Below are 55243 nucleotides of genomic sequence, written 5' to 3'. Positions count from 1 at the left end.
GTCGATGCGGCCATCGAAGCGCTCGATCAAGCCGCGCTGAGCGGCGTCGAAATCGGCGCGGTCGTTGAAGGGGAGGCGCTGCAACCATTGTTGATTGCTTTGGCGGGTGAAGCTGGTGGCGTCTTTTTGCGGTGCATCGGCGGCAGAGGCGAGCGGGCACAGCAGCAATAGCGGCAGTAACAGGCGATGCGGCATAGGGATTCCTTGGCTTGAACGACGCGCAAGGGGGAACAGTAGCCTATGGCAAGGAGGTTTGGGCAGGTGGTAACGCTGTGGCTGTGAGTTTTAGGGCTGCTGAGCAGCCCTAAAACGATGCGCCGTGTTGTTCAGCGCTGGAAACCCAACCCCGACGACAAGTCAGTCTATCAAGTTGACTTAACTCGCCGCCGTTTCCGGTGACGTTTAGCGCTGGCGCCAATGATTTGTGCGGCGTTAATCGCAGATCCAGGATGCTTGCGAGCGTACTCGCAGCGCTGACTTAGCCGCTTTCGTGCAACAGCAGTGCTTGATGCAGCCTTTCGAGCAGAGCCTCACGCACGCTGTCCGGGGCACTCACCTTGATCGAGCCGGCATGCGCCAGCAGCCAGCTCAAAAGGGCCTGGTCATAGGCAACCGTGGCCACCAACCTGGCGTCGCCTTCGGCAAGCGGCTCCAGCAACATGTCGTCCGACAGCGGCTGCGCCGCCAACTGCCGTGCCAGCCCCGGCGTCACCCAGGCCCGCAAGGTGATCGGTTGCGCCATGCAACGATCGCTGGGCTGCGGCGGCTGCAGCAGCTCGGTGCTGAGCTCGGCCTGCCAGTACCAGCCATATGGGGTGCCCTTGCTGTTGCAGCGCACCGGAAACAGCTCGGTCAGCTCGTTCAGATCACGCTCGACCGTGCGCTTGCTGGTGCCATGGCCGACCTGGTGCAGGGCCTGCTGCAACTGATTGGAACTCATGCCCGGGTGGCGGTCAGGCAGCAGTTTGAGCAACTGCCACTGGCGGGCGATGGTCTGGCGCGTGGGGTTGCTGGGCAAAGCGGGTTCCTTGGCGCGCGATCACTGCACGGCTCTAGTGGTGGCAATTGGCTATGTTCGCCTAGCATACCTTTTGCTGGGCGTGCAGCCAACGTGCCGTGACAAGTGGCCTGCGTCTGCGGTATACCTGAGCGCTACCAAGGGGAGCCCGGAGACGGGCTGAGAAACCGCTGGCAAGATGCAGCGCGGTGACCCTTAGCACCTGATCCGGATCATGCCGGCGAAGGGATGGGACAGCCGACCTGCCTTTGCGCCGGCCTCACTGCGAGGCCGCACCATGCACCACCCGCCTGGCCTCGCTGCCACCTCTCAGAGGACAGCAGCATGAGCGAACGTTTTACCCATTATTTGCGCGAGCAGAGCGAACCGACCTGGTCGGCTGCCGTTGGCCACCGCTTCGTGCGACAGCTATGTGATGGTTCCCTGGCGGATCCGGTCATGGTCCGCTACCTGGTTCAGGACCATCGCTTTCTCGACAGCTTTCTGACCTTGCTCGGTGCGGCTATTGCCACAGCCGATACCTTTGAAGCGCGCCTGCGTCTGGGCCGTTTTGCCGGGATGATCTCGAGTGACGAAAACACCTATTTCCTGCGTGCATTCCAGGCCCTCGATGTAAGCCCGGCGCAGCGCGACGAGCCTGCCGACAGTGCGCCCACCGCAGGCTTCAAGGCGATCATGGCCGAGGCGGCGGCAAGCCGCTCCTATGCGGCAGCGCTGGCGGTGCTGAATGTGGCCGAGGGGTTGTACCTGGACTGGGCGCAGAAGGCGCCGCAGCCACTGCCCGAGCATTTCGTCCACGCTGAGTGGATCACCTTGCATGACAACCCGTTCTTCGAGGATTTTGTCGCGTTCCTGCAAGCTGAACTTGACCGCGTCGGGCCAAAGGAGGCCGAGCTCAGCCGCGACTTCTACCTGCGCACAGTCGCACTGGAACTGGCCTTCTTCGATGCCGTATACGATGGCGAGGTCTGACATGGATATTTTTGATCGGCTCAAGGCCGCCGCTGCGCCGCAATGGGCGAGCTACGTCGAGCATGACTTCCTGCAGCAGATGCAGACGGGCACCCTCAGTCAGGCGGCGTTTCGCGAGTATCTGGTGCAGGACTACCTGTTCCTGATCCAGTTCGCCCGCGCCTGGGCGCTGGCCGCCTACAAGAGTCGCCTGCCAAGTGACATCCGCGCCGCGCAGGCCGGGCTTGCGGCGATTCTTGACGAGACTGAACTGCACCTGCGCCTGTGCGCCCGCTGGGGCTTGTCGCAAGCCGACATTCAAGCTGCCCCCGAGCATCAGGCGACCGTGGCCTATACCCGCTATGTGCTTGACTGCGGCGCCGCCGGCGACCTGCTTGAACTGCACGTTGCGCTGGCACCGTGCGTGATCGGCTACGCCGAAATCGGCCAGCGCCTGGCCGGCTCAATCGGTGATCTGAACCAGCATCCGTACCGCGAATGGATCGGCGAGTATGCCGGTGAGGCCTATCAAGACGTGGCGGCGTCTGCCCGCAAGCACCTGGACGAGCTGGCCGCGCGGAGCATGACCGAGTCACGTTTCACCGAGCTGGCGGCGATCTTTGCCCAGGCCTCACGGCTTGAGGCGGACTTCTGGCAGATGGGATTGCAGGCTGCCGAATAATCGGCTGGTCAGCGTGCTTGAGGTGCCTGCAGGCATAGCTGTGGTACCTCGACGCTGCCTTTGGCGTCGCGGTCGTCGACAGCGGCTGTCACACTTTGTCCCATTTGCGCCAATGCATCTGATTAGGATTCTCTTTTACAGCAGAATCCACAGGTCACTTGCATGCGCGCACCACGTCGTATTTTCAGCCGTTCCTCCACGTTGGCCGTATTTCTGGCGGGTGCCGCGCACGCGCAGACAAACCCTCCAGAACCCGTCCCATTGACCCTTGAAGATGTGGTTGTGACTGCCTCGGGCTTCGAGCAGCGGGTTGAGGACGCGCCCGCGTCGATCACCGTGATCGACGGCGAAGACCTGCGTCGCAAGTCGTACCGCGACCTCGGTGACGCAGTGCGTGATGTCGAGGGTGTCACCGTCAACGGCGGCGCCAACGAAAGCGACATCTCGATGCGCGGCATGCCGGGCGACTACACCTTGATTCTGGTCGATGGCAAACGCCAGAGCGCCCGTGAATCACGGGTCAACGGCAACGCCGGTTACGAGCAGAGCTTTGTCCCGCCGGCAGCCGCCATCGAGCGGATTGAGGTGGTGCGCGGGCCGATGTCGTCGCTGTATGGCTCGGACGCTATCGGGGGGGTGATCAACGTCATTACCCGCAAGGTCTCGCCCGAGTGGGGCGGCTCGATCGGTTATGACTATTCGGCGCGTAAGCACAGCGCAGAGGGCGACGCCGGGCAAACCACTTTCTACTTGAGCGGTCCGCTCAAGGAAGACCTGCTTGGCCTGCAAGTGTGGGGCCGCTACCTGGACCGCCAGGCCGATGCTGACCTGGAACAGACCAACGGCCACAGCAAGGCCGATCACCGCGACCTGACCACGCGCCTGGCCTTCACGCCCACGATCGACCACGACATCCTTCTCGAAGCCGGCGTTACGCGCCTGAAAAACGGTGATGGCGTCAGTGCCAACTGGGCCACCCGCGAGCAAGAGAACAACCGTGATCACTGGTCGCTGTCGCACCAGGGTCGCTGGGGCTGGGCCACCTCAGACGTCGCCCTCTATCAGGAAACCACCAGCCGCGAAGGCAAGGCCACGCCAGACCAGACCGACATCTACGGGCGCAAGCCTGAAATCCGCAACCGCGTGCTCGACGCCAAGCTGGTCGTGCCGACCACCTACAACGTCAGCACGGTTGGCCTGCAATGGCAGGAAAACCAGGTCACCGACTGGAACCAGGGCTTGGGTGACAAGGTTGATTACGAGTTCTCGGTCCAGCAAAAAGCGCTGTTTGCCGAAAACGAATGGTCGGTCACCGACACCTTCGCCTTGACCGGCGGCCTGCGCATGGACAACCACGAAGAATACGGCAACCACTTCAGCCCACGCCTGTATGGGGTCTGGCGCGCGACGGATCAGTGGACGCTCAAAGGCGGTGTTGCCCGCGGCTTCAAGACCCCTGAGCTGCGCGCCGTGGTTGAAGGCTACGCCTACCTGCGCCGCAACCGGTTCGTCATGCTCGGCAACCCTGACCTCAAGCCCGAGACCAGCACCAACTACGAAGTGTCGGCACTGTGGTCCAACCGCAATGATCTGTCGGCAGGTGTGACGTTGTTCTACAACGACTTTCAGGACAAGCTCTCTACCGTAACCACTGACCGGCGCTGGAACGGCTACATCGTCATGGACCGGGTCAATGTCGACAAGGCGGTGATCCGTGGCGTCGAGCTGACCGGTCAATGGGACATCCGCTCCGACCTGCTGATCAAAGGCAACTACACCTACACCGACTCCGAGCAGAAGACCGGTGCCAACGCAGGTGCGCCGCTTGCCCTGACGCCGAAACAGAAAGCCAACCTGCGCGGCGAATGGCGGGTCAATGACCGCGCCCAAGCCTGGGCCGCGCTCAGCTACTACGGCGAAGAAACAGGCAACACCATCACTGCCGAATCGGCGCCGGGCTACACCACTGCCGACATCGGCGGCTCGTATGACCTGACCCATGCGCTGACTGTGAATGCCTCGCTGAACAACATCACCGACAAGCGTCTGGACGACGAGACCTATGGCACGGTGAACTATGGCCGCACGCTGTGGATGGGCGCGACCTACAACTTCTGATCAGAGCAGTAGCAAACGGGGCCGTACATCGGCCCCGTTTGCGTTTGCGCGTGTCAGCCTTGGCCGACCGGCAGCCGCACCAGCGCGCACAGCCCTCGTGGTTTGCGGTTTTCCAACAGCAGTTCACCGCCATGGGCCTGAATGCAGGCACGGGCGATCGCCAAGCCCAGACCGAGGCCGCCACCGCTGCGGGCGTCGGCACCACCGCGGCCGAGCTGGACAAAGGGTTCAAAGACTTTTTCCAACCACTGCTCAGGCAGCCCCGGACCTTGATCGGTGATCTCCAGGCGCACCTGGCCGTCAGCCTGGCTGAGCGTCACGTGGGTCGCACCGCCATGCTTCAAGGCGTTGTCGATCAGGTTGGTCAGGGCACGTTTTAGCGCCAAAGGTCGGCAGCTTAGCCAGGCCTGTTGCTGCACATCCCAGGTCAACGGTTGCCCAAGCAGGCGATAACGTCGGTCCAGCTCGTCAAGCAAGTCGTTCAGGCGCAACTGACAGGTCGCCTCCTGCACTGCATCGCCGCGCACGAACTCCAGGGTTTCGCCGACCATCGCCGTCAGCTCGCCCAGGCTTTCCAGCAAGTCGTCGCGGGTGGCGCCGGGGTCAAGCAGTTCAACCTGCAAACGCAATTCGGTCAGCGGCGTGTTGAGGTCATGGCTGATCGCTGCCAACAAGCGGGTGCGGCCTTCGACATGCCGGGCCAGGTTGGCCTGCATCGTGTTGAATGCATGGGTCAGCTCGCGTGCTTCGTGCGGGCCGGTTAACGGCAGCGGCGCAATCCACTCACCACGGCTGACCCGCTCGGTGGCTTTGGCCAGGGCCTTGATCGGGCGCAGCACGCGGGCAAAGCCGAACATCATCACCAGCAAGACCGGCAGGGTGGTCATTGGCAAACTGTAAGCCAGTACAGTGCCCCACTGATAAGCACCGCTGGGGTGCTGCTCGGCATTCAGATACTGGCCGTTGCCCAGCGCCAGGCTGCTGCGCAAGCGTAGTGGCGCCCAACCGCCAGGACTGAACGGATAAGCGCGGGCGTCGGTGCCGTTGACCCGCTCCAGTTGCACGATCAGCGAGTGTTCCGGCGATAGCTGCAGGCGCTGGCGCAGGTCGCGGCTAAGCCGCTGTTCTTCAGAGCGAGCGGCGAAAGCACTGACCTCGGGGGTTGCCGCGATCCAGAAGCGGGTTTCCGGGTTGGCCATCTTGGCCAGCATCCTGTTGGCCTGCGCTGCGGGCAGGTCGCGCGCCAGGTTGAACGCAGTTGCCAGGCGCTCCAGGCTGGCTGCCCGGGACAGCGGATGAAGCAGGCTGCCGTGGCGGTGCAGCAGAACGATGCCGATCAAGTGCGAGGCCAGCAGTGCCAGGCACAGCAGCAGCAGTAACTGGTGCAGCAAGCGCTGCGGCCACAGCCGGCGCAGGCTATTCAAGCTCGACATCGGCGGCCAGCAAGTAGCCGCTGCCCCACAGGGTGCGCAGCAGCTCGGCGGTTTGCCCGTCATGGCTGAGCTTGCGCCGCAGGCGACTGACCTGGCGGTCGATGGCGCGTTCGCTGATGTCGCTGTCGTGCGCTGCCGTCAGGTCGACCAGCCGTTGCCGGGTCAGGCTGCGATGCGGGTGGGCCAGAAACACCTGCAGCAGTTTGCCCTCGGCGGTGCTCAACTGAACTGACTCGGCACCTTCGCGGCTGAGCGAGGCGCTGCTGGCGCAGAAGTGCCAGCCGGCGAAGCGATAGCGGCGTGCTGCGGGCGTAGCTGCAGGCGCCGCGTGGAGTCGCGCCTGGGTTGCCTGATGCCGGCGCAGCACGCTGTTCAGGCGCGCGACCAGCTCACGCGGCTCGAACGGCTTGGTCAGATAGTCATCTGCGCCCAGGTCGAGGCCGCGAATGCGGTCTGCAGTGGCGTCGCGGGCGGTCAGCAGGATCACCGGCAGGTTGCAGCGCCGGTGCAGTTGCTGGCACAGCTCGAAGCCATCGCCGTCGGGCAGCATGACATCGAGTACGGCCACGTCGAACGCCTGCTGCTTGAGCAATTGCCAGAGTCCGGCCGCGTCGGCGGCGGTGCGCACCTCGAAACCATGGCGGCGCAGGTAGGTCGCCAGCGGGTCGCGGATCTTGCGGTGGTCATCGACCACCAGCACTCGCGGCGCGGGCGTGGGTTGTTCAGCTGGCATTGGCTATCGCGCGTGATGTGGGAGGCAGGGCGCAATATTACTACGAGTCATTATCATTTGTGACTGCCCGCTGTGGGCAGATTGTCACAGCGGGTATCGTCACCTGCAGTCGCTGGCACTAGATAGCCGAGCGGCGCACCTGCTTGACCAGGATCTTCTCCAACAGCTCCCACATCGCCGGGTCGGTGCTGAACGCGACGTTGAAGCGCATCCACCCAGTCGCCTGGGCGTCGACCATGAACAACTGTCCGGGGCCGAGCATGATGCCTTGCTCCAGCGCGTCATCCAGCAGGGCCGCGCTGTCCGGGATGGCCCGGTGGCGCGCCCACACGTACATGCCTTCGTCCGATTCGGTGAACAGCTCGAAGCCCAGCCGGTGCAAATGCCGGCCCACTTCCTGGTGTGCTTCGGCCAGGCGCTGGCGCAGGCGTTTGAGGTGCTTGCGCCAGCGGCCATCGATGATCGCCGCGTAGACCACCCGCTCCATCACTTGGGAGGTGGTCAGCCCAGAGCGCATTTTCAGGCGCAGCAACTGCTGCATCAGTTCCGGGTTGGCGAACAGGTAACCAACCCGCACGTTCGGTGAAATGCTTTTTGAATAGCTGCCGACGTATACGACTTGCTGCAGGTGATCGAGGCTGGCCAGGCACGGCTGCGGCTCCGCGATCATATCGGCGTACAGGTTGTTTTCCACCAGCCGGAAGCCATGCTGGCTGGCCAGTTGCAGCAAGCGGTGCAGTTGCGGCAACGGCGTACGCGAGCAGGTCGGGCTGTGCAGGTGCGGCTGGGTGAAGAAGACACTTGGGCGGTGTTCGCTGAGCAGTTGCTCCAGGCGATCGAGGTCGTAGCCGGCCGGGGTGCGCGGCACGCCGATCAGGGTAGCCCCCTGAAAACGCAGGATGCTCATCAGGTTGGGGTAGCCTGGGTCGTCGACCAGCACCACATCACCGGGGCGCACCAACGTGCGTACCGCCAGGTCCAGCGCCTGGCTGGCGCCGTGGGTGAGCATCAGCTGCGCCGGGTTGACCACGATCGACAGCTCTTGCTGCAGGTTCTGCGCGGTCAGCGAGCGCAGCTCCGGCAGGCCCATCGGCTCGCCATAGCCGGACAGCTCCAACGGGCTACCGGCGACCTGACGCATGCCCCGGCGCAGGCCATCTTCGTACATCCAGTCGTTGGGCAGCCAGCCGCAGCCGGGTTTGAACGGCAACTGACGGGTTTCGAAAATCTGCTGCAGGTACCACTCGGCGTTGAACGACGGCCGGTTGTTGTCGGCGCCGTGGGCCGGTCTGTCGAGTTGCTCGCTGGCCGCGCGATTGACGAAAAAGCCGGTGTTGCCGCGGCTGACCAGCAGCCCTTGCGCAACCAGACGGTCGTACGCTTCGACCACGGTGAAGGTGCTCACCGAGTAGGTGGCGGCAAAGGCGCGGATCGACGGGACCTTGGCACCGGGTTTGAGCGCCTGGCTGTCGATCAACTCGCGCAAGCCGTCGATGATCTGGTTGACCAGCGGGGTGGCGGAGTCTGGATGTAGTACGAGCATGGGTGTGCCTTCAGGTGTGCAGACGCGGGGCGTCGGCCGGGTGTCGCGCGGTGTATTGCATGGGCGGCCTGTACAGTGCAGTGCGACTTTCATGCCACTGTGCATGGCTCTATCAGCGCGACATTTTTACATTAGGTGTCTGAGATCGCCAGACACCTTTTGTTTCAGTTCGTTCGAGGCCCGCCTCGCACGACCCACAGGCCGCCAGGGAAGGCCTGCTCGTGCCCTCGCACAGCGCCTGCGCGCATCAGTATCGATGTACAGGTGAAACCGCTTGCCATCGGGGTTTCACGCAATTCCTTAGATAAAAAGAAGCACGGGGACACAACTGATGGACGCTACATCTACAACTACCGCATCCGAAAAAGGGGCGCCGGAGAGCAAGCTGAATGCTTCGCTCAAGTCGCGCCACCTGACGATGATGTCGATCGCCGGGGTCATCGGCGGCGCACTGTTCGTCGGCTCCGGCAGTGTCATTCACAGCGCCGGCCCTGCTGCGGTGCTGGCTTATCTGGCTGGCGGCATCCTGGTGGTGCTGATCATGCGCATGCTCGGTGAAATGGCGACGTCTTCGCCAGACACCGGCTCGTTCTCGACCTACGCCGACCGTGCCATTGGCCGTTGGGCCGGCTTCACCATCGGCTGGTTGTACTGGTGGTACTGGGTCATCCTGATGGCCTGGGAAGCGTATGTGGCGGGCAAGATCCTGCACGGCTTCTTCCCGGGGGTGAGCACCAATGTGTTCGTCCTGGCGACGACCCTGGTGCTGATCACCGTCAACTTCTTCAACGTCAAGCACTACGGCGAGTTCGAGTTCTGGTTTGCCTTGATCAAGGTGATTGCGATCGTCTGCTTCCTGATCGTATGTGGCTCGGCGGTGTTGAATATCTGGCAGTTCGGTGAGGTCCGCGGGATCACTCACCTGACCGCCGAAGGCTTCATGCCGAACGGCTTTACCACGGTGATTGGTGCGCTGCTTGGGGTGATGTTCGCCTTCCTCGGTGCGGAGATCGTGACCATCGCTGCCTCCGAGTCGAAAGACCCGGCCGGGCAGATCGTCAAGGCGACCAACTCGGTGGTCTGGCGGGTGTGCCTGTTCTATGTCGGCTCGATCTTCCTGATCGTCTGCCTGGTGCCGTGGAATGACCCGCACCTGGGTGAGTCGGGCTATGGCGCTTATCGCCGTACGCTGGAACTGCTGGGCGTGCCATATGCCGAGCTGCTGATGAATTTCGTCGTGTTGACCTCGGTGAGTAGCTGCCTGATCTCGGGCCATTACACTGCCTCGCGCATGCTGTTCTCGCTGGCTCAGCGTGGCGACGCGCCGTCGTTCTTCAAGATCACCCGCGCCGGCACTGGCGTACCGGTGTTCGCGATCGTCGGTTCGTGCGCGGTGGCAGTGGTGTGCGCGCTGATCAACTTCAGCGAGACGCTGCGGCCCAAGGACGTGCTCGACACCTTGATGAACACCACGGGCATGATCGCTTTGCTGGTGTACCTGGTGATCGCCTTCTCCCAACTGCGTATGCGCCGCAAATTGATTGCCGAAGGCAAGGAGATCCGCCTGCAGATGTGGCTGTTCCCTTGGCTGACCTACCTGGTGATTGCGTTTATCGTTGCTGCGCTGGTGACCATGGCGTTCATGCCTGATTACCAGATTCTGGTGGTTTCGACCGGTATTGCTGCCTGTGTGGTGGTGGCGATGGGTATTGTGCATCAGATCCGTTCGGCGAAAAAACTGCACTAAGCAACGCGCTGTATGATGTCGGCCGGTTCCCGCAAGGGGCCGGCCGCGTTTGTTTGTGCGGGTCTCACCGCGAACCCCTCGACATGGCTTATGCTAGGCGCTCAGCCGCCTACAGGAGCCGCCCATGGCCTGGTCTGCCAACCAATATTCGCTGTTTGAAGACGAACGCAGTCGCCCCGTGCGTGATCTGCTGGCGGCGGTGCCGCCGCGTCCAGTGCGTCACGCTACCGACCTTGGCTGTGGGCCGGGCAACTCCACCGAAGTGTTGTTGCAACGCTGCCCGGACGCTCAGGTGACAGCGCTCGACAGTGATCCGGACATGATCGACAAGGCCAATAAACGACCGCGTTTGAGTGTGCCGAGGGTGAGCTGCAAGATTGCCGACATCGCGACCTGGCAAGCAGCCGAACCACAGGACTTGATCCTCGCCAACGCTTCGCTGCAATGGCTCCCCGAGCACGCCACGCTGTATCCGCACCTGGTCCGCCAGCTCAGCGAAGGCGCCAGCCTTGCGGTGCAGACTCCGGACAACATCGACGAACCGGCCCACCGACAGATTCGCGAGATCGCCAAGCGCGGGCCATGGGCCGACAAGTTCGCTGACTTCTCGCTGCCGCCGCGGCATACCGCAGGGTTTTATTACGACTTGCTCAGCCCGCTGTGCAGCCGCGTCGACGTCTGGCGCACCACTTACCATCACCCCTTGGCCGGCGGTGCGCAGGCGGTGGTTGAATGGTTCAAAGGCTCGGCACTGCGACCTTACCTGGATCGTCTGAACGAAGCAGAACAGGCGGACTTTCTGCAGTTGTATCTGCAGGCGATGGAGCATGACTACCCAGCGTCCAGCGATGGCAAGCTGCTGCTGCCGTTCCCGCGCTTGTTTGTGCTTGCTACTCGCTAGCTGCGAAACCAGCGCCAGCTCAGGTAGGGCAGGGAGGGCTCAAAGCTCTTCCTGGACCAGCTGCAAAAAGGTCGCCACCACCCGGCGCGTACGTTGCTCGCTGAGGCAGACCAGTGTTTCAGTCAAGTGCCGCTGGCAGTCGACGATCGGCAGCGCACATACCCGAGCGTCGGCGCCAAACTCGGCAGCCGACACCACGCCAACGCCAATCCCCACTACCACCGCCTCGCGCGCAGCTTCGCGGCCTTCGACCTGAATTGCCGCGCGGATGCGCAGCCCTGCCCGGTGCATTTCCTCTTCCAGCGTCTGCCGCGTCACCGAGCCTGGTTCACGCAGCACCAGCGGCGTGTCGTCCAGATCAGCCAGGCTGATCGAGGCGCGACTGGCCCAGGGGTGGTTGTGCGACACAAACGCCACCATCGGGTCGCGGCGCATTGGCACGCAGTACAGGCGCTCGTCATCGACATCGCGGCCGAGCAGGGCGAGGTCGGCCTGATAGCTGAACAGGCGCGCCAGTGATTCATCGGTGTTGCCAGTCTCGATCTTGACCTGAATGCCGGGGTAACGCTGGCAGAAGCGGGCAATCTGCGGCAACACATGCACCGGCGCATCCACCGCCAACACCAGGCTGCCGGTGTGCAATGCACGCGAATCCTGTAGCAACTCGACGGCTTCGGCTTCGCAGGCGAACAGGCGCTGGGTCACGCCCAGCAGCCGCTCGCCGAGGTCGGTCAGTTGCACCGAGCGTTTATTGCGATGAAACAGCAGTACGCCAAAGCGCTCTTCGAGCTTGCGCACCTGGTCGGACACGGCTGGCTGAGTGAGAAACAGCTTTTGCGCCGCGCGCGTGAAGCTACCGTGTTGAGCGACCGCATGAAACGCCTTGAGCTGTGCCTGAGACACCGACATACCGCCTCCACTTACAAGCTGAGCTTATGTGTGAAATACGATAAATCGATTTTTGTTATCAGTCAGTAACTGTTTCTATGATCGACAGCTCCAGTGCGCAGCAAGACGCAGCGCGCTGGTGGCCATAGCAGCGGCGCGGTCATGTCAGCCGGCCCTGTTATCTGACCCGACGATGGCCACCGTCATGTAGTGCGACTCACAACAACAAGACAGGCGTTTTTTCACATTCTGCCGGCACACTTGAGCGAGAGGTCAGACTCCCATGAACCAAACCCTTGCTGCCATCAAACGGTGGCGTATTCAGATTTTCGCCATTACCTGGCTGGCCTACGCTGGCTTCTATTTCACCCGCAAGGCCTTCTCGGTGGCCAAGCTGGGCATCGGCGAAGACCCAAGCTTCATGCTCGACAAGGCGGCGATGGCCAACCTCGATGCCATCTATCTGGCTGCCTACGCAGTCGGCCAGTTCACCTGGGGCATGCTTGCCGACCGTTTCGGGCCGCGCGTGGTAGTGCTCGGCGGGTTGCTGATTTCAGCGGCGGCGGCGGTGGTGATGGGCAGCTACGCAACCTTCCCGATCTTTGCCACCTGCATGTTGATTCAGGGCCTGGCGCAGTCGACCGGTTGGGCGGGGTTGTGCAAGAACCTTGGCAGCTTCTTCCCTTCGTCGCAGCGCGGCCGGGTGCTGGGGCTGTGGAGCTCGTGCTACGCCTTTGGCGGGCTGGTGGCGTCACCGTTTGCCGGTTGGTGGGCGTATACCTTGATCGGCACCTGGCACGCGGCGTTTTTCTCCAGTGCGGTGGTGGTGGCGCTGGTGGCGGTGTTGTTCTTCTTTCTGCAACGCAACAAGCCTGAAGATGTTGGCCTGCCGGCGGTCGAGCCAGAGCCGCAGAGCATGGCTCCAGGGCCAAACCTGTGCAGCGTATGGCAACCGCTGCGCGAGATCCTGCGTAATCGCACGGTGCTGACACTGGGCCTGGCTTACTTTCTGTTGAAGCCAGCGCGCTACGCCATCTTGCTCTGGGGCCCGGTGATCGTGTTTGAACAGATGCCGTCGGTGGGCAAGGTGGGTGCTGCAATCATTCCCACCGCATTCGAGCTGGCCGGGCTGCTCGGGCCGATCATCATCGGGCTGGCGTCGGACAAGCTGTTCGGCGCCCGGCGCATGCCCGCCTGCGTGATCAGCCTGCTGCTGTTGACGGTGACCCTAGCGTTGTTCATGGCAGCGATGAACAGCGGCAGCATTGCCCTGGTGGTGGGCCTGCTGTTTGTCATGGGCCTGACCTTGTACGGCCCCGATTCAATGATCAGCGGCGCCGCTGCAATTGACTTTGGCAGCGCCAAGGCCGGTGCCACCGCCGCAGGCTTCGTCAACGGTTGCGGCTCGGTGGGCGCGGTGCTGGGCGGCTTGCTGCCGGGCTACTTCGACAGCGTCACGGTATTCATCGTATTTGCTGGCTGCGCGCTGTTCTCCGCACTGGTGCTGCTGCCGCACTGGAACAGCCGCCCGGTCGCCGCCGAACAGGTGGTCGACGTTGCCCCCAATACCAGCATGGCAATCAAGCCACTGCGCAGTTAAAGGAAAGCCCAAGCGATGAGACCCTTCTGGCTGCAACAAGCCCTGGATCAGGAGCAGGACGCACTGTGCCCGCCGCTGAGCGCCGACATCCGTTGTGATGTGTGCATCGTCGGTGGTGGTTACACCGGCTTGTGGACGGCATTGATGATCAAGGAGCAGGCGCCGCAGCTGGAGGTGGTGCTGATCGAAGCCGATATCTGCGGCGCCGGGGCCAGTGGCCGCAACGGCGGTTGTGCGTTGTCCTGGTCGGCCAAGTACTTCACCCTCGAGCGCTTGTTCGGCGCGGCCGAAGCGGTGCGCCTGGTGCGCGAATCGGAGCGCAGTATTGCGGCCATCGGCGACTATTGCGCAGCCAATGACATCTATTGCGACTACCGCATGGATGGCACCCTGTACACCGCCAGCAACGCCGCGCAACTGGGCGGCACCGATGCGGTGATTGCCGCCTTGGCGCGTCAGGGCATCAATTCTTTCGAGCGACTGGCGCTTGAGCAGGTGCAGCAGCGGGCGGGCTCTGCGCGCCATCTTGAAGGCTGGTTCTCTCCGGCCGCCGCGACAGTGCAGCCGGGCCGGCTGGTGCGTGGTTTGCGCCGCGTTGCGTTGCAGCGCGGGGTGCGCATATACGAAGGCACGGCCATGACCAGCCTTGAGCATGGCGCACCGGTACAGGTGCGCACTGCTCATGCAACGGTCCGTGCTGATCGAGTGGTGCTGGGCCTCAATGCCTGGATGGCGCGGGCGTTCCCGCAGTTCGAGCGCAGCGTGGCAATCGTCTCCAGCGATATGGTGATCACCGAGCCGTGCCCTGAGCTGCTCGATGAAATCGGCCTGGACAGCGGCATCAGCGTGCTCGACTCGCGCATCTTCGTGCATTACTACCACAACACCAGCGACGGCCGGCTGATGCTCGGCAAGGGCGGCAATACCTTTGCCTACGGCGGGCGCATGCTGCCGGTGTTTGACCAGCCTTCGCCGTACCAGCCGCTGCTGCGCCAGACGCTCGACGACTTCTTCCCGGCGCTGGCCGAGGTGCCGATTGCGGCGAGCTGGAACGGGCCGTCGGACCGTTCGGTAACCGGCTTGCCGTTCTTCGGGCGGTTGGACGGGCAGGGCAATGTCTTCTACGGCTTCGGCTATTCAGGCAGTGGCGTCGGCCCGTGTCATATGGGCGGGCAGATTCTCTCGTCGCTGGCCTTGGGGCTGGACAACCCCTGGACCCGATCAGGGCTGGTCAAAGGCCCACTGGGGCGGTTTCCGCCGGAGCCGATCCGTTATCTGGGCTCGCTGCTGGTGCGCGATGCGATCCGCCGCAAGGAGCGGGCAGAAGACCGCGGCATGCGGCCACGGCGGCTGGACGTGCGCCTGGCCAGGTATGCCGCAGCCGCCGGCAAAGCCGACAAAGGCTGATATTGATCAAGCCTCAGTGCCGGCTGACGCTGCAGGCGCGAGATTTTTTGCCGAGGGCCGTATAAACTGCTGCCACTTTGGCCGGTCGCTTCCTGAACCGGCCCGCTGAAACGTAGAGAGTCGACATGGGCGCACAGTGGAAAGCCAAGCACAGAGAAACCGCAGCCAATGCCAAAGGCAAGATCATGGGCAAGCTGGCCAAGGAAATTCAGATCGCTGCCAAATCCGGCGCCGACCCTGACTCCAACTCGCGTCTGCGTCTGGCGATAGAGCAGGCCAAAAAGGCCTCGATGACCCGCGAGACCCTCGAGCGGGCGATCCGCAAAGGCGCAGGCCTGGATGGCGACGCGGTGCAGTACACCGCCGTCAGCTACGAAGGCTTCGCGCCGCATCAGGTGCCGCTGATCGTCGAGTGCCTGACCGACAACGTCAACCGCACCGTCGCCCAGATCCGCGTGCTGTTCCGCAAGGGCCAGTTGGGCGCCAGCGGTTCGGTAGCCTGGGACTTCAACCATGTTGGCCTGATCGAAGCCACCCCGGACAACGCTGACGCCGATCCGGAAATGGCTGCCATCGAAGCCGGCGCGCAGGACTTCGAAGAAGGTGAAGAGGAGGGCGCGACCCTGTTCATCACCGACACGACCGATGTCGACGCTGTACAGAAGGCGTTGCCAGCGCAGGGCTTTACCGTGATTTCGGCAAAAATCGGCTACACCCCGAAGAACCCGGTAAGTGCTGCCAGCCTGAGTGCCGAGGCTCTGGCCGAAGTTGAAGCGTTCCTCGAAGCGATCAACGACAACGACGACGTGCAGAACGTCTACGTCGGCCTGACTGACTGATCAGTGCACGGGGGCCGCACTGCGGCCCTTTCGCGGCGCAACGCTGCTTTTTTGTGGTACGTCATGCATCCTGTCTTCGCCTCGCTCAGCCTCTCCCATCTTCGGACCCTCGATTGTCTGCTTGAGCTGAAAAACCTCAGCCATGCCGGTGCGCGCCTGGGCGTTAGCCAGTCGGCCTTGAGCCGGCAGTTGGCCAGCTTGCGCGAGGCGTTCGCTGATCCATTGCTGGTCCGTCAGGGCCGTGGTTACGTGCTCAGCGAGCATGCCGAGGCGCTGGTCGAGCCGCTGCGCCAGGTGCTCGAAGCCTTGCAGGCGCTGCGCGAGCCGGCTGTGTTCGACCCAGCGAGGTGCGAGCGGCGCTTTTGTCTGGCCGCGTCGGATTACGTTGCCGAGCATATGTTGCCGTTGCTGGTGGCGGCGCTTGAAGTTGAGGCACCAGGGGTGTCGCTGGATTTTCGTACCTGGCAGGCAGGGCAGTATGCGCAGCTCGCCAGCGGTGAGATCGACCTGGCCACGACGCTGTTCGACGAGTCGCCGGCCAACCTTCATGGCCGCCTGCTCGGCGAAGACCGCGCCGTATGCCTGATGCGCGCTGATCACCCACTGACCGCCCGTGAGCTTTTGAGCCAGGATGATTATCTGGCCTTCAAGCATGTGCGCATCAGTGGCGGCGGTGACAAGGACAGCTTCATTGATCGCCACCTGCGGGCGCAGGGGCTGCAGCGCCGGATCAGCCTGGAGGTGCCGTTCTTTTCGGCCACCGTACAGGTGGTTGGCAACAGCCAGGCGCTGGTGACGGTGCCCGAGCACATTGCTCGGCAGCTGGCCCGGTTGCACGGCCTGGCCTGGCGGCCGTTAGCCTTTGTCGAGCACAGCCAGCGCTACTGGGTGGTCTGGCATCAGCGCTTGCAGGCGTCGGCCGAGCACCGCTGGCTGCGCAACCGAGTCTACGAAGTGTGGCGTCAGTCGCAGTTCGGTGTGCACGGCGGGCATGCGCCTTCGCCATAGTACCTATGCACCAGGCGGGGTTATTGCGCGACGGCCCTGCGCCTAGACTGGACTGCAGCAACCGCAGCCCATTCTCAGCCCGCAAGGAGCCCGCGCGTGACCCCCGAACAATTTCGCCAACACGGCCACCAACTGATCGACCTGATTGCCGACTATCGCCAGACCATCGCCGAGCGCCCGGTCATGGCGCAGGTCGAGCCCGGCTATTTGAAAGCCACCTTGCCCGTAGCTGCGCCGGATCAAGGCGAGCCCTTCGAAGCCATCCTCGACGATTTCAACAAGCTGGTCATGCCCGGCCTGTCGCACTGGCAGCATCCAGACTTCTATGGCTACTTCCCCTCCAACGGCACCCTGTCGTCAGTCTTGGGCGACTTTCTCAGTACCGGCCTGGGCGTGCTCGGCTTGTCCTGGCAATCCAGTCCGGCCCTGAGCGAGCTGGAAGAAACCACCCTCGACTGGCTGCGACAATTGCTGGGTTTGTCTACGCAGTGGAGCGGGGTGATCCAGGACACTGCATCGACCAGCACCCTGGTGGCGTTGATCTGCGCCCGCGAGCGCGCCAGTGACTTTGCCCTGACCCGTGGTGGTTTGCAGGGCCAGCCCAAGCCGCTGATCGTATATGCCAGCGCCCACGCCCACAGCTCGGTGGACAAAGCGGCTTTGCTGGCAGGGTTCGGTCGCGAAAACATCCGCCTGATCGCCACCGACGAGCAATTCGCCATGCAGCCAGCGGCGTTGCAGGCGGCCATCGAGGCTGACCTGGCGGCGGGTAATCAACCGTGCGCGGTAGTCGCCACCACCGGCACCACGACCACCACTGCGCTGGACCCGCTGGCAGCGATCGGCGCTATCAGCCAGGCGCACCAACTATGGCTGCATGTCGACTCAGCCATGGCTGGCTCGGCGATGATCCTGCCTGAGTGTCGCTGGATGTGGGACGGTATCGAGCTGGCCGACTCGGTCGTGGTCAACGCGCACAAGTGGCTTGGGGTGGCCTTCGATTGCTCGATTTACTACGTGCGCGACCCGCAGCACCTGATTCGGGTGATGAGCACCAACCCGAGTTACTTGCAGTCGGCGGTCGACGGCGAGGTGAAGAACCTGCGTGACTGGGGCATTCCGCTGGGGCGGCGCTTCCGTGCGCTGAAGCTATGGTTGATGCTGCGCAGCGAAGGGGTGGAGGCCTTGCAGCAGCGCTTGCGCCGCGATCTGGACAACGCTCGCTGGCTGGCCGCTCAGGTGGAGGCCGCAGAAGATTGGCAGGTGTTGGCGCCGGTGCAGTTGCAGACGTTGTGTATTCGTCACTGCCCGGACGGGCTGGAAGGTGCGGCGCTGGATGCGCATACCCGGGCCTGGGCTGATCGACTCAATGGTTCGGGGTTGGCGTACGTCACGCCGGCAACGCTGGAAGGGCAGTGGATGGTGCGGGTATCGGTAGGGGCGCTGCCCACCGAGCGTGAGCATGTCGAACGCTTGTGGGCCAACTTGCAGGCGGTGGTCAGCGCTTGAAACGGCTGGGGCTGCATGCAGCCCCAGGCAGTTTTTACTGAGTTGCAGCAGTGTTGAGGCTGCCTTTGCGGGTAGCTTCGTAGGTATCTTTGTCCATCGGTTTGGCATTCGGGTTGCCGAGGTCTTCCATCGCCAGACGGTGCGTCTCGGGAGCCACGTAGGCAGCCAGGGCGCAGATGCAGGTGATGAAGAACGCCGAGCCACCTACCACCAGCCAGATGTTTTCCGAGCCTGGCGGCGCGATGGCGGCGAATACCGCTGGCAGCATGGCAGTGAACATGGTGCCGATGTTCTGCGCGATAGCCATGGCCGAGACGCGGTAGCGAGTATTGAACAGCTCCGGGAAGAAGCTTGGGAATACCGCGTTGTAACCTTGGTAGACCATACCCCACATCAGTATCGATGCGCAGAAGGCCAGCGGCACGTTCTGAATGCTGATCGCATACAGGTAAGCGAAGGCCAGCAGGCCCGAGCCCATGCAGCCGGCAATCATGGTTGGACGACGGCCGATCTTGTCAGACAGGTTGCCAACGAAGGGGATCACCAGCACTGCGACGATGTTGCCGACTACCGGGATCCACAGGTACACGCTCTTGTCGAAGCCGATGCCGTAAGCCGGCTGCACCGCATAGGCTGCACCGAACACGGTGGCAACGACTGGAATCACGTTCATCAGGGCCATGAACATGACCAGGACCATGTGCTTCCAGCTGTACTTGAACGCTTCCTTGACTGGCGAGCGGGCGATTTTGTCCTGCTTCTCTTCCTTGACGAAGGCCGGGGTCTCGTGGACTTCCTTACGGATGATGAAGCCGGCTACCAGGACGAATGCGCTGAGCAGGAACGGAATGCGCCAGCCCCACTCGTTGAAGGCTTCGCTTGGCATGAAGTAGGCCAGTGGCAGGAACACCGCCGCAGCCAGTACCTGACCTGCCTGAACCCCTTGCAGGGTGAAGCTGGCGAAGTAACCTCGGCGTCCGAACGGCGCATGCTCCATGATCATCGAGCTGGCACCGGAGATCTCACCGGCGACCGCAAAGCCCTGAACCAGGCGCAGCAGCACTAGAATGATCGGGGCAATGATGCCAATGTCATGGTAGGTCGGCAGCAGGCCAACGGCCATGGTCGAGATACCCATGAGGAACATGCACAGCAGCAGAACGTTTTTGCGGCCGCGGGTATCACCCCAGTGACCGAGCACAACGGCACCCACCGGACGGGCCAGGTAACCGACACCGTAAGTCGCCAGCGAGGCGATGATGGCCATTTTCGGGTCCATCGACGGGAAGAAGATCTGCGGGAAGATCAGTGCTGCGGCTTGGGCGTAGATGAAAAAGTCGTAGTACTCGAGGGCCGAGCCTATCCACCCACTGGCGGTCGCTTTCTTGGCTTGAGAGCTGGAGTGAGCCATTGTTGTCTCCGTTGTTCTTGTTATTGAACTTATTATGTCGTGACGCTGGGCTTGTCGGTACAGGGTCCGCTGAACGTTCGCAGGGCAGTGAGGAGTTCGAATGGTCTGTAACTGGATTCATGGTTGCCCAGGCTCGAGCACCGAATCAATTCGCCAAATTCGCTTTTGTTCGGTAATCGAACAAAAACTAACTGTTTCGTACAAAAGTCATTGATGGCGGGACTTTACCCGCGAATAATCGATTCTGCCAAGCACCTGCAAGGGTTTTTTGGCTGACGCTTCTCAAATAACAAGGAACTCCAGCATGCAGCGTTCGATTGCCACCGTGTCCTTGAGCGGCACTCTGCCAGAAAAACTCGAAGCCATCGCCGCAGCCGGCTTTGACGGCGTCGAGATTTTCGAAAATGACCTGCTCTATTACGCCGGCAGCCCGCGCGAGATCCGCCAGATGTGCGCCGATCTGGGCATCGCCATCACCCTGTTCCAGCCATTTCGTGACTTCGAAGGCTGCCGCCGCGACCGTCTGCAGAAAAATCTCGACCGCGCCGAGCGCAAGTTCGACCTGATGCAGGAGCTGGGTACGGATTTGGTGCTGGTGTGCAGCAACGTGCAGGCGGATGCGCTGAGCGATGAGCAGATCCTGGTCGACGACCTGCGCCTGCTGGCCGAACATGCTGGTACCCGCGGCCTGCGTATTGGCTACGAAGCCTTGGCCTGGGGCCGTCACGTCAATACCTACCAGCAGGTCTGGAACCTGGTACGCCAAGCCGATCACCCGGCGCTGGGGGTGATCCTCGACAGCTTCCACACCCTGTCGCTCAAGGGCGACCCGAGTGCAATCCGGCAGATTCCGGGCGACAAGATCTTCTTCGTGCAAATGGCCGATGCGCCGATCCTGGCTATGGACGTGCTGGAGTGGAGCCGGCACTTCCGCTGCTTCCCGGGGCAAGGCGAAATGGACCTGGCGGGCTTCCTCGCGCCGATTCTGCAGACCGGTTACCGCGGGCCGTTGTCGCTGGAAATCTTCAACGATGGCTTCCGCGCTGCACCTACCCGGCAGAACGCTGCCGATGGCCTGCGTTCGCTGTTGTACCTGGAAGAAAAAACCCGCCTGCAATTGCAGCGTGAGGCCCAGCCGATCGAGCCTGAGGTACTGTTTGACCCGGCGCCAGCCAGTACCTACGACGGTGTCGAGTTCCTTGAGTTTGCCGTCGATGAAGCGGTAGGGGCACGTCTGAGTGGTTGGCTCAAGCGCCTGGGCTTTGTCGAGGCGGGTGCACACCGCAGCAAGGGTGTCCGGCTGCTGCGCCAAGGCGATATCAACATCGTGCTCAACGCTGAGCCCTATTCATTCGCGCATAACTTCTTCGAAGCCCATGGCCCTTCGTTGTGCGCCACCGCACTGCGGGTCAAGGACGGCCAGGCTGCCTTGCAGCGTGCCACCGCCTACCGTGGCCAGCCATTCCGTGGCCTGGTCGGGCCCAACGAGCGCGAGATCCCGGCCGTGCGTGCGCCGGATGGCAGCCTGATCTACCTGGTCGAGCAGGCCGGTGCCGGGCATACCATCTACGACAGCGATTTCCGTCTGGATGCCGCCAGCGGCGCCAGTGGTGGCCTGCAACGTATCGACCACATGGCCCTGGCCCTGCCGGCCGAATCGCTGGACAGTTGGGTGCTGTTCTACAAGAGCCTGTTCGACTTCGAGGCCGACGACGAGGTGGTCTTGCCCGACCCCTACGGCCTGGTCAAGAGCCGTGCCTTGCGCAGCCAGTGTGGCACCCTGCGCTTGCCGCTGAATATCTCGGAGAACCGCAACACTGCGATTGCCCACGCGTTGTCCAGCTATCGTGGCTCGGGCGTCCACCACATCGCCTTTGACTGTGCCGACATCTTCAGTGAAGTGGCGCGGGCAAAAAACGCCGGTGTGCCGCTGCTGGAAATCCCCCTGAACTACTACGACGACCTCGCTGCGCGGTTTGATTTCGACGACGAGTTCCTCAGTGAGCTGGCCTACTACAACGTGCTGTACGACCGTGACGCCCAAGGCGGCGAGCTGTTCCACGTGTACACCGAGCCGTTCGAAGAGCGTTTCTTCTTCGAAATCATCCAGCGCAAGGGTGGGTATGCCGGTTACGGCGCAGCCAACGTCGCGGTCCGCCTGGCGGCCATGGCCAAGGCCCGCAGCGGGGCAGCACGCAAACCTGTGTTGTAAGGCAAGCGCCGGCCCAGCGGCCGGCGCACCTGGCACAAAACCTGACCAATGCGACCATCTGCGTGCTTCCCTGCGTCGCAGCAGTCACGGATAATCCCTCCAATTCCAATAATTAGCCTGTGAGTGGGTATGAGTGATTCCGTAGTCAGCCTCGGCGAGCCCGCCCTGGAAGGGGCGCGCAAATCGCGCAAGAACAACCCGGAGAAGACCCGCGAGGACATCCTCCAGGCCGCCATTGGCGAGTTCGTTCAGCAAGGCCTGGCCGGCGCCCGCGTCGACGCCATCGCCGAGCGTACTGCCACCTCCAAGCGCATGATCTATTACTACTTCGGCAGCAAGGAGCAGCTCTACGTCGAGTGCCTGGTCAAGCTCTATGGCGACATTCGCAAGACCGAGCGCAGCCTCGATCTGGAGACCTTGCCGCCAGAGCAGGCCATCCGCCGGCTGGTGGAGTTCACCTTCGACCACCACGACCACAACGTCGACTTCGTACGTATCGTCTCGACTGAAAACATCCACTATGGCGAATACGTCAAGCAATCACCGGTCATTCGCGAGATGAGCAGCGTGGTGCTGGAGACACTGGGTCACACGCTCGAGCGCGGCGTTGCCGAGGGCGTGTTCCGCGAGGGTATCGAAGTCATTGACCTGCATATGCTGATGAGCTCGTTCTGCTTCTACCGGGTCTCCAACCGGCACACCTTCAGCGAGATCTTCCAGATCGACATGACCGATGACCAGGTCAAGCAGCGCCACAAACAGATGATCGGCGACGTCGTGCTGCGCTATATCCGTGCCTGAACGGGCTATTCGCCCAGGCGTTGCTCGCGCGACGGCGGATAGCCAAAGTAGGCTGCATAGCACTTGCTGAAGTGCGACACCGAGACAAACCCGCAGGCGACGGCGACTTCCATCACCGACAGGTCCGAGTACTGCAGCAGGCGGCGGCTCTTGGTGATGCGCAGCTCCATGTAGTAGCGCCGCGGCGAGGTGCCCAGTTGCGCCTGGAACAGGCGGTCGATCTGGCGCCGCGAGCGGTCACTGTAAGCGGCCAGCTGGTCCAGGCTGAGGGTCTCTTCGAGGTTGTTTTCCATCAGTTCGACAATGGTGCGCAGGTGCAGGCTCATGGATTTTTTCGCGCCAGGTCCGACCTGGCGGTAGCGCGCCCCGGAGAACGATAGAATCTCCTCGACGCCTTCAGCCAGGGCGTCACCGTACAAGCGCCGTACCAGCCCAAGCATCAATTCCATCGCGCCATTGGGGCTGGCTGCTGTCAGCCGATCACGGTCAAGGGTAAAGCTTGCCGGGGTGATCCGCGTTTGCGGGCTGCGCTCGGCCAGGCTGGCACGCTGTTCGGGGTGAACGCTGCAGCCATAGTCACTCAAAACTCCGGCCCGCCCGAGAAACCACGCACCGTTCCACAGCCCGCCCAAGGCCAGGCCATGATGGTTGCAATCCTGCAGTAGCCGATCCAGCGCCGGGTACTTGAGTGGAGTACGCAAACCGCCGCAGATGATCAACAGATCAGCCTGCTTGAGGGTTGCCGGATCCAGATCGGTGGCGATCAGCTCAAGGCCCAGGTCGCTTTGCACGCGTTCGCCATCCAGCGACAACGGGGTGAAGCCGAAGCTGTCGGCGCGCAGCAGGTTGGCCGTGACCAGTACGTCCATGGCCACGGTGAAACTGGCCATCGAGAAGTGTTCGAGCAAGACGAAATCGACCTGGTAGGGCTTGTGCACACTGGCATCTGCGGACTTGGTCCGGAACATGTTGCTGGTGCTGGTCTTCTTGCTGAATTGACGAGGTGTGGCCACTGCCGGCTCCGCTTCCTGGCTGACGCGGTGAGTGTGCTGCGGGCACCGGGCAAAGACAACAGAGGCGGCGCTGGGGTGGTAGTTGAGGTCGTTATTGGCGACATGCTCTATGCTGGCAGGCCGTCAATCCGAGTAATCCAGATGAAATTCGCCGCCGCCCTGTTACTTGCCTGCCTGCCGCTCGTTGCCAATGCCGTTGCAGTTGGTGATCAACTCGCGCCCTGGACCCTGCAGGATCAGCACGACCAGAGCTACACTCTGGATGGCGACACGCGCATTCTGCTTGTGGCCCGTGACATGGACGGCGCCAAGCTGGTCAAGGCGGCCATCGCCGAGCAGCCCAAGGGGTATCTGGAGGCGCGGCATGCAGTGTTCGTCGCGGATATCCAGCGTATGCCGTCTATAATCAGCAAGCTGTTCGCCATTCCAGCCATGCGTGACTACAGCTACCGGGTCATGCTTGATCGTCAAGGTGAAGTCGCCAGCCGTTACCCTGGGCAGGAAGGCCAGGTGCTCTGGTTGCAACTGGACCACAGTCGCGTGGTAGCACAACAGCAGTTCAGCGATGCCAAGGCGCTGCAAAGTGCGCTGGATCAGGTGACGAAGCCCTGAGACGGGCCGAATCGGAATGAACCCTTGCGCCCTCTGCGGGACCAAAGCATTACATGCTCACGGGAGGACGCTTATGGAAATCGGAACGATCTGGATCATCGTCGCCGCTGTGGTCATCGCCCTGGAAATCTGGGCGATCTGGAACATCATCGGCAGCGAACGGCGAGCGGAGCGAAAAATGCTCTGGATCGTCTTTGTCGTCTACGCGCCAGTGCCTGGGCTGTTGTTCTGGATGTGGCGCGGCCCGCGGGCGGTCAAAGGCCGTCATGTGCTGGAAGAAAAATAATCCTCTTGACCTCGGGTTAACCTGAGGTTTGATACTCGGTCGTTCTTTCATTCGATGGAGCGACCGCATGTCCCACGTTTTCCAATTGTCCAATCCCGACAGCCTTTATGACCCCAGCGCCAATGCTTATTCGCATGTTGCTCAGGTCCGCTCCGACAGCTGCCTGCTGTATGTAGCCGGGCAGGGCGGCGAAGACGCTCAGGGCAACCGATCAGCACTGTTTGCTGAGCAGGCGGCCCAGGCGTTGCTCAACCTGCAGCTCGCGCTGGCTTCCAAAGGTGCCGGTTTGGGCGATGTATTCAAACTCACCTTGCTTATCGTTGATCACAGCGAAGAGCGTCTGCGCCAATGGGTGCAGGCGGCAGATCAGGCCTGGGGCGAGCACATGAAGCCCACCTGCACGCTAATCCCGGTGCCACGTCTGGCGCTTGATGGGATGCTGATAGAGGTTGACGCAGTCGCTGCCATCGCAGGGCAGGGCGCAAGCGGCCGCTAGGCTCTGATCAAGTTCACAAAGAACTCTCCTGCGCGGCATAATGCCATTGTCTGCTCCGGCCCGGCCCACCCGCCGGGCCTTTTCTTGTGCGTGTTGCCGATCAGAGAAGCTCATGTCGCTAGTCAGTAATCCCGACGTCATGTATCGCCTGTTGATTCAGAGTGTGGTGGATTACGCCATCTACATGCTCACGCCCGAAGGCGTGGTCGCCAACTGGAACCCGGGGGCGCAACGCGCCAAGGGCTACAGCGCCGAGGAAATAGTCGGGCAGCACTACTCGCTGTTCTACGACCATGAGGATCGCGCTGCCGGGATCCCGCAGCGCAATCTGGAACTGGCCCGCAGCACCGGACGGTTTGAAGAGCAGGGGTGGCGACTGCGCAAGGACGGCAGCGCGTTCCGTGCGCATGTGGTCATCGATGCGGTGCTCGATACTGACGGGCAACTGCTCGGTTTTGCCAAGATCACCCGCGACGTGTCCGAGCGCCATCGCTACGAGCAGGAGTTGCTCAAGGCCAAGGAGCTAGCCGAGCAGCATAGTCGGGAAATGGCCGACCTGTCGCGTTTTCTCGACTCGGTGATCGCCAACATTCCGGCCAGCCTGATCGTCCAGGATCTCGACAGCCATCGCATCCTGTTGGCCAATCAGCAGGCCGAACGTCTGTTTGGCGGCCAGGGTGCGAGCATGATCGGCCAGTTGCCAGAGGACTGCCTGCAGCCAGAGGCGGCCGATTACCTCCAGCAGCAGTTGACGCGTGGTTCGCGCAGTAGCAAGGGCTACGCCTCGGAAACTCGGGTGAATACGGCCTGTGGCCCGCGAACCTTGCGCAGCCGAGCATCGCTCAGCGAAAACCGCGATGGCCAGCCGGACTATGTGCTGTTCGTGGCTGAGGATGCGACCGAAGAGCTGGCCGCGCATGCGCAGATCCATCATATGGCGCACCACGATGCCTTGACCGGGTTGCCTAACCGCACGTTGTTCCATGAACGCCTGAAGCAGGCGCTGCTGCGCGCAGAGGAGAGTGGCAAGCTCACCGCCGCGTTGTGCCTGGACCTGGACAACTTCAAGAACATCAACGACTCCCTCGGCCACGCCTTCGGCGACAAGCTGCTGCGTGCGCTGGGCACTCGCCTGCGCGGTGAACTGCGCGATCAGGACACCTTGGCGCGGCTTGGCGGGGATGAGTTCGCTGTCGTCCTCAACGGCATGGACAGCCCGCAAGCCGCCTGTGTCACCGCCCGTCGCCTGATCGAGGCGATGGCCCCGGTATTTCGTATCGAAGGCCATCAGTTCAGCGTTGGCGTCAGTATCGGCATCGCCATTGCGCCGAATGACCATGAACACGCCGAGCAACTGCTGGGCTACGCCGACATGGCTTTGTACGAGGCCAAGCGCAACGGCCGCAATCGTTATGAGTGCTTCCATCTCGAACTCGACAATGCCGCCCGTCAGCGCCGTCTGGTTGAAACCGACCTGCGCACTGCCTTGCACCTCGGCCAGTTGCAACTGCATTACCAGCCGGTGGTCGACCAGCAGACCCATGCGGTCACGGGTTACGAAGCATTGCTGCGCTGGGAGCATCCCATTCGCGGCATGATCATGCCGATGGACTTTATCCCGATCGCCGAAGAAACCGGGCTGATTCACGAGATAGGCGCCCGCGCGCTGAATCTTGCCTGCCAGGAGGCGGCCACCTGGGGCACCGATCAGGTGGTGTCGGTCAACCTCTCGCCCGTGCAGTTCAAAAGCGGCAACCTGGTACACGTCGTGACTTTGGCATTGGCGGACTCGGGCTTACCTGCTCACCGTCTGGAGCTGGAGATCACTGAATCGGTTCTGTTGGGTAACAGCGAAGAGAACGTCAATACCCTGCGGGCGCTGAAGGAGCTCGGTGCGTCGATCTCGCTGGACGATTTCGGCACCGGCTATTCATCGCTGGGGTATCTGCGCTCGTTCCCGTTCGATCGAATCAAGATCGACAAGTCGTTCGTCAATGACATGTGTGACAGTCGCGAAGCGATGTCGATCATCCGCGCCATCACTGAACTGTCCAGCAGCCTGATGATCAAGACCACTGCAGAAGGGGTCGAGACGCCCGAACAGATGGAACTGCTGCGCGCCGAGGGTTGCTCGCACTTCCAGGGATTCTTGTATGGACGGCCGGTGCCGGCCAGCGAGCGCTTGATTACAGTGAGCCAGATCGACGGCGCCCGGCCCGCTGCAACCAAGTTGTGACAGCTGTCTTTTAGCTGTGAGTCAGGCCTGCGTTGAGTCTGCAGGCCCGATCATCTGCACGACCTTGTCGCGCAACTGGTCGATACTGAACGGCTTGCCGATCGAGTGCATGCCTTCCGGCACGCTCAAGCTGTCGGCATAGCCACTGGCAAACAGCACGGGTAGCAGCGGGCGAATTTCCCGTGCTTTACCCGCCAGATCCTGACCGCTCATATCTGGCAAGCCGACGTCGGTCATCAGCAGGTCCAAGGGCGTTGCAGGGTCATTGAGGATAGCCAGGGCACTGGTGGCGTCTGCTGCTTCGATCACCTTATAGCCAAGATCCTCGAGCACTTCGACCATCAGCATACGTACGATGTCGTCGTCTTCGACTACTAGAAGGGGGTGCATGTCGCGGTCCTGTACCAGATAAGTGTCTCTACTCTGTGCCCGTATCAGGCCCAGAAGTTCCCAATATAACGTTCACTGCAATCAGATGGAACGATTGGCGCACCCCGTTCTCAAATACTGGCTAAATGCCCCTGCCATAAATGGCAAAGCTGGTTAGACTTCGCTGTCAGACCCGCCAGTGGGACACTGCAGCAGGATCTTGCAGGTGCCGGCACCCTCGGTATTCAACGGTTAATTCGCTCGGGCGTTATCAGATGATTCAAGCAGCTTCTATGGACCAGCAGAGCTTTCGCAAGCTGTTAAGCCGCAACGTCGGCTTGCCACTTGGCGTGGGCCTGCTTGGCGCCGTGGCGTTTGTCGCGGTAATCAGCTACCTGCTCTCGGCCATGCAATGGGTCGAACACACCGACCGCGTGATTGGCAATGCCAACGAAACGCTGAAACTTTCGATCGACATGGAAACCGGCATGCGCGGGTTTCTGATCACCGGTGACGAGCGGTTCCTGGACCCTTACGAGGTGGCCAAGCCGCGTATATTCGCAAGCCTGGACAGCTTGCGCGAGCTGGTGGCAGACAACCCGGCGCAGGTCGACCGGATTGATCGGCTGAGCGCGCTGCAGCATGCCTGGAACGATTTTGGCCAGGAGATGATCACCCTGCGCCGAACTCAGGGCGGATTCCAGCAGGCGATCGCCAACGGCCGCGGCAAGCGTATCACCGACGAGGTACGCAAAGAGTTTGACGACTTCATCGGCAACGAACAGCAACTGCGCCAGGTCCGTAACCAGACCGTCAACACGGTTACCGTCACGGCGATTACCACCTTCGTACTGTTTATCGTCGCGCTCAGCGGCCTGCTGGCGTATCTGGGACGCCGCGATTTGCTGGCGTTGTCGGACAGCTACGTAGGTAACATGCAGGCGCAGCAGCGCGCCAATGAACGCCTTGAACACAATGCCTGGCTGCGTAATGGCCAGACCCAGCTGGCCGAGCAAGTGCTGGGGCAGTTGACCCTGCCGATGCTGGGCGACAACATCCTGCAGTTTTTTGCGACGTACCTGGGCAGTGTGGTTGGCGCGTTGTATGTGCGTAACGAGCACGGCAGTCTGGTCCGTGTCGCCAGTTACGGCCTGAGTGCCGAGGAGCAACTGCGTACGCAGGCGCTGGGCGTCGACGAGGGCTTGGTGTCGGAAGCGGTGCGCCAGTCGCGCGTGGTGCGCCTCGATCAGCTGCCGGAAGATTACTTCCGCCTCAGCTCGGGTCTGGGCAGCGGCTTGCCGCGCAGCGCACTGTTGATGCCGACTCGCGACAATGGCCAGATCAATGGCGTCGTCGAACTTGGCTTCCTGCGCCCGCTGAGCGAGCGTGACCAGGAGATCGTCGAGCGCGTTGCCGAAAACCTCGGCATGTCGATCGAGAGCGCCCGCTACCGTCAGCGTCTGCAAGAGGTGCTGGCCGAAACCCAGCAGCTCAACGAAGAACTGCAGGTGCAACAGGAAGAGCTCAAGACTGCCAACGAGGAGCTGGAAGAACAGTCCCGCGTGCTGAAGGAATCGCAAGCGCATCTTGAGACGCAGCAGGCCGAGCTTGAGCAGACCAACGAGAGCTTGTCCGAGCGCACCGAGGCACTCGATCGCAAGAACAGCGAGCTCAATGAAGCCCAGCAAGAGCTGCAGGCCCGCGCCGAAGACTTGCAGCGCTCGAGCAAGTACAAATCAGAATTCCTCGCCAACATGTCCCACGAGCTGCGCACGCCGCTGAACAGCTCGCTGATCCTGGCCAAGCTGCTCGCCGAAAACGACGAGGGTAACCTCACCGCCGAACAGGTCAAGTTCGCCGATTCGATCTATTCGGCTGGCAACGATCTGCTCAACCTGATCAATGACATTCTCGACATCGCCAAGGTCGAGGCGGGCAAGCTTGAAGTGCGCCCCGAGACGACCCAGGTCGAGCGCCTGGTCGAAGGCCTGCGCAGCATGTTCGTGCCGCTGGCCAAAGACAAAGGCCTGGACTTCCAGGTCGTGCTCGAGCACCCGCTGCCGGCGACGCTGTTCACCGACCGCCAGCGCCTGGAGCAGATCCTCAAGAACCTGCTTTCGAATGCGATCAAGTTCACCGAGCGTGGCCAGGTCAGCATGACCATCAGCAAGCAGGCGGGCGTCGGCCTGGTGTTTGCCGTGCGCGACAGTGGTATCGGCATTGCGCCGGATCAACAGCAGGCGATTTTCGGCGCCTTCCATCAGGTCGACGGCACCAGCAATCGCCGTTACGGTGGCACCGGGCTGGGCCTGTCGATTTCGCGCGACCTGGCCCATCTGCTCGGTGGCCAGATCAGCCTCGACAGCAGCCCCGGCCAAGGCAGCGTGTTCAGCCTGATCATGCCCGAGCGCTATGAGTCGGATGAGCCGGTCGAGGTGCAGACCCTGCGCCCAGCTGTCGATCAGTTGCCGGCTGCGCCGCAGGTGCCAGCAGCAGTACCGCTGCCGCGCCACGCGTTTGCCGATGACCGCGAGCTGGCGCCGTTCAGCAAGCGCTGCATTCTGGTGATCGAGGACGAGCCGAACTTCGCCCGTATTCTCTTCGACCTGGCCCATGAGCTGGGTTACAACTGCCTGGCCGCGCAGAGCGCCGACGAGGGCTTCCGGCTGGCGGCGCAGTACCTGCCGGATGCGGTCCTGCTCGATATGCGCCTGCCTGACCATTCCGGCCTGACCGTGCTGCAGAGGCTCAAGGAGCAGGCCAGCACGCGCCATATTCCTGTGCATATCATCTCGGTCGAAGACCGTGTCGAAGCGGCCATGCACATGGGCGCGGTCGGTTACGCGGTCAAGCCGACCAGTCGCGAAGAGCTCAAAGAGGTGTTCGGCCTGCTCGAAGCCAAGCTGACCCAGAAGCTCAAACGCATCCTGCTGGTTGAAGACGACGACCTGCAGCGCGAGAGCATTGCCCGCCTGATCGGGGACGACGACATCGAAATCACGGCGGTGGCGTTGGCTCAGGATGCACTCGAGCTGCTGCGCGAGAACATCTATGACTGTATGATCATCGACCTTAAGCTGCCCGACATGCTCGGCAACGAGCTGCTCAAGCGAATGACGGCTGAAGATATTCGCGCGTTCCCGCCGGTCATCGTCTATACCGGGCGCAACCTCACCCGCGAAGAAGAAACCGAGCTGCTCAAGTACTCGCGCTCGATCATCATCAAGGGCGCGCGCTCGCCGGAGCGTCTGCTCGATGAAGTGACGTTGTTCCTGCACAAGGTCGAGGCGCAGTTATCCAACGAGCGTCAGCGCATGCTGAAGACGGCGCGCAGCCGTGACAAAGTGTTCGAGGGCCGCAAGATCCTTCTGGTCGACGACGACGTGCGCAACATCTTCGCCCTGACCAGCGCCCTGGAACACAAGGGCGCCATCGTCGAGATCGGCCGCAACGGACGCGAAGCGCTGGAGCAGCTGGAGCTTCACGACGACATCGACCTGGTGCTGATGGACGTGATGATGCCGGAAATGGACGGCTACGAGGCTACTCGCTTGATTCGCCAGCAAGCGCGCTGGCGCAAACTGCCGATCATTGCCGTGACCGCCAAGGCGATGAAAGACGACCAGCAGCGCTGTCTGCAGGCTGGGGCCAATGATTATCTGGCCAAACCGATTGATCTGGACCGGCTGTTCTCACTCATCCGCGTCTGGCTGCCGCAACTGGAGCGAATTTGACTAGCGAGCGCAACACCGACATCGAGATCCGATTGCTGATCGAGGCGATCTATCTCAAGTACAGCTACGACTTCCGCGATTACTCCGGGGCGTCGATCAAGCGCCGGATCCTGCACGCGCTGCGTCAGTTCGACTGCCGTACGGTGTCGGCGCTGCAGGAGCGGGTGCTGCATGACCCGGGCATGTTCATGCAGTTGCTGCAGTACCTGACGATCCCGGTCAGCGAGATGTTTCGCGACCCTGGGCATTTTCTTGCACTGCGCGAAGAAGTTGTGCCGTTGTTGCGCACCTGGCCGTCGCTGAAGATCTGGATCGCTGGTTGCAGCACCGGTGAAGAGGTGTACTCGATGGCCATCCTCCTGCGCGAGGAAGGCCTGCTCGAGCGCACCATCATCTACGCCACCGATATCAACCCGAATTCGCTGGAGAAAGCCAAGCAGGGCATCTATTCGATGCAGAACATGCAGGGCTATGAAGAAAACTACCGCAAGGCCGGTGGCCGCCGGGACTTCAGCGAGTACTACACCAGCGCCTACGGCAACGCGATCATGGACAGCAGCCTGCGGGACAACGTGACCTTTGCCGACCACAGCCTGGCCACCGACAGTGTGTTCTCGGAAACCCAGTTGGTGTCGTGCCGCAATGTGCTGATCTACTTCAACAAGAGTTTGCAGGACCGCGCCTTTGGGCTGTTCCACGAGTCGCTGTGCCACCGCGGCTTTCTGGTGCTGGGCAGCAAGGAGTCGGTGGATTTTTCTGCTTACAGCGAGCAGTTCGAGCCCTTGGTCAAACCTGAACGGATCTTCCGTAAATCATGACGGGCGTCGATGCGGTAGTGATCGGCGCTTCGGCGGGTGGCGTCGCAGCCCTGTTCACCGTACTCGGCAGCCTGCCGCAGGGCTTCGCCGTGCCGGTGCTGTGCGTGCTGCACCTGCCGGATGACCGCCACAGCCAGCTTGCCGAAGTGTTGCAGCGCAAGGTGCAGCGACCCGTGCGGGAGGCGCGTGACAAGGCGTTGATCGAGCCTGGGCTTATCTACGTGGCCGGGCCGGCCTATCATTTGTCGGTCGAGCAGGATTTCAGCCTGTCGCTGAGCCAGGAAGAGCCGGTGCATTTCTCTCGCCCGGCGATTGATTTTCTGTTTACCTCGGCAGCCGATGCCTATCGCCAGCGGCTGCTTGGTGTGCTCCTGACCGGTGCCAATGAAGACGGCGCGCGCGGGCTCGCCTACATCAAACAATGCGGAGGCCGGACAGTGGTCCAGGACCCGCAGGACGCACAAGTCGCGCTGATGCCGGAGGCCGCCTTGGCCCTGCACAGCCCTGACTACATCCTTACTCTGAGCGGCATCGGGCAATTGCTCGGCAGCCTGGAAACCAGCGCATGTTAAGCCAGATTACCGCCAAACTGCTGATCGTCGACGATCTGCCAGAGAACCTGCTGGCCCTCGCCGCGCTGATCCATGGCGAAGACCGCGAAGTGCACCAGGCGCAGTCTGCCGAAGACGCGTTGGGACTGTTGCTTGAACACGAATTTGCCTTGGCCATTCTGGACGTGCAGATGCCCGGCATGAACGGTTTCGAGCTGGCGGAGTTGATGCGCGGCACGGAAAAAACCAAGCACATCCCGATCGTCTTCGTCAGCGCCGCCGGGCGCGAGATGAACTACGCGTTCAAGGGCTACGAAAGTGGCGCAGTCGACTTTTTGCACAAACCCCTCGACACCATGGCGGTGAAGAGCAAGGTGTCGGTGTTTGTCGATCTGTACCGCCAGCGCAAGGTGCTCGACCGCCAGCTGCAGGACCTGGAGCGCAGCCGTCAGGAGCAGGAAGTGTTGCTCGGTCAGTTACAGGTGGCGCGGGGCGAGCTGGAGCGCGCGGTGCGCATGCGCGACGACTTCATGTCGATCGTGTCCCATGAAGTGCGCACGCCGCTGAACGGGCTGATTCTGGAAACCCAGCTGCGCAAGATGCACCTGGCGCGAGGCAACCTGGCTGCATTCAGCGAAGACAAGCTACAGGCCATGGTCGAGCGCGACGAGCGGCAGATCAACAGCCTGATCAGGCTGATCGAGGACATGCTCGACGTATCGCGCATCCGCACCGGTAAATTGTCGCTGCGGCCGCGTCAGTTCGACCTGGCGCAGCTGGTCAGCGGCCTGGTGGAGAACTTCGAAGCGCAGGCGCTGGCCTCCAACACCCACATCGAGCTGCAATGCTGCGATACAGTTGAAGGTGAGTGGGATGAGTTTCGGATTGAACAAGTGGTAGCCAACCTGTTGTCCAATGCATTGCGTTACGGTCAACGGCAACCGGTGCAGGTACGGGTGTTCGAGCAGGCCGGGATGGCCTGGGTGCAGGTGCAGGACCACGGTATCGGCGTCAGCGCCGCCAACCAGCAGCGGATCTTCCAGCAGTTCGAGCGTGTTGCAGCAGAGCAGGCCATCGGAGGCCTGGGCTTGGGTCTGTATATCTCCGAGCAGATTGTCAGGGCCCATGGTGGGCAGATCCAGATCGACAGCGAGGTAGGCCAAGGCGCGACATTCAGCGTGCTGCTGCCACTGACGGCGCTGTCACAACAAACCGACCAGGCGCAGGCAACCTCTGCTTAAGCCCGGGGTCAGATGGCCAACTTGCTGAATTCCAAGGCGTTGTCATGAGCGAAGATGCACAAGATGTTGTACTGGTAGTCGAGGATGAACCGGCCATTCGGATGATCTTGCGCGACTATCTTTCAGGTGAGGGCTACCACGTGCTGGTTGCCGAAGACGGCCAGCAGGCGTTCGAGATTCTCGCGCGCAAGCCTCATCTGGACCTGATCGTCACCGATTACCGGTTGCCGGGTGGGATCTCCGGGGTACAGATCGCCGAGCCAGCGGTCAAGCTGCGGCCTGATCTGAAGGTGATTTTCATCAGCGGCTATCCAGCCGAGATCCTCGAATCCGGCAGCCCGATTGCGCGCAAGGCGCCGATCCTGGCCAAGCCGTTCGACCTGGATACGCTGCGTGACAAGATCCAGGATCTGTTGCAATGACAGGTTGCTGGCTGATCTGAGCACGGGTATCGATTTGCCCGCTCTCGGATCAGCAACGGCGGTGGTTGCGGCTCGGTGACAACGGCTATGCTAGGCACATGACAGCCAGCCAGCCGATACGTCAACCTTGCCCGCCCGGTGCCTGCGACTGCGGGCGCGATGACTTGCAAGCCGCATCGCCTGCAGCGCAGCGTATCCTGCGCCTGACCCGCCACGAAGAAAAACGTCTGCTCGAACGCCTGGAAAACCTCAAGGGCCTTGAAGATCTGCACCGTTTGCAGCAGCTGATGCATGATCAGCTTGGCATCCGCGTGCACATTGCTCCCAGTTTCAACGAAGTGCGCACCATGCGCGGTATCCTCATCGAACTGGCCGAGCAGCCCGGTCTGTGCCGCAAGACCCGCCAGGCCATCCCCGCAGCCATCCGCCGGGGGCTGGAGCGCAATCCGGAAGTTGCTTTCCGCCTGCTCGATGCGCACGACCTGTTGCGCGACGCCTGAGTCAGCGCATCGCCGCCAGTTTGATCCCGAAGCCAATCAGGCAAGCACCCGCCAGGCGCTCGAGCACATTCGACAGTTTGGGGCTGGCGCGCATGCGTTCGGCCAGGTGATGGGTCAGCAGCACGGCCACCAGCCCGTAAAGCAATGTCAGCGCGGCGATGGTTACCGCCATGAAGGCGAAAGTGACCATGCCCTGGTGCCGAACCGGGTCAATGAACAGCGGAAAGAACGCCATGTAAAACATGATCGCCTTGGGGTTGAGCAGGGTGATCATCATCGTCTGGCGCAGGTAATGGCCGCTGTCCATGCGGCTGACGCGCGGTGCGCCGCCGGCCTTGCTGAGCAGCATGCGCAGTCCCAGATAGGCGAGATAGGCCGCGCCGGCCCACTGCACCACATGGAACGCCGCAGGGTAGGCCGCCAGCAGCGTGGCAACCCCAGCCACCGCCAGCCACATCAATACCTGATCGCCGAGAATCACCCCGCACGTGGCAGCCAGGCCACCTTTGATGCCCGCCTTGCCGGTAGCGGTGATCAGCGCGAAGTTGCCAGGACCGGGGATGGCCAGCAGGATCAGAAAGGCGATGACGAAGGCGCCGTAGTCGGTCACACCGAGCATTGCTGTTCTCCTTGAGCGCTGGGCAGATGTAACTGGATGTATGACAGCATTGGCGGCGCTTGCAAAGACCACGGGTGACTAATTTTGCCCGGGGCTTTTACGTTCTCTTGAAGTCAGTGCCGTTGAGACGGCCGCAACCATCGCCCCGCGCCGACCGTGCTGGGGCGGGCAACTTCCAAGGAGACAGGCAATGACTTCCGTTTTCGACCGTGACGATATCGTTTTTCAGGTGGTGCTCAACCATGAGGAGCAGTACTCGATCTGGCCTGAATACAAAGCGATCCCGGCGGGCTGGCGCGCAGCGGGCAAAAGCGGCCTGAAGCAGGAATGCCTGGCCTACATCGATGAGGTCTGGACCGACATGCGACCGCTGAGCCTGCGCCAGAAGATGGCAGCAGCGGCGGCGCAGTGAGCGTCTGCCGGTGAGCGTAGTCAACCTGTTGTGCCTTCCCTACTCAGGCGCCAGTGCAATGGTCTATAGCCGCTGGCGGCGCAAGCTGCCTGCCTGGCTGCAGGTGCGTCCAGTGGAGTTGCCAGGTCGCGGTGCGCGCATGGGCGAGGCGTTGCACACCGACCTGCTGGGCCTGGCCAGGCAACTGGCCGCTGAGCAACGGTTGGCAGCCAACGCGCCTTACGCGCTGCTTGGGCATAGCCTTGGCGCACTGCTGGCGTTTGAGTTGGCCCACGAGCTGCAGGCGCTGGGTTGCCCGCCGCCGTTGGCGTTGTTTGCCTGCGGTACCGCCGCGCCCACTCGGCGCGAGGACTACGACGGCAACCGCTGGCGCGAGCCACGCAGCGACGCCGAGTTGATCGCCGAGCTGCGCAGTCTGCAAGGTACGCCTGAGGAGGTGTTGAACAATCAGGAGCTGATGAGCCTGACCTTGCCGATCCTGCGCGCTGACTTTCTCCTGTGTGGCCGCTATGCCTATCGGCAGCGGCCATTACTGCGCTGCCCGTTGCGGGTGCTCGGTGGCGAGACGGATCGCGCCAGCCCCGATCAGTTGCAGGCCTGGAGCCGAGAAACGCTTGGGGAGTTTTCTCTGCAGCACTTCCCGGGTGGGCACTTCTTCATTCATGAGCACGAAGACCGCGTGCTGAGCGTGCTGACCGAGGTCCTCGAGCCGCTGCGCCTGACTGCCTGATTGACGTCCTCCCTTGCTTGCGAGAGGCTTGAGTTTTCCTCTGCAAGGGATGGGCAATGTTGATTGATCCGCTCAAGGCCACGCTGCTGGTCGTCGATATCCAGGAAAAACTGATTGGCGCCATGAGCGACCCGGCCGGTACCCGGGCGCGAGCGCGCTGGTTGCTCGCGGCAACTGCCGAGCTGCAGCTGCCAACGGTAATCTCCGAACAATACCCGCAAGGCCTCGGGTCAACCCTGACCGAGCTCACGGCGGCGGCTCCGGCCGCGCAGGTGGTCAGCAAGCAGCACTTTTCCTGCGTGGCCGCGCAGTGTCTGCCGGCCAGCTTGCTCGAGCGCGAGCAGGTGATCGTGTGCGGCATGGAGACCCACGTGTGCGTACTGCAAACCGTGCTTGGCCTGCTCGGTTTGGGCAAGCAGGTCTTTGTCGTCGAGGATGCCTGCGACAGCCGTACCGTGGCGAATAAAGCAGCAGCGCTGGCGCGCATGCGTGCCGCCGGTGCGCAGATCGTCACCCGCGAGATGGTCGTGTTCGAGCTAATGGGCAGCGCTGCCCATCCGCAGTTCCGCCATATCAGCAAAGCCTACATGGTCGGAGAACAACCCTGAACCGCCGTCTGGCCGGGGCCGGCGTGGTGATTCTGGCCCTGCTGCAAGGGTGTGCCGGTCAGCGCGAGAGTGCTCCCGAAGCAGACCCGGCCAAGGTTCGCGCGCAACTGCTGCGGCTGCTGCCCGCCCAACTCAACGACCGTCAGGGCTGGGCCGAAGACATCCAGACGGCGTTTACAGCTCAGCAACTTGATCCGAGCAAGAGCAACCTGTGCGCGGTATTGGCCGTGACCGAGCAGGAATCAACCTTTACTGCCGACCCGCAGGTGCCCAACCTGGGCCGCATCGCCCGCGCCGAGATCGACCGCCGGGCCGGCCGGCTGCATATCCCCAAGCTGCTGGTGGACGCTGCGTTGCTGACGCCCTCCGGCAACGGCAAGTCGTATCAGCAGCGGCTGGCGGCGGTGCGCAGCGAGAAGCAGCTCAGCGCGCTGTACGACGAGGTCATCGAACGTTTGCCGTTGGGCAAGACGCTGCTCGGCGGGCTTAACCCGGTGCACACCGGTGGGCCGATGCAAGTCAGTATCGACTTTGCCCAGCGTCATGCCAGCAATTACCCCTACAGCTATCAGGGTGCCATTCGCCAGGAGGTGTTCAGCCGACGCGGCGGCATGTACTTCGGCATCGCCCACCTGTTGGGGTATCCGGCGCATTACCCGCGCCAGCTGTACCGTTTTGGCGACTTCAATGCCGGTTGGTACGCCAGCCGCAATGCGGCGTTTCAGGCGGCGCTGAGTCGCGCCAGTGGCGTCAGCCTGGCGCTCGATGGTGACCTAATTGCACCGGGCTCGATCATGCCCGGCGCTACCGAGCAGGCAGCACGCAAGCTGGGGGTGAAGCTGGGCTTGCGCAACACGCAAATACGCAGCCAGCTGGAGGAGGGCGACAGCCTTGCGTTCGAGGAGAGCGAGTTGTATCGCGAGGTATTTGCTCTGGCAGATGCCAAAGCCGGCAAGTCGCTGCCGCGCGCGGTGTTGCCAGGGATCGAGCTGAAGAGCCCGAAGATCACCCGCAAGCTGACCACGGCGTGGTTCGCAGGTCGAGTAGATGAGCGTTATCAGCGCTGTATGAAGCGCTGATGGATGAGCATTTCAGGGGCTGTTGACAGCCCCTGAAACCAGGTCTAGCCGAGCAGAGCGGCGATGACCTGTTCGACACTGGCTTTGAGCCCGGCAACGCTGTCTTGTGGATCACTTTCAACTATGACCAGTTTTGCTCCGGCTGCCTTGATAACCTCGGCGATTTCGGCAGCGGGTTGGCGATGGTGAACCACCAAGGCCACGTCCTGCCCTTTGAGCGTGTCGGCCAAGGCCTTGAGCGCCGCCGCATCCCACTTGTCATCCGCCGGCAGCGGCTGATCGACCACATCCAGATTGAGCCCGCTGACCAGGTAACCGAGGCGCTCGGACAGGTTCACCACACTGAGGTTGTCGGCCTCGGCCAGGCGTGTCTGGCTGCTGGCGTTGAGTTCCAGCATCTGCCGTTTCAGGCCTGCAAGATTGGCCTGGATCCTGGCCTTGTCGTTCGGCGACAAACGCTCGAGATCGTTGGCCACGACGTCGGCCATGCGCCCCATGTTGGTGGGGTTGAGCCATGGATAGCCGGCAAACGCGTTGTCTCCCTGTACCGCAATGCCTGGCAGCGCGCCGTCTACCGGGCGTGCGGCATCGATCTCGACGATGCGGATGTTGCTGCGTCGGGCCATTGGGTAGAGCGGGTCATCGCGCCAGATCGAACGCAGGCCAATGGCGGCGTCGGCCGTCTGCGCGGCCTTGTCCAGGCTGGCGCCACCGCGGCCACTGAAGTACGACGGCTGGCGGGTCGCTGGCAGGTTCCCCGGCGCCGCGCTGTTGAGCTGTACCGACGTGCCTTCGAGCAGCGCGGTGGCCAGGCTATGGGTGACCGGCAGGCTGGTCAGCACGGTAACCGTTGCCGGTTTGGCCGCCAGCGTCAGCGCGGGCAGGCCCGCCAGGGCCAAGGCCAGAGTCAGTTGCTTGAGGGTAGAAGTCATGCCGGGTTTCCTTGCAGGCGTGGTACCAGAGCGCGGGCGAGGGCGGCAAGGGCGAAGCAGACGCCGGCCACCAGAATGATCGCCGCACCAGACGGCACCGGCAGGTCGAAGACGATCGGCAGCAGAATGCCGCACAGCGTGCTCACCGTAGCGATCAGCACCGAGATGAAGAAAAAGCCTTTCAGCGACTGGCTGACCAAGCGTGCTGCCGCTGCCGGGATCACCAGCAGGGCGCCGACCAGAATCGCGCCGATGACCTTGACCGAAGCCACGGTCACCAACGTCACCAGCACGACGAACAGATAGTCCAGGGTCTTCACCGCTACACCGCGGACTGCCGCCAGCTGCGGATTGAAACTGGCCAGCATGATCCGGTTGTACAGCGGCAACGCCAGGGCCAGCACCAGCACTGCGACGATGCCCAGCACCAGCAGGTCCTGAGCACTGACCGTCAGCACCGAGCCGAACAAGACGTTCTCGAGGATGTGCACGTTGATCTTGCCCGCGAGCATCAGCAGCAGACTTGCGCCCAGTGCCAGCGACACCGACAGGAACACCCCGATCAAGGTGTCCGGCGACAGCCCGGTGCGGTTGCGCAGGAAATTGAGCAGGATGCCGAACAGCAGGCAGTAGCCGAACAGGCTGCCGTACGGCCCGGTGTAGGGCTCGCCGAGCAGGATGCCGATGGCAACCCCGGTCAGCGCGGCATGGCCGACCGCTTCGGAGAAGAAGGCGAAGCGTTTGACCACGACCAGGGTGCCGAGGCCACCCAGCACCGGCCCGATCATCACCCCGGCAATCAGCGCGTTGATGACGAAGCCGTAGGCCAGCGCCTCCGGCAGATAGCCAGCGCTGGCCCATTCCTGGATCAGTTGGCGGAAGGCTTCAAAGCTCATCGGGCGAGGCTCTCGCTGCGAGGGTGGACGGAGAACAGACCAAGCAGCCGCTCGGGGGTCAGGGCTTGGGCCGGTGGCGCATCGAACAGTACTTTGCGGCTGAGGCCGGTCACTCGGTCGGCCAAGCGCAGCACCGCTTCCAGGTCATGCTCGATCCACAGCACAGTGGTGCCGCTCTGGCGCCAGCTGTGCAGCAGTTGCTCGAACACCTGGATACCGGCTTCATCGAGGGCCGACATGGGTTCGTCAAGCACCAGCAGTTGCGGCTCGGGGATCAGCCCTTGGGCCAGCAGCACGCGCTGGCGCTCGCCACCAGACAGCGCGCCCATGCGCCGCTTGCGCTTGTCGAGCATGCCCACCCGGGCCAGTGCTGCATCGATGGCAGGTTGGACCCGGCGCGACAGGCCGAGAAAGGCCGGTCGACGCTGGCACATGGCAGCCATGAAGTCGTCGACAGTCATAGGTAGGCCACGATCGAACTCCAGCGCTTGTGGCACATAGCCGATCACTTCGCGCTCGCCCGGCCAGTGCAAGGTAAGCTGACCCTGATGCGGCATCTGCCCGAGCAGGGTCTTGATCAGCGAGCTCTTGCCGCCGCCGTTGGGGCCGACGATGGCATGCACGCTGCCGGCTGCCACGCTGAAACTGACCTGTTCCAGAATCGAAGTCCGCCCGAGAGTCAGGTCGATGCCGGCGAACTCGATGCGCGGGCCCATGGCCACGCTGAGGTTGGCGGCCGCAGTCATGCGTTGTTCTCCTGAATCGCTCGGACCACGGTATCGAGGTTGCGCTGCATCTCGACTTCGTACTTCTCCTTGGTGTATTCGCCGTAGGAGATGTGCGTCAGCGGGTAGATGCGCACGCCAGACTCACGCTGGATGGTTTCGACGTAGGCCGAAGGGAAGTCCATCTCCGAGAAGATCACTTTGACGTCGAGTGCCTTTAGCTGGTCGATGGTCTTTTTCAGCTGCGCCGGGCTTGGCTCGATGCCGTGAGCTGGCTCGACCACGGCGGTGACCTCCAGGCCGAAGTCGCGCACCAGATAGTCGTAGGCGGCATGAATGGTCGCTACGCGAAAATCCGCGTGGGGCGCTTCGGTGACCTTGGCCAGGGCGTCGGCGCGCAGCTTGCGCAGGCGCTTGGCATAGGCACGGGCGTTTTGGGTATAGAACTTGGCGTTGTCCGGGTCGAGCTTGCCCAGCTCGCGGGCGATATTGTTGACCTGGGCGATGGTGGTGCTGATCGACAGGAAGGTGTGCGGGTTGACCACCTTGCCTGCACCACGGGCGGCAATCCCGGTCGCTGCCAGCAGCGGCACGTTGGCATTGGCCTCGATGGTTTTGACATCAGGGGTTTCGCTGGCGGCGATCATGCGGTCGGCGAAGTCATCATGGCCGACGCCGTTGAGCACGATCACATCCAGGCCGCCAATGCGTTTGATGTCTTCGGCGCGCGGCTCGTAGGCGTGCGGGTTGAAACCGGCAGGAATCAACGGCACCACTTCGGCCTTGTCGCCGACGATGTTGCTCACGTAGCTGTAATAAGGATGCAGGGTGATGCCGATGCGCAGTGGCTTGCCGGCCTCGGCATGGGCCAGGGCCGGGAGGGCGCAGGCCATGAGCAGGGCGAGGGCGCGGCGGGCGAGGGCGGAGCGAAGCATGGAGGAGTCCTTGGATTCAGTGACGGTGTTGACGGGTAACCCCGGCGTCGTAATGGCTGACCACTTGCTGCCAGCCAGCGGCGATCAGGGCCACCGGCTGCAGGTCGTCCGGGACCACGGCTGCGGTGTCGCGGCGCAGCCAGACATCGGCCCGTTCATCCACCTGCGCGGGCACGATCAGCAGGAAGCTGCCGGCCACCGCGCTGTCCTGGCTGCGTCCCAGGTAGGCGCCGGCAGCCAGCCACTGCCATTGATGGCCACCGCGGCTGACGCTGCTGGCATCGCTGACAAACGGCGGCAGGCCTTCCTCGGCGAGGCTGGCCACTTCAGGCATGGAACCGGTCTCTTCGCGTAACTGGCGGATCTCGTCGAACGCCACCAACAGGTCTGTGAATACCCCTTGTTCGGCCGCTGTCAGGTCGCGACGGGCGTCGATCTGGTGGCTCTCGATGCTGACTTCATCCTCACGCTCGCCGCGCAGCGTTACCACCGTGGCGGCCAGCGCCAGGATCAGCAGGGCTGTCAGCAGTACATATAGCGTCTCGTGCCCGGCACCGGCCGGGCGGATCACCTGGGCGCGGCTCATGGCTCGCCTATATCGGCATGGTCGATTTCAACGACGTGCCCGGGGCCGGCGTCGAACAGCACGTAGAATTCACCGTCGGGGCGCTTGAAGGTCAGCGTCGAGTCGTCTCCCAGCTTGCTGCCGACCAGCACCTGCTCGTCGTAGCCGATCACGTCCAGGGTCACGCCGGGTGCGCCGCTGCCATCGGAGAAGCCACCGGTGCATTTGATCTGCTCGGCATCAACCGGTGCGCACTCGCACATCGGATTGTGCGCCAGGGCAGGGCCCGCGCAGAGCAGCAGAATTGGCAGGGCCAGCCTGCGAGTCAGGTGTTTCATTTGGTGCCTCCTTGTTTCTCGAGCCAGGCCACGGTTGCCGGTGAGGCCTGGGCCAGGGGGACGGATGCCTGGTGCATGCTGCCGTCCCAGCCTTCGATAGTGATCCAGACCTGTGCGTCAGACCGTGTGCGCGGCGGTACCGGCAGCGAAGTGATCATGCGGTACGGTGCCCCGAAGAAAATCGTCCCCGCAGCGCGCAGGCTGCGCGGCTTGCCGATACGCAGGTAGACCGCTTTAACCTCCGTGGTGCAGGCTTTGCACAGGGCTGCGTTGAACAGTTTGAAATGACCCGCCGGGCCATCCGCCCTGGGCGCTTCGTCGCGCAGCTCGGCCAGGTCGAGCGTGTACGGGCCTACCTGAATGTCGCTGACCTGATTGGCGCCCAAACCACTGTCGCCGCGGAACATGGCCGCGTCGGCGAAGTACTTGGGCATGAACCCCAGCGGGATCAGGATCAGCAGGATGTTGATGTGGAATCGCCACTTCAGCCAGAACTGCTTGAGCGGGCTCACCGGTACTGCTTGCGCCTTGCTCATGGCTGCGCCTCCACTGAAGTTTCACTGCGTGCCAGTTGCGCACGCGCGACTCGATCGGTGCGCTTGAGCGCTGCGGCGGTGGCCTGGGCGGTGCGCTTGGTCCAGATCAACAGCCCGCTGAGTACCATCAGGGTCAATACCAAGCCGAAGAAGAACCAGATCAGCTTGATCGCCAGGCCGCCGAAGTCGCCGGTGTGCAGTGGACGCATCGACTCGGTGACGAACTCCAGCGCGGAGCGGTCTTCGAGCAGGAACTTGCTGTCGACATTGCTGGTGTAGGGGTTGACCGATGCGGTCTGGAACATCAGCGGGTACCAGCCGCGGCCACCCATTTCGACATGGCTGTAGGCCGTGCTGGGCAGGCTGATGAAGGTGATCTCAAGGCCGGGAATGGCCTCGGTGGCGATGCGCGCCGCTGCATCCAGGTCGATCCGCGGTGCCGGGCTGCCGTCGGCAGTCAGCGGCACGTCTTCGCGGGCAATCACCGGCACGATCGGCTCGCTGGAGATGGTTATATGGTTGTCACCGAGAATGGCCTGGATCAGGAACCAGATGCCGGTAATCGAAATGACCGTGATGAACCAGATCGACCAGACCCCCGCCAGCCGGTGTACGTCACCCCAGAAGATCCGCGAGCCGTGGCCGCTGCGCACCGGCTTGAAAAAGCCGCGCCAGAACTTTTTGTACACCACCAGGCCGGTCACCAGCGAGGCCAGCATCGGCAGGCCGAGCAGCGACACCAGGTACCAGCCCCAGCTGTAGCCATTGGTGAACGGCACCAGCCACCAGCCGTGCAGGGCACGGGTGAAGGCTTCGAAGTTGAAGTCCGGCGCCTTGCCCTGGATCACCCCGGTGTACGGGTTGACGTACAGGGTTGGCGTGGTGCCATCCGGGTTGGTGACGCTGGCGGCGAGGGCAAAGTGCGAACCCTCAGGCTGCACCAGCATGCGCACGGCCATGTCCGGCTCGGCCTTGTGCAGGGCGTCGATGATCTGCTGAAAGCTCAGCCGCTCGGCGCCGTCGCTGGGTTTGCTCGCGCGCACGTCAGAGTTGGCCAGCCAGACGATCTCCTGGCTGACTACGGCCAGCATGCCGGTGAAGCAGACGATCAGGACAAAGAACCAGATCGGCAGGGCGAGCCAGCTGTGGACGAGGAACCACAGCTTGGACTTGGACTTTTTCGTAGGTTGGGCCATCGGTCATCTTCTGAAAATAAGGGTCGAGCGCATGCTCAACCGTGTAAGGCTGCATTAATAAAGACGAATGAGAATGAAAATCCTGCCTTTTTAAATGCAACCAGATATTTCAGAAGGCGTCCTGTACCCTCAGGCGTTGCTCGCGGCGGCCATTACCGCCGGGCGGGCGCAGCGCTGGGCGAGGTCCTGATAGAGCGCCTGGCCGATTTCCGCGGCACGGGCGGGCAGCACCGACAGCAACGTATCGCTCAGGCCATGAGTGGTTTCGCAGAAGCCTTGCAGGTACACCGAGGCGTGCATGTCCGGGCTGGCCAGGACTCGATAGTTGCGATCGGCACTGAAGTCGTCCAGGTAGCCCTGCAGCGGCGCCAGCAGTTCTCGGTGCGAGCGGCGTTCGTAGCCGGTGGCGAGGATCACCGCGTCATAGCGGTGAGTCTGTTGCTGGCCGGTGGCGAGGTCGCGCAGGGTCAGTTCGATGCCATCGGCAGTGGCTACGACCGCATCCACGTTGCGCCGGCACAGTACGTTGTGGCGATACTGGTGGGAGACCTTCTGCCGGTAGAGGATGCCGTAGATGCGGTCGATCAGGTCGAGGTCGACCACAGAATAGTTGGTGTTGTGGTACTCGCCGATCAGCTTTCTGCGCAGTTCGGCAGGCTCGTTGTAGACGAGGTCGGTGTAGTCGGGGGCAAAGATCTCGTTGACGAAGGGACTGTCATCGGCAGGCTTGAGCGCAGTGGCACGCAGGATCATGTCGACCTTGACCGACGGGTAGCTGTCGTTGAGGTCGATAAAGGCCTCGGCCGCACTTTGCCCGGAACCGATCACCGCGATACGCATCGGCTTGCCTTCGGCGCAGGGTAGCTTGGCCAGGCCGCTGATGTAGCGGGAGTGGTGGAAGACGCGCTTGTCGTCCTTGAACCCGGCGAATTTCTCCGGGATTTTCGGCGTGCCGCCGCTACCAATTACTACCGAACGCGTGCGCCGGCTGTACTCACGGCCCTGACCGTCGCGCGAGACCAGCCGCAGGTGCTCGACCCGGCCAGCGTGCAGTTCTGGTTCGATGCGCAGTACTTCTTCGCCGTACACGGCCTGGTCGGCAAAATGCTCGGCGGCCCAGCGCAGGTAGTCGTTGTACTCCAACCGGCACGGGTAAAAGGTGCCGAGGTTGATGAAGTCGGCCAGGCGCTGCTTCTGGTGCAGGTAGTTGACGAAGCTGTACGGGCTGGTAGGGGTGCGCAGCGACACCAGGTCCTTGAGGAAGGAAATCTGCAACTCGCTCTGAGTGGCCAGCGTATCGCCGTGCCAGCGGTAGTCTTGCTGCTTGTCGATGAACAGGGCGTCCAGGGCATGGCCCTGGCTCTGGGCGAGTTCTTCGAGGGCGATGGCCAAGGCCAGGTTGGAAGGGCCGAAACCCACGCCGATCAAATCTTTGACTGTTTCTGGGGTCTGGCTCATGGCTGCGTTCCCTGAAGTTCGAATGAACAGGCGCGCCGGAGTTTGGCCCCTGCGCCTTCTACACATTTTGGAACGAGCCAGCTTTGAGGGAATTTAGCCAGCCTGCAGCGCAGGTGCTGCCCACTTCAAGATCTGCTGCGCGCGGCCGATAGCCTGGTCAACGCAAGGACCACTTCAGGGCAGGTACGGAACATGGTTACAGTTACAGGCATCTCGATCGCTGGCGCTGCTTCGGCGCAAGTCGCCGGCAAAACCAATCAGCGTGATGACGTCGAGCAGGTCGAGAAGGGCGGCGCCATGCCTGTCGACCTTTCAAAAGTCGCTGGCGGCGCCAAGGCGGCACAAGCAGATAGCGGCTCGGACAGCAGCGAGCCGCCGCACATCAAGCAACTGCGCGAACTGATCAAGCAACTGCAAAAGCAGCTCGCCGAAGAGCAGAAGCAATTGGCCGAGATGATGGCTAAAGACACAGATGATGGTGCCATGATCGCTTTGATTACCGCCAAGCAAGCCAGCGTCAGCACGCTGACTGGCCAGGTCATGGCGGCGACCGCGCAGTTGCTCGAAGCCCTGACCAAGACCGGTGACAGCAGCGCCGGCGGTACGGTCAATACCCAGGCCTGAGACGACGCCCGGCGGTTGGCCTGGCGTCGCCCTGGAGCGTCAGGCTCAGTCGGCAACGACCTTGCGTCGCTCCGCTTTGTACTGCATGGCCACGGCCGGTGCAGGTTTGGCCGCACCGGTTTCCAGCCACTGGCGCATGCGGCTGGCGTCGGCGAAGTGGGTGTACTTGCCGAAGGCATCCAGAATCACCATCGCCACGGGGCGGTTGTCCATCCGGGTCAGCAGCACCAGGCAGTGCCCTGCTTCATTGGTAAAGCCGGTCTTGGTCAGCTTGATGTCCCAGTTGCTCTTGTTGACCAGATGGTCGGTGTTGCGAAAGCCCAGCGTGTAGTTAGGCTTGCGAAACGCCACGGTCTTTTCGCGAGTGGTCGACAAGTCGCTCAACAACGGGTATTTGCGCGATGCCAACAGCAGCTTGCCAAGGTCGCGTGCGGTCGACACGTTCAGCGTCGACAGGCCTGTAGGCTCGACATAGCGGGTATGGCTCATGCCGAGGCTGCGCGCCTTGGCGTTCATGGCCTTGATAAAGGCACCATAGCCGCCTGGGTAGTGGTTGGCGAGGCTGTTGGCTGCGCGGTTTTCCGACGACATCAAAGTGATCAGCAAGGTCTCGCGGCGATCAAGCTGGCTGCCCAGGCGGACCCGCGAGTACACACCCTTCATTTCCGGGTTGTTGGCGATGGTCATGGTCAACTGCTCGTCCATAGGCAGTTTCGCGTCAAGCACTACCATGGCCGTCATCAGTTTGGTCACCGAGGCAATCGGCACCACCCGGTCGGCATGGCTTGCGTACAGCTCCTTGTTGCTGTTGAGGTCGATCAGCAGCGCGCTGCCCGAGGCCAGGTGCAGTTTGGCCGGATCGCGCTGAGTCTGGCTCGGCGGCGGCGCAGCGGCAGCGGTAGTTGCGAGGGTCGAAGTTCCAGTGAGCAACAGCAGCAGGCTGAGGATGGACAGAGAAGTTTTCACGTTGAGGCTCACTAAAAGGAGGTATGTCGTTGGCTTTGCAGGGTTTTCCCCAAAAAACCGCTGCATTGTGGAGTATGGCCGAAAGCGTGTCGAATGCCTTATGACTAAAGGGCGCAAGGTGAAGGAATTTTAATCCGGTATCCATCTTTTAACGCCATCTGCGGCGAAGCTGTGGGGGTGGGGCGTAGCGCGAGCGGGCTACTTTGTAGCTCGTGGTTGCCGAAGACGATGGGCACTTTGTCGATTCATGATTAAATACCGCACTTCAAGGAGGATCATCATGAGCAAGCACAGCACTACCCCTTTTTACGCCGCAGGCGGGTCCATGCTGGTTATCGGTGTTGTTTTCGCCGCCGTAGGCGCTTCTGGTCAGCCTGCGTTTGGCTGGACCGCGGTCGGCCTGTTGATTCCCAGCGCTGTATTGTTGCTGCAGGCGGTTCGGCGCAAACGTCGTTTTAATGACGATGGAGCGTCGAATTGATCAGCACCGGGAAAAAACGATCGGCTTAGCCAATACCCACTGTTAAGAGTTGCTTCTCGAGAGTTAGCGCCGTTGGTCTCGTCGCGGGCACTTGCGTCAATCCCGCGGCTCTCACGCTAAGGCACGGATCATCCGTGCATTGACGAGGGTAGCGCTATGGATATCGACGAAAAAGCACCTGGCAACATCTCTCAGCAGGGCGTAGGCGGCACGACCGACAACGAGACGGCTCATGACCCAATGCCTCCGCTGCCTGAAGATGAAGATGCCGGCCTGGACGAAGAAATGTCTGACGTAGAGACCAACAACACAGTCTCCAGCGAGCATCCAGATCCAGCCTGAGGCGTGCCCCAGCGCGCAAAAAAAAGCCCGCCAAAAATGGCGGGCAACAAGGGCACAAGGAGCAACACACAACACATTCGTTCAAGCCATCAAGCTGCCGCTCTGCAGCTGATCGGCCATCGCTACTGCACAGGCTTTGGACGCCAGCGGGCCGCTCACCGGCTCGCCATTGCGCATCAGATACCAGCAGGCCAGCAGCCCCTGCTCACGCAAGCGAGTGGGAACTGCGCTACCAACAACCGACATGATCTGGATAGTGGCCATGCTGACCTCCTGTAAGACGTGCGCCAACCTTACCCGGCTGCTGACGGCGTTTGAAATTAACTTCCTCAATAGTGGTCATCAGCTCTATCAACAGTAGTGTCGAGACCACGCTGCGCGATGGCTCCTACTATGGCCGTTGTTACTGTCAACTGAGCGCCGGGAAAGGGTAAAGGTTGTGTAAGCAATGCCCTCTGGTACGCTGGAGCAACGATTCAGCTCAGGCAAACGGAGCAGTAGATGAGCCACATTCCCAGCAGAAACACGCAGTTGTGCATCTCTCTGGCCGGCCGTCCCGGCACCTTTGGCGTGCGCTTTCACAATCATCTCTATGAACAGCTGGGCCTGGATTACTACTACAAGGCCATGACTACAGATGATCTGCCCGCCGCGGTGGCTGGTATTCGAGCATTGGGGATTCGCGGTTGCGGTGTATCGATGCCGTTCAAGGAAGCTTGCCTGGCCTTGGTCGACGAGGTTGATGCGTCTGCGGCTGCCATCGAGTCGGTTAATACGCTGGTCAACAGCGACGGCTACTTGAAGGCTTACAACACCGATTATCTGGCCGTGCAGCAGTTGCTGGCCAAACATGAGGTAGACCCGGCTACAGCGTTCGCGCTGCGTGGCAGCGGCGGGATGGCCAAGGCAGTAGCCTGTGCGTTGAGTGACGCCGGCTTTCGTGAAGGGCTGATTATTGCCCGTAATGAACAAGCTGGGCGGCAACTGGCCGAGATGCTGGGTTATCGCTGGCAGGCAGAACTGGGCGACTTGGCGCCGCCGATGCTGATCAACGTCACGCCGATTGGTATGGCCGGCGGCCCTGAGGCGGAGCAACTGGCGTTCCCCGAAACAGCGATTGCAGTGGCAGAACGGGTATTCGACGTGGTGGCGATGCCGGCGCGCACGCCACTGATCTGCCGCGCCGAAGCGCTCGGCAAACCGGTCATCACAGGGCTTGAGGTGATTGCCCTGCAAGCGCTGGAGCAGTTTGTGCTGTATACCGGCGTGCGCCCCACGGCAACGCAGATCGACGCTGCAATTGCCTATGCGCGGGGCGCCTAGTCAGCTGTGCTTACAAGGGCGTCGGTTGAATCACTTCGACCCAGTAACCATCGGGGTCTTTGATGAATGCCAGATGGTTCATGCGGCCGTCGCTCAGGCGCTTCTGGAACGGCACCTGCAAAGCTTCAAAGCGTTCGCACGCTGCAACTACATCAGGCACCGAAATGCAGATATGACCAAAACCGCGTGGGTCAGTGTTGCCATCGTGATAGGCAAACGCTGCATCACTTTCAGTGCCGTGGTTATGAGTCAGCTCCAGCACGCCCGGGATCGACTTCATCCACTGGTGACGAGCATCGTCATCAGCCGGAATTTGCGCGGGGTCAACCAGTGCCAGGAAGTACAGGCTGAACTTGGCTTCGACGAAGTCGCGCTTGTCCACCAGTTTGAAACCGAGCACGCGGGTGTAGAAGTCCAGCGACTTCTCGATGTCCTTGACGCGCAGCATGGTGTGGTTGAAAACGAATTGCGCAGTGGCAGCGTCCGTTTGAGCGGTAACGCCAGGCAAGGTGTTGAGATCGTTCAGGCTCATGAAGGCTCCAGAGACGAGGCCGGGCCCGCAGGCACCAGCGATAAGACAGGCCGTCCATGATACGGGACGTGAGCGGGGAGGCAAAATGAAAGCGCCCTGCACGAGGGCAGGGCGCTGAAATTAGAGGCCCGCGTGTGCGGGCGCAGATGGGGTCGCTAATCCGTTAGCTGGAATTGATCATGGCCCACAAGCTGTGAAAAAAGTGTGAAGTGTATGTCCATGTTTCATGGACGCAACCAGCCGTCGACAGTGCTGGCGCCGTGTTCTTCTTTCCAGGCTTTCAGACCGCGGTGGTTACCGCCCTTGGTTTCGATCAGTTCGCCGGTGTGCGGGTTCTCGTAAACCTTGACCACGCGGGCGCGGCGCTGCTGTTTTGGGGTCGCCCCGGACGCCTTGGTGGCGGGTTTGCTGCTGCCTTTTGGATCAAGGATGGCGACGATATCGCGCAGGCCCTTTTCGTAAGTTTTCATAAGGCCCAGCAGCTTCTGCTCGAACTCGATTTCGCGTTTGAGACCGGCATCCTGCTTGAGCGCCTCGAGTTGGGCGATCTGTTCCTGAAGCGCTTTTTCGGCAGCGCGAAACTCTGCAAGTCTGGACACTTTCATCACTCCTTAAATACGACTGCGTCAAAACGTGACGAACGTTGTAAGAAGATTTAACGTCGGTCACGCAGGGATAGTGCTGTTCACTAGTCCCGAGTGTAGTTGCCGACGACGTCACGGTAAACCATAAACTTTGCAAGTAGTCAGGGAACTTTACTAGTTTTATGTGCGTTAATTTATTTGCTGTTCACTCACAGCCTTAACTGCTCGACATAGTGTCGACTCAAGCCGACACTCAGGGTCTGGCAATCACAGCAAACCCGAGCGGGAGTGGCTAATGAAGCAGTTGTTATTGATCGGCATCGGCCCTGGTGATCCGCGGCAGGTGACGTTCGAGGCAGTCGATGCGCTCAAACGGGCCACGGTATTCTTCGTCCTCGACAAGGGCGCCCGCTCTGATGAGCTGGTGCGCATGCGCCGGGCAATTCTCGAGCGCTACCTGCCCACTGGCGACTACCGGGTGCTGCAAGTCGATGATCCGCAGCGTGATGCATTGGCCAGCGATTACATTGAGGCAGTACAGGACTGGCACCAGCAACGCGCAGCGCTCTACGCAAGATTGATCGATGAAGAACTCGGCCCGGACGACGTGGGTGCTTTCTTGCTGTGGGGCGAACCAAGCCTGTACGACAGCACGCTGCGGATTCTCCAGTTGGTACGCCAGCACGGTACACAACTGCAACTCGAAGTCATCCCCGGCATCAGCAGCATTCAGGCCCTGGCAGCTCGTCATCAGATCCCGCTGAACCGCATTGGCGAGCCGCTGACCGTGCTTCCCGGGCGGCAGCTCGGCGCAGTGAAGCAGATCGACAACGTGCTGGTCATGCTTGATGGCCAGTGCGCGTTCGCCGATATCGACGACCCACAACTGCATATTTACTGGGGCGCCTATCTCGGCACGGCGGACGAGCTGCTGCTTGCCGGGCCTTTGTTGCAGATGAAGGCGCAGATTGTGGCCGCGCGTGAACAAGCGCGGCAACGCAAGGGCTGGATCATGGACACATACCTGTTGCGCCGGGAGCTTTAGCGCATCGGTGCTGTCGTACCTGCTGTGAAAAAGTGTTCGATCAGCGAACGCTAAAGCGGCCGGTAGACACGGCAATCCATTACCGGCTATCGCAATTGCGCGCATCTCTTCTAGAATTCGCCCATATCCAGGCCGCCTTTGATGGCAGCCGGATCTTGGCGGAGTAGCTGCCAAGTCCCTATTTGAGAACGCCATGAGTTCGAGTACACCGCTGTCCGGAGTCAATCAGCCGCTGCGAGGCATCGCCCTGGTAGTGGTCGCCACTTTCCTGTTTGCCAGCCATGATGCGCTGTCCAAGTTCCTCGGTGGTCTGTACCCGATCATCATGGTGGTGTGGGTCCGCTATCTGGTGCATACATTGCTGATGGCTGGGATCTTTCTGCCCAAGTCGGGCATGGCGGTGCTGCGTACCCGCAAGCCTGTGTTGCAGACGCTGCGTGCACTGAGCCTGCTGAGTACCAGTCTGCTGTTTACCGCTGGCCTGCAGTATCTGCCATTGGCCGAGGCCACTTCGGTCAACTTTCTTGCACCGGTGTTGGTGACGGCATTGTCGGTACCGCTGCTCAAAGAGCATGTCACCACTGGCCAGTGGGTCGCGGTAGTAATGGGCTTCATTGGCGTGTTGGTAGTGGTACACCCAGGCGGCTCAATGTTCACCCCGGCGATTCTTTTCCCGTTCGGCTCTGCATTGGGTTTCTGCTTTTATCAGCTACTCACCCGCAAAGTAGCTGCCTATGACAGCCCGACCACCAGCAACTTCTTTGCCGGGCTGTGCAATACCCTGGTGATGACGGCATTGGTGCCGTTTTTCTGGAAGATGCCCGAGTGGGACCACCTGCTGCTGATGCTGGCGCTGGGTGGTTTCGGGATGTCTGCGCACCTGCTGCTGACCCAGGCCTTCCGCTTTGCCGCACCAGCCATGCTGGCGCCGTTCAGCTACTGCCAGATCGTGTTTGCCGGGCTGTTGGGCTTTGTGGTCTTCGGCCAGGTGCCAGACCACCTGAGCATGGTGGGCATCGCGATCATCTGCCTCAGTGGTCTGGGCGCTGCGTGGATGCAACGGCGCAAGTAATCTGCTGGCGCGCACGTTGGCTTCGGGGTGCTGACATATTCACGCTATCGGTGGGTAATACTTGCTCTATTAGACCTCTGCCCGCGCTCAGCTAGTCTTGGTCAAGGGACAAGCCTGCGGCTGCGCAGCACCTGCTGCACAGCACGCCGTATCCAGGCAACCCCTTTGCACGCTTGTGGCGGCCTGACCGCTCCAACTGATGAGCAGACGGCCGAGCCTATGTGCTCGGCTGATCAAGCTGGCCTAGACCGGAACTCTGACAGAACCCGACCCGAAGGTACCCGCAGATGTCGAACGAATCGAAATGCCCGTTCCATCAAACCGCAGGTGGTGGCACCAGCAATCGTGACTGGTGGCCTGACCAACTCAACCTGAACATTCTGCACCAGCATTCAGACAAGTCCGATCCAATGGACCCCGATTTTGACTACGCCAAAGCCTATGCCAGCCTTGATTTTCAAGCGCTCAAACAGGACCTGACCGCGCTGATGACCGATTCGCAGGAGTGGTGGCCAGCCGACTTTGGCCATTACGGGCCGTTGTTCGTACGCATGGCCTGGCATAGCGCCGGCACCTATCGCATTGGCGACGGGCGCGGTGGTGCAGGCTCCGGACAACAACGCTTTGCGCCGCTCAACAGCTGGCCAGACAACGTCAGCCTGGACAAGGCGAGGCGTCTGCTGTGGCCGATCAAGCAGAAATACGGCAAGGCTATCTCCTGGGCTGACTTGATCGTACTGACCGGCAACGTCGCCCTCGAATCGATGGGCTTCAAGACCTTTGGCTATTCCGGCGGCCGAGCCGATGTGTGGGAACCCGACGAAGACGTCTACTGGGGTTCGGAAAAGGTCTGGCTGGGCGGTGACACCCGCTACGGCAAGGCCCAGGCGCCGGGCCAGGGTGACCTGGTTGCCGAGCCGTCCAAGCATGGTGAGGAACAAAGCCGCACCGATGCCGGGCGCGACCTGGAGAATCCGCTGGCGGCGGTGCAGATGGGCCTGATCTACGTCAATCCGGAAGGCCCCGAAGGCAATCCGGACCCAGTCGCATCGGCCAAGGATATCCGCGAGACTTTCGGCCGCATGGCCATGAATGATGAAGAAACCGTGGCCCTGATCGCTGGCGGGCACGCCTTTGGCAAGACCCACGGCGCCGGTCCGGCCGACAACGTTGGCGCCGAGCCCGAGGCTGCCGGCCTGGAACAGCAAGGTCTGGGTTGGCACAACAAGTTTGGCACCGGCAAAGGCCCCGACACCATCACCAGTGGCCTCGAAGTGACCTGGACCTCGACGCCGACGCGCTGGAGCAACGAGTATCTGGAAAATCTGTTCCGCTTCGACTGGGAACTGAGCAAAAGCCCTGCTGGCGCCCATCAGTGGCAGCCAAAGAACGGTGATGGGGCAGGGCAGATCCCCGACGCGCACGACCCAAGCAAGCGCCATGCGCCGTCAATGCTGACCTCCGACCTGGCGTTGCGCTTTGACCCCATCTATGAGCCGATAGCGCGTCGCTTCAAGGATCACCCCGAGCAGTTGGCGGATGCCTTTGCGCGCGCCTGGTACAAGCTGATCCATCGCGACATGGGCCCGCTGGCGCGCTATCTGGGGCCGGAGCTGCCGCAGGAAGAGCTGCTCTGGCAAGACCCTCTGCCCAAAGCCACCCCCTCGGCACTGAGCGAGCAAGACATCGCCTCGCTCAAGAGCAAAGTACTCGCCTCGGGCCTGAGCGTAGGCGAGCTGGTCAATACCGCCTGGGCTTCGGCCTCGACCTTCCGTGGCTCGGACAAACGTGGCGGTGCCAACGGCGCGCGCATACGCCTCGCGCCGCAGAAGTTCTGGGCCGCCAATCAGCCGCAGCAGCTGGATAAAGTGCTGGGTGTGCTGGAAAGCATTCGCAGCGGTTTCGCCACTGACGGCCAGCAGATGTCGATGGCCGACTTGATTGTGCTGGCTGGCAGTGCTGCCGTTGAAAAAGCGGCGCGTGATGCCGGCCATGCCCTGACTGTGCCGTTCCGCCCGGGTCGTGTCGACGCTTCGCAGGAGCAGACCGATGTCGAATCGTTCGGTGCGCTGGAACCGTTGGCTGACGGTTTCCGAAACTTCGCCAAGGGCAGTTACAACGTCAAGGCAGAGCGGCTGTTGCTGGACAAGGCGCAACTGCTGACCT

The 55243-nt window shown here is 61.9% G+C and carries 56 protein-coding genes and 1 riboswitch (2 of these 57 running past the window's edge); of the genes, 33 read left to right on the top strand and 23 right to left on the bottom strand.

All coding sequences use genetic code 11. From position 1 onward, the window contains the following. Nucleotides 1-195, bottom strand: partial view of an alkyl/aryl-sulfatase gene (locus tag AC58X1_RS05390; protein ID WP_497428471.1) — the 5' end (the start) only. It extends 1758 nt beyond the left edge of the window; only the first 195 of its 1953 coding nucleotides appear in the window; the start codon lies at nucleotides 193-195; its stop codon lies off the left edge, out of view. 283 nt (nucleotides 196-478) lie between these two features. Then, nucleotides 479-1018 carry a WYL domain-containing transcriptional regulator gene (locus AC58X1_RS05385; RefSeq protein ID WP_101320363.1) on the bottom strand — a complete coding sequence of 180 codons (540 nt, stop codon included), beginning with the start codon at nucleotides 1016-1018 and terminating at the stop codon, nucleotides 479-481. Between the two features lie 130 nt (nucleotides 1019-1148). After that, a riboswitch (TPP riboswitch) is annotated at nucleotides 1149-1264 on the top strand. Between the two features lie 78 nt (nucleotides 1265-1342). Here AC58X1_RS05385 and AC58X1_RS05380 point away from each other — a divergent pair. From AC58X1_RS05380 to AC58X1_RS05370, 3 genes are all read left to right on the top strand, one after another. After that, entirely contained in the window at nucleotides 1343-1990 is a 648-nt protein-coding gene (locus AC58X1_RS05380) for a TenA family protein (protein ID WP_497428470.1), read from the top strand. Nucleotide 1991: 1 nt separating this feature from the next. Continuing rightward, complete coding sequence (gene tenA / locus AC58X1_RS05375; RefSeq protein WP_497428469.1) at nucleotides 1992-2651, top strand: thiaminase II; 660 nt, start codon at nucleotides 1992-1994, stop codon at nucleotides 2649-2651. Between the two features lie 162 nt (nucleotides 2652-2813). Continuing rightward, complete coding sequence (locus tag AC58X1_RS05370; protein WP_497428468.1) at nucleotides 2814-4769, top strand: TonB-dependent receptor domain-containing protein; 1956 nt, start codon at nucleotides 2814-2816, stop codon at nucleotides 4767-4769. Nucleotides 4770-4822: 53 nt separating this feature from the next. Here the strand turns inward: AC58X1_RS05370 and AC58X1_RS05365 are convergent, their stop codons facing one another. The 3 genes from AC58X1_RS05365 to AC58X1_RS05355 all read right to left on the bottom strand — a co-directional run bounded on the left by AC58X1_RS05365 (nucleotide 4823) and on the right by AC58X1_RS05355 (nucleotide 8478). Then, a complete protein-coding gene (locus tag AC58X1_RS05365; protein WP_150571864.1) occupies nucleotides 4823-6160 on the bottom strand; it encodes an ATP-binding protein in 1338 nt (445 codons plus the stop codon). A 25-nt stretch (nucleotides 6161-6185) separates the two neighbouring features. After that, nucleotides 6186-6935 (bottom strand): response regulator transcription factor, encoded by a 750-nt coding sequence (locus tag AC58X1_RS05360; protein ID WP_497428467.1) that lies wholly within the window; start codon nucleotides 6933-6935, stop codon nucleotides 6186-6188. 118 nt (nucleotides 6936-7053) lie between these two features. Further along, nucleotides 7054-8478: an aminotransferase-like domain-containing protein gene (locus tag AC58X1_RS05355; protein WP_259073124.1), complete on the bottom strand. Its 1425-nt coding sequence runs from the start codon at nucleotides 8476-8478 to the stop codon at nucleotides 7054-7056. A 331-nt stretch (nucleotides 8479-8809) separates the two neighbouring features. On the opposite strand from AC58X1_RS05355, the gene AC58X1_RS05350 reads away from it, so the two are divergent. Continuing rightward, entirely contained in the window at nucleotides 8810-10225 is a 1416-nt protein-coding gene (locus AC58X1_RS05350) for an amino acid permease (protein ID WP_101320351.1), read from the top strand. 124 nt (nucleotides 10226-10349) lie between these two features. Further along, nucleotides 10350-11126 carry a trans-aconitate 2-methyltransferase gene (gene tam / locus AC58X1_RS05345; protein ID WP_101320349.1) on the top strand — a complete coding sequence of 259 codons (777 nt, stop codon included), beginning with the start codon at nucleotides 10350-10352 and terminating at the stop codon, nucleotides 11124-11126. Between the two features lie 39 nt (nucleotides 11127-11165). Here tam and AC58X1_RS05340 read toward each other — a convergent pair whose 3' ends face one another. Next, complete coding sequence (locus AC58X1_RS05340; protein WP_101320347.1) at nucleotides 11166-12035, bottom strand: LysR substrate-binding domain-containing protein; 870 nt, start codon at nucleotides 12033-12035, stop codon at nucleotides 11166-11168. A 262-nt stretch (nucleotides 12036-12297) separates the two neighbouring features. Here AC58X1_RS05340 and AC58X1_RS05335 point away from each other — a divergent pair, with 262 nt between their 5' ends. The 5 genes from AC58X1_RS05335 (at nucleotide 12298) to AC58X1_RS05315 (ending at nucleotide 18377) form a co-directional block, all read left to right on the top strand. Next, entirely contained in the window at nucleotides 12298-13614 is a 1317-nt protein-coding gene (locus tag AC58X1_RS05335; RefSeq protein WP_101320344.1) for an MFS transporter, read from the top strand. Nucleotides 13615-13629: 15 nt separating this feature from the next. After that, a complete protein-coding gene (locus AC58X1_RS05330) occupies nucleotides 13630-15021 on the top strand; it encodes an FAD-dependent oxidoreductase (RefSeq protein WP_497428466.1) in 1392 nt (463 codons plus the stop codon). Nucleotides 15022-15146: 125 nt separating this feature from the next. Continuing rightward, the gene (locus tag AC58X1_RS05325) at nucleotides 15147-15860 is read left to right on the top strand and encodes a YebC/PmpR family DNA-binding transcriptional regulator (protein ID WP_101320340.1); all 714 of its coding nucleotides are present in this window, start codon (nucleotides 15147-15149) and stop codon (nucleotides 15858-15860) included. 63 nt (nucleotides 15861-15923) lie between these two features. Next, nucleotides 15924-16868 carry a LysR family transcriptional regulator gene (locus tag AC58X1_RS05320; protein ID WP_101320338.1) on the top strand — a complete coding sequence of 315 codons (945 nt, stop codon included), beginning with the start codon at nucleotides 15924-15926 and terminating at the stop codon, nucleotides 16866-16868. A 96-nt stretch (nucleotides 16869-16964) separates the two neighbouring features. Continuing rightward, entirely contained in the window at nucleotides 16965-18377 is a 1413-nt protein-coding gene (locus AC58X1_RS05315) for a DOPA decarboxylase (protein WP_312389986.1), read from the top strand. A 34-nt stretch (nucleotides 18378-18411) separates the two neighbouring features. Here AC58X1_RS05315 and AC58X1_RS05310 read toward each other — a convergent pair whose 3' ends face one another. Continuing rightward, a complete protein-coding gene (locus tag AC58X1_RS05310; protein ID WP_150568932.1) occupies nucleotides 18412-19788 on the bottom strand; it encodes an MFS transporter in 1377 nt (458 codons plus the stop codon). A gap of 304 nt (nucleotides 19789-20092) precedes the next feature. Between AC58X1_RS05310 and quiC the strand changes: the two genes are divergently transcribed. Next, nucleotides 20093-22000 (top strand): 3-dehydroshikimate dehydratase QuiC, encoded by a 1908-nt coding sequence (gene quiC / locus AC58X1_RS05305; RefSeq protein WP_497428465.1) that lies wholly within the window; start codon nucleotides 20093-20095, stop codon nucleotides 21998-22000. A gap of 129 nt (nucleotides 22001-22129) precedes the next feature. After that, complete coding sequence (locus AC58X1_RS05300) at nucleotides 22130-22801, top strand: TetR/AcrR family transcriptional regulator (RefSeq protein ID WP_101320329.1); 672 nt, start codon at nucleotides 22130-22132, stop codon at nucleotides 22799-22801. A gap of 5 nt (nucleotides 22802-22806) precedes the next feature. On the opposite strand, the gene AC58X1_RS05295 is transcribed toward AC58X1_RS05300, so the two are convergent. Beyond that, a complete protein-coding gene (locus AC58X1_RS05295) occupies nucleotides 22807-23814 on the bottom strand; it encodes a GlxA family transcriptional regulator (RefSeq protein ID WP_101320326.1) in 1008 nt (335 codons plus the stop codon). A gap of 141 nt (nucleotides 23815-23955) precedes the next feature. On the opposite strand from AC58X1_RS05295, the gene AC58X1_RS05290 reads away from it, so the two are divergent. The 4 genes from AC58X1_RS05290 to AC58X1_RS05275 all read left to right on the top strand — a co-directional run bounded on the left by AC58X1_RS05290 (nucleotide 23956) and on the right by AC58X1_RS05275 (nucleotide 27444). Next, nucleotides 23956-24426: an FAD/FMN-containing dehydrogenase gene (locus AC58X1_RS05290; protein WP_150568935.1), complete on the top strand. Its 471-nt coding sequence runs from the start codon at nucleotides 23956-23958 to the stop codon at nucleotides 24424-24426. 73 nt (nucleotides 24427-24499) lie between these two features. Then, on the top strand, nucleotides 24500-24712 hold the full coding sequence (locus AC58X1_RS05285) for a PLDc N-terminal domain-containing protein (protein WP_101320321.1): 213 nt from the start codon (nucleotides 24500-24502) through the stop codon (nucleotides 24710-24712). A gap of 67 nt (nucleotides 24713-24779) precedes the next feature. Beyond that, complete coding sequence (locus tag AC58X1_RS05280; protein ID WP_497428464.1) at nucleotides 24780-25208, top strand: RidA family protein; 429 nt, start codon at nucleotides 24780-24782, stop codon at nucleotides 25206-25208. A gap of 112 nt (nucleotides 25209-25320) precedes the next feature. Then, nucleotides 25321-27444 (top strand): sensor domain-containing protein, encoded by a 2124-nt coding sequence (locus tag AC58X1_RS05275; RefSeq protein ID WP_497428463.1) that lies wholly within the window; start codon nucleotides 25321-25323, stop codon nucleotides 27442-27444. 21 nt (nucleotides 27445-27465) lie between these two features. On the opposite strand, the gene AC58X1_RS05270 is transcribed toward AC58X1_RS05275, so the two are convergent. Continuing rightward, nucleotides 27466-27834, bottom strand: coding sequence for a response regulator (locus AC58X1_RS05270; protein WP_497428462.1), 369 nt, complete (start codon nucleotides 27832-27834; stop codon nucleotides 27466-27468). Between the two features lie 254 nt (nucleotides 27835-28088). Here AC58X1_RS05270 and AC58X1_RS05265 point away from each other — a divergent pair, with 254 nt between their 5' ends. The 6 genes from AC58X1_RS05265 to AC58X1_RS05240 all read left to right on the top strand — a co-directional run bounded on the left by AC58X1_RS05265 (nucleotide 28089) and on the right by AC58X1_RS05240 (nucleotide 35079). Continuing rightward, the gene (locus AC58X1_RS05265) at nucleotides 28089-31547 is read left to right on the top strand and encodes a response regulator (RefSeq protein WP_101320311.1); all 3459 of its coding nucleotides are present in this window, start codon (nucleotides 28089-28091) and stop codon (nucleotides 31545-31547) included. Then, complete coding sequence (locus AC58X1_RS05260) at nucleotides 31544-32365, top strand: CheR family methyltransferase (protein ID WP_101320309.1); 822 nt, start codon at nucleotides 31544-31546, stop codon at nucleotides 32363-32365. Before AC58X1_RS05265 ends, AC58X1_RS05260 begins: the two co-directional genes overlap by 4 nt. Further along, nucleotides 32362-32937, top strand: a complete 576-nt coding sequence (locus AC58X1_RS05255; protein WP_150568939.1) for a chemotaxis protein CheB — start codon at nucleotides 32362-32364, stop codon at nucleotides 32935-32937. Before AC58X1_RS05260 ends, AC58X1_RS05255 begins: the two co-directional genes overlap by 4 nt. Further along, on the top strand, nucleotides 32931-34157 hold the full coding sequence (locus AC58X1_RS05250) for a hybrid sensor histidine kinase/response regulator (RefSeq protein WP_181087348.1): 1227 nt from the start codon (nucleotides 32931-32933) through the stop codon (nucleotides 34155-34157). The genes AC58X1_RS05255 and AC58X1_RS05250 overlap by 7 nt, the downstream gene beginning before the upstream one ends. Before the next feature lie 44 nt (nucleotides 34158-34201). Next, nucleotides 34202-34579, top strand: coding sequence for a response regulator (locus AC58X1_RS05245; protein WP_101320302.1), 378 nt, complete (start codon nucleotides 34202-34204; stop codon nucleotides 34577-34579). A gap of 98 nt (nucleotides 34580-34677) precedes the next feature. After that, nucleotides 34678-35079 carry a hypothetical protein gene (locus tag AC58X1_RS05240; RefSeq protein ID WP_101320300.1) on the top strand — a complete coding sequence of 134 codons (402 nt, stop codon included), beginning with the start codon at nucleotides 34678-34680 and terminating at the stop codon, nucleotides 35077-35079. A gap of 1 nt (nucleotide 35080) precedes the next feature. On the opposite strand, the gene AC58X1_RS05235 is transcribed toward AC58X1_RS05240, so the two are convergent. After that, entirely contained in the window at nucleotides 35081-35698 is a 618-nt protein-coding gene (locus tag AC58X1_RS05235; protein WP_103437747.1) for a LysE family transporter, read from the bottom strand. A gap of 190 nt (nucleotides 35699-35888) precedes the next feature. Between AC58X1_RS05235 and AC58X1_RS05230 the strand changes: the two genes are divergently transcribed. From AC58X1_RS05230 to AC58X1_RS05215, 4 genes are read left to right on the top strand one after another with little or no spacing between them, the layout of a single operon-like run. Continuing rightward, a complete protein-coding gene (locus AC58X1_RS05230) occupies nucleotides 35889-36110 on the top strand; it encodes an MbtH family protein (protein WP_101320296.1) in 222 nt (73 codons plus the stop codon). A gap of 10 nt (nucleotides 36111-36120) precedes the next feature. Then, on the top strand, nucleotides 36121-36840 hold the full coding sequence (locus tag AC58X1_RS05225) for a thioesterase II family protein (protein ID WP_220633853.1): 720 nt from the start codon (nucleotides 36121-36123) through the stop codon (nucleotides 36838-36840). A gap of 56 nt (nucleotides 36841-36896) precedes the next feature. Further along, on the top strand, nucleotides 36897-37448 hold the full coding sequence (locus AC58X1_RS05220; protein ID WP_497428461.1) for an isochorismatase family protein: 552 nt from the start codon (nucleotides 36897-36899) through the stop codon (nucleotides 37446-37448). Nucleotides 37449-37471: 23 nt separating this feature from the next. Next, nucleotides 37472-38527, top strand: coding sequence for a DUF1615 domain-containing protein (locus AC58X1_RS05215; RefSeq protein WP_310794632.1), 1056 nt, complete (start codon nucleotides 37472-37474; stop codon nucleotides 38525-38527). A 44-nt stretch (nucleotides 38528-38571) separates the two neighbouring features. Here the strand turns inward: AC58X1_RS05215 and AC58X1_RS05210 are convergent, their stop codons facing one another. The 9 genes from AC58X1_RS05210 to AC58X1_RS05170 form a co-directional block, all read right to left on the bottom strand. Then, nucleotides 38572-39459 carry a metal ABC transporter solute-binding protein, Zn/Mn family gene (locus AC58X1_RS05210; RefSeq protein WP_497428460.1) on the bottom strand — a complete coding sequence of 296 codons (888 nt, stop codon included), beginning with the start codon at nucleotides 39457-39459 and terminating at the stop codon, nucleotides 38572-38574. Then, nucleotides 39456-40355, bottom strand: a complete 900-nt coding sequence (locus AC58X1_RS05205) for a metal ABC transporter permease (protein WP_101320288.1) — start codon at nucleotides 40353-40355, stop codon at nucleotides 39456-39458. The genes AC58X1_RS05210 and AC58X1_RS05205 overlap by 4 nt, the downstream gene beginning before the upstream one ends. Next, the gene (locus AC58X1_RS05200) at nucleotides 40352-41101 is read right to left on the bottom strand and encodes a metal ABC transporter ATP-binding protein (protein ID WP_181087343.1); all 750 of its coding nucleotides are present in this window, start codon (nucleotides 41099-41101) and stop codon (nucleotides 40352-40354) included. Before AC58X1_RS05200 ends, AC58X1_RS05205 begins: the two co-directional genes overlap by 4 nt. Beyond that, nucleotides 41098-42015: a metal ABC transporter substrate-binding protein gene (locus tag AC58X1_RS05195; RefSeq protein WP_101320284.1), complete on the bottom strand. Its 918-nt coding sequence runs from the start codon at nucleotides 42013-42015 to the stop codon at nucleotides 41098-41100. Before AC58X1_RS05195 ends, AC58X1_RS05200 begins: the two co-directional genes overlap by 4 nt. Nucleotides 42016-42031: 16 nt before the next feature. Then, nucleotides 42032-42601, bottom strand: coding sequence for a DUF6162 family protein (locus tag AC58X1_RS05190; protein WP_497428459.1), 570 nt, complete (start codon nucleotides 42599-42601; stop codon nucleotides 42032-42034). Continuing rightward, the gene (locus AC58X1_RS05185) at nucleotides 42598-42918 is read right to left on the bottom strand and encodes a hypothetical protein (protein WP_101320278.1); all 321 of its coding nucleotides are present in this window, start codon (nucleotides 42916-42918) and stop codon (nucleotides 42598-42600) included. The genes AC58X1_RS05190 and AC58X1_RS05185 overlap by 4 nt, the downstream gene beginning before the upstream one ends. Continuing rightward, complete coding sequence (locus AC58X1_RS05180; RefSeq protein WP_101320276.1) at nucleotides 42915-43454, bottom strand: PA2404 family protein; 540 nt, start codon at nucleotides 43452-43454, stop codon at nucleotides 42915-42917. Before AC58X1_RS05180 ends, AC58X1_RS05185 begins: the two co-directional genes overlap by 4 nt. Then, entirely contained in the window at nucleotides 43451-44650 is a 1200-nt protein-coding gene (locus AC58X1_RS05175; protein WP_497428458.1) for a PepSY-associated TM helix domain-containing protein, read from the bottom strand. Before AC58X1_RS05175 ends, AC58X1_RS05180 begins: the two co-directional genes overlap by 4 nt. Before the next feature lie 129 nt (nucleotides 44651-44779). Beyond that, nucleotides 44780-46108, bottom strand: a complete 1329-nt coding sequence (locus tag AC58X1_RS05170; RefSeq protein WP_497428457.1) for a lysine N(6)-hydroxylase/L-ornithine N(5)-oxygenase family protein — start codon at nucleotides 46106-46108, stop codon at nucleotides 44780-44782. A 192-nt stretch (nucleotides 46109-46300) separates the two neighbouring features. On the opposite strand from AC58X1_RS05170, the gene AC58X1_RS05165 reads away from it, so the two are divergent. Continuing rightward, a complete protein-coding gene (locus tag AC58X1_RS05165) occupies nucleotides 46301-46732 on the top strand; it encodes a prefoldin domain-containing protein (protein ID WP_150568948.1) in 432 nt (143 codons plus the stop codon). A 45-nt stretch (nucleotides 46733-46777) separates the two neighbouring features. Here the strand turns inward: AC58X1_RS05165 and pbpG are convergent, their stop codons facing one another. Then, nucleotides 46778-47698 (bottom strand): D-alanyl-D-alanine endopeptidase, encoded by a 921-nt coding sequence (gene pbpG, locus AC58X1_RS05160; RefSeq protein WP_224785493.1) that lies wholly within the window; start codon nucleotides 47696-47698, stop codon nucleotides 46778-46780. A gap of 280 nt (nucleotides 47699-47978) precedes the next feature. Here pbpG and AC58X1_RS05155 point away from each other — a divergent pair, with 280 nt between their 5' ends. Both AC58X1_RS05155 and AC58X1_RS05150 read left to right on the top strand, forming a co-directional pair. Continuing rightward, the gene (locus tag AC58X1_RS05155; RefSeq protein ID WP_150569012.1) at nucleotides 47979-48179 is read left to right on the top strand and encodes a hypothetical protein; all 201 of its coding nucleotides are present in this window, start codon (nucleotides 47979-47981) and stop codon (nucleotides 48177-48179) included. Nucleotides 48180-48335: 156 nt separating this feature from the next. After that, a complete protein-coding gene (locus AC58X1_RS05150) occupies nucleotides 48336-48521 on the top strand; it encodes a hypothetical protein (RefSeq protein WP_101320128.1) in 186 nt (61 codons plus the stop codon). Between the two features lie 81 nt (nucleotides 48522-48602). Here AC58X1_RS05150 and AC58X1_RS05145 read toward each other — a convergent pair whose 3' ends face one another. Then, the gene (locus tag AC58X1_RS05145) at nucleotides 48603-48785 is read right to left on the bottom strand and encodes a hypothetical protein (protein ID WP_101320126.1); all 183 of its coding nucleotides are present in this window, start codon (nucleotides 48783-48785) and stop codon (nucleotides 48603-48605) included. A gap of 237 nt (nucleotides 48786-49022) precedes the next feature. On the opposite strand from AC58X1_RS05145, the gene AC58X1_RS05140 reads away from it, so the two are divergent. Further along, nucleotides 49023-49844, top strand: coding sequence for a shikimate 5-dehydrogenase (locus AC58X1_RS05140; protein WP_497428456.1), 822 nt, complete (start codon nucleotides 49023-49025; stop codon nucleotides 49842-49844). A gap of 10 nt (nucleotides 49845-49854) precedes the next feature. Here AC58X1_RS05140 and gloA read toward each other — a convergent pair whose 3' ends face one another. Continuing rightward, nucleotides 49855-50376 (bottom strand): lactoylglutathione lyase, encoded by a 522-nt coding sequence (gene gloA, locus AC58X1_RS05135; RefSeq protein WP_101320122.1) that lies wholly within the window; start codon nucleotides 50374-50376, stop codon nucleotides 49855-49857. A 224-nt stretch (nucleotides 50377-50600) separates the two neighbouring features. Further along, on the bottom strand, nucleotides 50601-50975 hold the full coding sequence (locus tag AC58X1_RS05130) for a histone-like nucleoid-structuring protein, MvaT/MvaU family (protein WP_150569014.1): 375 nt from the start codon (nucleotides 50973-50975) through the stop codon (nucleotides 50601-50603). Between the two features lie 280 nt (nucleotides 50976-51255). Between AC58X1_RS05130 and cobF the strand changes: the two genes are divergently transcribed. The 3 genes from cobF to katG form a co-directional block, all read left to right on the top strand. Then, nucleotides 51256-52005 (top strand): precorrin-6A synthase (deacetylating), encoded by a 750-nt coding sequence (gene cobF, locus AC58X1_RS05125; RefSeq protein WP_101320120.1) that lies wholly within the window; start codon nucleotides 51256-51258, stop codon nucleotides 52003-52005. Between the two features lie 193 nt (nucleotides 52006-52198). Then, on the top strand, nucleotides 52199-53077 hold the full coding sequence (locus tag AC58X1_RS05120; RefSeq protein WP_101320118.1) for a DMT family transporter: 879 nt from the start codon (nucleotides 52199-52201) through the stop codon (nucleotides 53075-53077). Nucleotides 53078-53364: 287 nt separating this feature from the next. Beyond that, a protein-coding gene (katG, locus tag AC58X1_RS05115; protein ID WP_497428455.1) for a catalase/peroxidase HPI crosses the window boundary here: on the top strand, nucleotides 53365-55243 show its 5' portion. 371 nt of this gene lie beyond the right edge of the window; the window shows 1879 of its 2250 coding nt (coding positions 1-1879); the start codon lies at nucleotides 53365-53367; its stop codon lies beyond the right edge, outside the window.

The organism is Pseudomonas sp. PGPR N4 (assembly GCF_059693665.1).
Note: the sequence above shows the minus strand (reverse complement) of the source record. Positions and strands in the feature narration are given on the sequence as shown.

What these genes read in the sequence shown, in the direction of transcription:
- AC58X1_RS05360 (WP_497428467.1), bottom strand. Translation starts at nt 6,935, where the DNA reads ATGCCAGCTGAACAACCCACGCCCGCGCCGCGAGTGCTGGTGGTCGAT.
- AC58X1_RS05300 (WP_101320329.1), top strand. Translation starts at nt 22,130, where the DNA reads ATGAGTGATTCCGTAGTCAGCCTCGGCGAGCCCGCCCTGGAAGGGGCG.
- tenA (WP_497428469.1), top strand. Translation starts at nt 1,992, where the DNA reads ATGGATATTTTTGATCGGCTCAAGGCCGCCGCTGCGCCGCAATGGGCG.
- AC58X1_RS05370 (WP_497428468.1), top strand. Translation starts at nt 2,814, where the DNA reads ATGCGCGCACCACGTCGTATTTTCAGCCGTTCCTCCACGTTGGCCGTA.
- AC58X1_RS05290 (WP_150568935.1), top strand. Translation starts at nt 23,956, where the DNA reads ATGAAATTCGCCGCCGCCCTGTTACTTGCCTGCCTGCCGCTCGTTGCC.
- AC58X1_RS05150 (WP_101320128.1), top strand. Translation starts at nt 48,336, where the DNA reads ATGGATATCGACGAAAAAGCACCTGGCAACATCTCTCAGCAGGGCGTA.
- quiC (WP_497428465.1), top strand. Translation starts at nt 20,093, where the DNA reads ATGCAGCGTTCGATTGCCACCGTGTCCTTGAGCGGCACTCTGCCAGAA.
- AC58X1_RS05235 (WP_103437747.1), bottom strand. Translation starts at nt 35,698, where the DNA reads ATGCTCGGTGTGACCGACTACGGCGCCTTCGTCATCGCCTTTCTGATC.
- AC58X1_RS05335 (WP_101320344.1), top strand. Translation starts at nt 12,298, where the DNA reads ATGAACCAAACCCTTGCTGCCATCAAACGGTGGCGTATTCAGATTTTC.
- AC58X1_RS05230 (WP_101320296.1), top strand. Translation starts at nt 35,889, where the DNA reads ATGACTTCCGTTTTCGACCGTGACGATATCGTTTTTCAGGTGGTGCTC.
- AC58X1_RS05140 (WP_497428456.1), top strand. Translation starts at nt 49,023, where the DNA reads ATGAGCCACATTCCCAGCAGAAACACGCAGTTGTGCATCTCTCTGGCC.
- AC58X1_RS05210 (WP_497428460.1), bottom strand. Translation starts at nt 39,459, where the DNA reads ATGACTTCTACCCTCAAGCAACTGACTCTGGCCTTGGCCCTGGCGGGC.
- cobF (WP_101320120.1), top strand. Translation starts at nt 51,256, where the DNA reads ATGAAGCAGTTGTTATTGATCGGCATCGGCCCTGGTGATCCGCGGCAG.
- tam (WP_101320349.1), top strand. Translation starts at nt 10,350, where the DNA reads ATGGCCTGGTCTGCCAACCAATATTCGCTGTTTGAAGACGAACGCAGT.
- AC58X1_RS05330 (WP_497428466.1), top strand. Translation starts at nt 13,630, where the DNA reads ATGAGACCCTTCTGGCTGCAACAAGCCCTGGATCAGGAGCAGGACGCA.
- AC58X1_RS05380 (WP_497428470.1), top strand. Translation starts at nt 1,343, where the DNA reads ATGAGCGAACGTTTTACCCATTATTTGCGCGAGCAGAGCGAACCGACC.
- AC58X1_RS05185 (WP_101320278.1), bottom strand. Translation starts at nt 42,918, where the DNA reads ATGAAACACCTGACTCGCAGGCTGGCCCTGCCAATTCTGCTGCTCTGC.
- AC58X1_RS05205 (WP_101320288.1), bottom strand. Translation starts at nt 40,355, where the DNA reads ATGAGCTTTGAAGCCTTCCGCCAACTGATCCAGGAATGGGCCAGCGCT.
- AC58X1_RS05220 (WP_497428461.1), top strand. Translation starts at nt 36,897, where the DNA reads ATGTTGATTGATCCGCTCAAGGCCACGCTGCTGGTCGTCGATATCCAG.
- AC58X1_RS05350 (WP_101320351.1), top strand. Translation starts at nt 8,810, where the DNA reads ATGGACGCTACATCTACAACTACCGCATCCGAAAAAGGGGCGCCGGAG.
- AC58X1_RS05355 (WP_259073124.1), bottom strand. Translation starts at nt 8,478, where the DNA reads ATGCTCGTACTACATCCAGACTCCGCCACCCCGCTGGTCAACCAGATC.
- AC58X1_RS05275 (WP_497428463.1), top strand. Translation starts at nt 25,321, where the DNA reads ATGTCGCTAGTCAGTAATCCCGACGTCATGTATCGCCTGTTGATTCAG.
- AC58X1_RS05200 (WP_181087343.1), bottom strand. Translation starts at nt 41,101, where the DNA reads ATGACTGCGGCCGCCAACCTCAGCGTGGCCATGGGCCCGCGCATCGAG.
- AC58X1_RS05175 (WP_497428458.1), bottom strand. Translation starts at nt 44,650, where the DNA reads ATGGCCCAACCTACGAAAAAGTCCAAGTCCAAGCTGTGGTTCCTCGTC.
- AC58X1_RS05170 (WP_497428457.1), bottom strand. Translation starts at nt 46,108, where the DNA reads ATGAGCCAGACCCCAGAAACAGTCAAAGATTTGATCGGCGTGGGTTTC.
- AC58X1_RS05190 (WP_497428459.1), bottom strand. Translation starts at nt 42,601, where the DNA reads ATGAGCCGCGCCCAGGTGATCCGCCCGGCCGGTGCCGGGCACGAGACG.
- AC58X1_RS05155 (WP_150569012.1), top strand. Translation starts at nt 47,979, where the DNA reads ATGAGCAAGCACAGCACTACCCCTTTTTACGCCGCAGGCGGGTCCATG.
- AC58X1_RS05340 (WP_101320347.1), bottom strand. Translation starts at nt 12,035, where the DNA reads ATGTCGGTGTCTCAGGCACAGCTCAAGGCGTTTCATGCGGTCGCTCAA.
- AC58X1_RS05325 (WP_101320340.1), top strand. Translation starts at nt 15,147, where the DNA reads ATGGGCGCACAGTGGAAAGCCAAGCACAGAGAAACCGCAGCCAATGCC.
- AC58X1_RS05265 (WP_101320311.1), top strand. Translation starts at nt 28,089, where the DNA reads ATGATTCAAGCAGCTTCTATGGACCAGCAGAGCTTTCGCAAGCTGTTA.
- AC58X1_RS05280 (WP_497428464.1), top strand. Translation starts at nt 24,780, where the DNA reads ATGTCCCACGTTTTCCAATTGTCCAATCCCGACAGCCTTTATGACCCC.
- AC58X1_RS05240 (WP_101320300.1), top strand. Translation starts at nt 34,678, where the DNA reads ATGACAGCCAGCCAGCCGATACGTCAACCTTGCCCGCCCGGTGCCTGC.
- AC58X1_RS05270 (WP_497428462.1), bottom strand. Translation starts at nt 27,834, where the DNA reads ATGCACCCCCTTCTAGTAGTCGAAGACGACGACATCGTACGTATGCTG.
- AC58X1_RS05120 (WP_101320118.1), top strand. Translation starts at nt 52,199, where the DNA reads ATGAGTTCGAGTACACCGCTGTCCGGAGTCAATCAGCCGCTGCGAGGC.
- gloA (WP_101320122.1), bottom strand. Translation starts at nt 50,376, where the DNA reads ATGAGCCTGAACGATCTCAACACCTTGCCTGGCGTTACCGCTCAAACG.
- AC58X1_RS05180 (WP_101320276.1), bottom strand. Translation starts at nt 43,454, where the DNA reads ATGAGCAAGGCGCAAGCAGTACCGGTGAGCCCGCTCAAGCAGTTCTGG.
- AC58X1_RS05195 (WP_101320284.1), bottom strand. Translation starts at nt 42,015, where the DNA reads ATGCTTCGCTCCGCCCTCGCCCGCCGCGCCCTCGCCCTGCTCATGGCC.
- AC58X1_RS05165 (WP_150568948.1), top strand. Translation starts at nt 46,301, where the DNA reads ATGGTTACAGTTACAGGCATCTCGATCGCTGGCGCTGCTTCGGCGCAA.
- AC58X1_RS05310 (WP_150568932.1), bottom strand. Translation starts at nt 19,788, where the DNA reads ATGGCTCACTCCAGCTCTCAAGCCAAGAAAGCGACCGCCAGTGGGTGG.
- AC58X1_RS05285 (WP_101320321.1), top strand. Translation starts at nt 24,500, where the DNA reads ATGGAAATCGGAACGATCTGGATCATCGTCGCCGCTGTGGTCATCGCC.
- AC58X1_RS05245 (WP_101320302.1), top strand. Translation starts at nt 34,202, where the DNA reads ATGAGCGAAGATGCACAAGATGTTGTACTGGTAGTCGAGGATGAACCG.
- AC58X1_RS05250 (WP_181087348.1), top strand. Translation starts at nt 32,931, where the DNA reads ATGTTAAGCCAGATTACCGCCAAACTGCTGATCGTCGACGATCTGCCA.
- AC58X1_RS05255 (WP_150568939.1), top strand. Translation starts at nt 32,362, where the DNA reads ATGACGGGCGTCGATGCGGTAGTGATCGGCGCTTCGGCGGGTGGCGTC.
- AC58X1_RS05145 (WP_101320126.1), bottom strand. Translation starts at nt 48,785, where the DNA reads ATGGCCACTATCCAGATCATGTCGGTTGTTGGTAGCGCAGTTCCCACT.
- AC58X1_RS05320 (WP_101320338.1), top strand. Translation starts at nt 15,924, where the DNA reads ATGCATCCTGTCTTCGCCTCGCTCAGCCTCTCCCATCTTCGGACCCTC.